This is a genomic window from Enterobacter sp. ENT03, assembly GCF_019218745.1.
GTDB lineage: Bacteria > Pseudomonadota > Gammaproteobacteria > Enterobacterales > Enterobacteriaceae > Enterobacter_D.
The window spans coordinates 54,936-111,219 of record NZ_JAHUXA010000003.1 but is presented as its reverse complement, the minus strand read 5'-3'; the positions used below and the strand labels follow the sequence as shown (position 1 = coordinate 111,219).

At 54.6% G+C, this 56,284-nt stretch carries 61 protein-coding genes (2 of these 61 only partly in view); 17 read left to right on the top strand and 44 right to left on the bottom strand.

Translation table 11 applies throughout. The features are described from left to right. Positions 1-98: the 5' portion of a phage holin family protein gene (locus KW828_RS07200; RefSeq protein WP_218335747.1), read on the bottom strand. The gene continues 283 nt to the left of window position 1, outside the view; 98 of the gene's 381 nt are visible here — the first part of the coding sequence; it begins with the start codon at positions 96-98; its stop codon lies off the left edge, out of view. Positions 99-317: 219 nt separating this feature from the next. On the opposite strand from KW828_RS07200, the gene KW828_RS07195 reads away from it, so the two are divergent. Together KW828_RS07195 and KW828_RS07190 are read left to right on the top strand one after the other, a co-directional pair. Continuing rightward, a complete protein-coding gene (locus tag KW828_RS07195) occupies positions 318-1,139 on the top strand; it encodes a hypothetical protein (protein WP_218335746.1) in 822 nt (273 codons plus the stop codon). Between the two features lie 29 nt (positions 1,140-1,168). Continuing rightward, positions 1,169-1,654 (top strand): hypothetical protein, encoded by a 486-nt coding sequence (locus KW828_RS07190; RefSeq protein WP_218335745.1) that lies wholly within the window; start codon positions 1,169-1,171, stop codon positions 1,652-1,654. Positions 1,655-1,676: 22 nt separating this feature from the next. Here the strand turns inward: KW828_RS07190 and KW828_RS07185 are convergent, their stop codons facing one another. The 11 genes from KW828_RS07185 to KW828_RS07135 form a co-directional block, all read right to left on the bottom strand. Further along, positions 1,677-2,024 (bottom strand): antiterminator Q family protein, encoded by a 348-nt coding sequence (locus KW828_RS07185; RefSeq protein ID WP_218335744.1) that lies wholly within the window; start codon positions 2,022-2,024, stop codon positions 1,677-1,679. 17 nt (positions 2,025-2,041) lie between these two features. Beyond that, positions 2,042-3,031 (bottom strand): DUF968 domain-containing protein, encoded by a 990-nt coding sequence (locus tag KW828_RS07180; protein WP_218335743.1) that lies wholly within the window; start codon positions 3,029-3,031, stop codon positions 2,042-2,044. An 8-nt stretch (positions 3,032-3,039) separates the two neighbouring features. Continuing rightward, positions 3,040-3,837, bottom strand: a complete 798-nt coding sequence (locus tag KW828_RS07175) for a KilA-N domain-containing protein (RefSeq protein WP_218335742.1) — start codon at positions 3,835-3,837, stop codon at positions 3,040-3,042. A gap of 64 nt (positions 3,838-3,901) precedes the next feature. Continuing rightward, positions 3,902-4,321 carry a RusA family crossover junction endodeoxyribonuclease gene (locus KW828_RS07170; protein ID WP_218335741.1) on the bottom strand — a complete coding sequence of 140 codons (420 nt, stop codon included), beginning with the start codon at positions 4,319-4,321 and terminating at the stop codon, positions 3,902-3,904. Continuing rightward, a complete protein-coding gene (locus tag KW828_RS07165; protein WP_218335740.1) occupies positions 4,318-4,644 on the bottom strand; it encodes a LexA family transcriptional regulator in 327 nt (108 codons plus the stop codon). The genes KW828_RS07170 and KW828_RS07165 overlap by 4 nt, the downstream gene beginning before the upstream one ends. Next, positions 4,634-5,521, bottom strand: coding sequence for a Dam family site-specific DNA-(adenine-N6)-methyltransferase (locus KW828_RS07160; protein ID WP_218335739.1), 888 nt, complete (start codon positions 5,519-5,521; stop codon positions 4,634-4,636). The genes KW828_RS07165 and KW828_RS07160 overlap by 11 nt, the downstream gene beginning before the upstream one ends. After that, positions 5,521-5,940 carry a hypothetical protein gene (locus KW828_RS07155; RefSeq protein ID WP_218335738.1) on the bottom strand — a complete coding sequence of 140 codons (420 nt, stop codon included), beginning with the start codon at positions 5,938-5,940 and terminating at the stop codon, positions 5,521-5,523. Before KW828_RS07155 ends, KW828_RS07160 begins: the two co-directional genes overlap by 1 nt. Further along, positions 5,937-6,812, bottom strand: coding sequence for a conserved phage C-terminal domain-containing protein (locus tag KW828_RS07150; protein WP_218335737.1), 876 nt, complete (start codon positions 6,810-6,812; stop codon positions 5,937-5,939). The genes KW828_RS07155 and KW828_RS07150 overlap by 4 nt, the downstream gene beginning before the upstream one ends. Next, entirely contained in the window at positions 6,802-6,984 is a 183-nt protein-coding gene (locus tag KW828_RS07145) for a DUF4222 domain-containing protein (RefSeq protein WP_218335736.1), read from the bottom strand. Before KW828_RS07145 ends, KW828_RS07150 begins: the two co-directional genes overlap by 11 nt. A gap of 144 nt (positions 6,985-7,128) precedes the next feature. Next, a complete protein-coding gene (locus tag KW828_RS07140) occupies positions 7,129-7,698 on the bottom strand; it encodes a YmfL family putative regulatory protein (protein WP_218335735.1) in 570 nt (189 codons plus the stop codon). Between the two features lie 44 nt (positions 7,699-7,742). Beyond that, positions 7,743-7,943, bottom strand: coding sequence for a YdaS family helix-turn-helix protein (locus KW828_RS07135; RefSeq protein WP_218335734.1), 201 nt, complete (start codon positions 7,941-7,943; stop codon positions 7,743-7,745). A gap of 88 nt (positions 7,944-8,031) precedes the next feature. On the opposite strand from KW828_RS07135, the gene KW828_RS07130 reads away from it, so the two are divergent. The 12 genes from KW828_RS07130 to cmoB all read left to right on the top strand — a co-directional run bounded on the left by KW828_RS07130 (position 8,032) and on the right by cmoB (position 17,560). Then, positions 8,032-8,706: a LexA family transcriptional regulator gene (locus KW828_RS07130; protein ID WP_218335907.1), complete on the top strand. Its 675-nt coding sequence runs from the start codon at positions 8,032-8,034 to the stop codon at positions 8,704-8,706. Between the two features lie 615 nt (positions 8,707-9,321). After that, on the top strand, positions 9,322-10,239 hold the full coding sequence (rdgC, locus tag KW828_RS07120; RefSeq protein ID WP_218335906.1) for a recombination-associated protein RdgC: 918 nt from the start codon (positions 9,322-9,324) through the stop codon (positions 10,237-10,239). 92 nt (positions 10,240-10,331) lie between these two features. Beyond that, positions 10,332-10,862 carry an HD family hydrolase gene (locus tag KW828_RS07115; RefSeq protein ID WP_218335733.1) on the top strand — a complete coding sequence of 177 codons (531 nt, stop codon included), beginning with the start codon at positions 10,332-10,334 and terminating at the stop codon, positions 10,860-10,862. Then, positions 10,859-11,356: a hypothetical protein gene (locus KW828_RS07110; protein ID WP_218335732.1), complete on the top strand. Its 498-nt coding sequence runs from the start codon at positions 10,859-10,861 to the stop codon at positions 11,354-11,356. Before KW828_RS07115 ends, KW828_RS07110 begins: the two co-directional genes overlap by 4 nt. Continuing rightward, positions 11,349-11,984 carry a hypothetical protein gene (locus KW828_RS07105; protein ID WP_218335731.1) on the top strand — a complete coding sequence of 212 codons (636 nt, stop codon included), beginning with the start codon at positions 11,349-11,351 and terminating at the stop codon, positions 11,982-11,984. The genes KW828_RS07110 and KW828_RS07105 overlap by 8 nt, the downstream gene beginning before the upstream one ends. 305 nt (positions 11,985-12,289) lie before the next feature. Then, positions 12,290-12,940: a hypothetical protein gene (locus KW828_RS21885; protein WP_256350059.1), complete on the top strand. Its 651-nt coding sequence runs from the start codon at positions 12,290-12,292 to the stop codon at positions 12,938-12,940. 60 nt (positions 12,941-13,000) lie between these two features. Next, positions 13,001-13,237, top strand: coding sequence for an excisionase family protein (locus KW828_RS07095; protein ID WP_072568848.1), 237 nt, complete (start codon positions 13,001-13,003; stop codon positions 13,235-13,237). 55 nt (positions 13,238-13,292) lie between these two features. Then, positions 13,293-14,606, top strand: coding sequence for a site-specific integrase (locus KW828_RS07090; protein ID WP_218335730.1), 1,314 nt, complete (start codon positions 13,293-13,295; stop codon positions 14,604-14,606). Further along, positions 14,585-15,358, top strand: coding sequence for a DUF72 domain-containing protein (locus KW828_RS07085; protein ID WP_218335905.1), 774 nt, complete (start codon positions 14,585-14,587; stop codon positions 15,356-15,358). The genes KW828_RS07090 and KW828_RS07085 overlap by 22 nt, the downstream gene beginning before the upstream one ends. Before the next feature lie 54 nt (positions 15,359-15,412). Continuing rightward, entirely contained in the window at positions 15,413-15,808 is a 396-nt protein-coding gene (locus KW828_RS07080; RefSeq protein ID WP_088218845.1) for an MAPEG family protein, read from the top strand. A gap of 40 nt (positions 15,809-15,848) precedes the next feature. Next, entirely contained in the window at positions 15,849-16,592 is a 744-nt protein-coding gene (cmoA, locus tag KW828_RS07075; protein WP_218335729.1) for a carboxy-S-adenosyl-L-methionine synthase CmoA, read from the top strand. Beyond that, positions 16,589-17,560, top strand: coding sequence for a tRNA 5-methoxyuridine(34)/uridine 5-oxyacetic acid(34) synthase CmoB (gene cmoB / locus KW828_RS07070; protein ID WP_218335728.1), 972 nt, complete (start codon positions 16,589-16,591; stop codon positions 17,558-17,560). The genes cmoA and cmoB overlap by 4 nt, the downstream gene beginning before the upstream one ends. A 297-nt stretch (positions 17,561-17,857) precedes the next feature. On the opposite strand, the gene cutC is transcribed toward cmoB, so the two are convergent. Together cutC and KW828_RS07060 are read right to left on the bottom strand one after the other, a co-directional pair. Continuing rightward, complete coding sequence (cutC, locus tag KW828_RS07065; protein WP_218335727.1) at positions 17,858-18,604, bottom strand: copper homeostasis protein CutC; 747 nt, start codon at positions 18,602-18,604, stop codon at positions 17,858-17,860. Between the two features lie 21 nt (positions 18,605-18,625). Further along, positions 18,626-19,186: a VOC family protein gene (locus tag KW828_RS07060; protein ID WP_218335726.1), complete on the bottom strand. Its 561-nt coding sequence runs from the start codon at positions 19,184-19,186 to the stop codon at positions 18,626-18,628. 245 nt (positions 19,187-19,431) lie between these two features. Between KW828_RS07060 and argS the strand changes: the two genes are divergently transcribed. Next, complete coding sequence (gene argS / locus KW828_RS07055; RefSeq protein WP_218335725.1) at positions 19,432-21,165, top strand: arginine--tRNA ligase; 1,734 nt, start codon at positions 19,432-19,434, stop codon at positions 21,163-21,165. A gap of 81 nt (positions 21,166-21,246) precedes the next feature. Here argS and KW828_RS07050 read toward each other — a convergent pair whose 3' ends face one another. The 30 genes from KW828_RS07050 to KW828_RS06905 form a co-directional block, all read right to left on the bottom strand. Next, on the bottom strand, positions 21,247-21,684 hold the full coding sequence (locus KW828_RS07050; protein ID WP_218335724.1) for a DUF3421 domain-containing protein: 438 nt from the start codon (positions 21,682-21,684) through the stop codon (positions 21,247-21,249). Positions 21,685-21,722: 38 nt separating this feature from the next. Then, positions 21,723-22,010, bottom strand: a complete 288-nt coding sequence (locus KW828_RS07045; protein ID WP_218335723.1) for a hypothetical protein — start codon at positions 22,008-22,010, stop codon at positions 21,723-21,725. Positions 22,011-22,279: 269 nt separating this feature from the next. After that, the gene (locus tag KW828_RS07040; RefSeq protein WP_218335722.1) at positions 22,280-23,419 is read right to left on the bottom strand and encodes a glycoside hydrolase family 105 protein; all 1,140 of its coding nucleotides are present in this window, start codon (positions 23,417-23,419) and stop codon (positions 22,280-22,282) included. Then, complete coding sequence (locus tag KW828_RS07035) at positions 23,420-25,006, bottom strand: MFS transporter (protein WP_218335721.1); 1,587 nt, start codon at positions 25,004-25,006, stop codon at positions 23,420-23,422. Positions 25,007-25,279: 273 nt separating this feature from the next. Further along, positions 25,280-25,672 carry a flagellar protein FlhE gene (locus KW828_RS07030; RefSeq protein WP_218335720.1) on the bottom strand — a complete coding sequence of 131 codons (393 nt, stop codon included), beginning with the start codon at positions 25,670-25,672 and terminating at the stop codon, positions 25,280-25,282. Next, positions 25,672-27,750, bottom strand: coding sequence for a flagellar biosynthesis protein FlhA (gene flhA, locus KW828_RS07025; protein ID WP_218335719.1), 2,079 nt, complete (start codon positions 27,748-27,750; stop codon positions 25,672-25,674). The genes KW828_RS07030 and flhA overlap by 1 nt, the downstream gene beginning before the upstream one ends. Further along, entirely contained in the window at positions 27,743-28,891 is a 1,149-nt protein-coding gene (gene flhB, locus KW828_RS07020; RefSeq protein ID WP_218335718.1) for a flagellar biosynthesis protein FlhB, read from the bottom strand. The genes flhA and flhB overlap by 8 nt, the downstream gene beginning before the upstream one ends. A 237-nt stretch (positions 28,892-29,128) precedes the next feature. Continuing rightward, positions 29,129-29,773, bottom strand: a complete 645-nt coding sequence (gene cheZ, locus KW828_RS07015) for a protein phosphatase CheZ (protein ID WP_218335904.1) — start codon at positions 29,771-29,773, stop codon at positions 29,129-29,131. 13 nt (positions 29,774-29,786) lie between these two features. Continuing rightward, positions 29,787-30,176: a chemotaxis response regulator CheY gene (gene cheY, locus KW828_RS07010; RefSeq protein WP_218335717.1), complete on the bottom strand. Its 390-nt coding sequence runs from the start codon at positions 30,174-30,176 to the stop codon at positions 29,787-29,789. Between the two features lie 16 nt (positions 30,177-30,192). Further along, positions 30,193-31,242, bottom strand: coding sequence for a protein-glutamate methylesterase/protein glutamine deamidase (cheB, locus tag KW828_RS07005; protein ID WP_218335716.1), 1,050 nt, complete (start codon positions 31,240-31,242; stop codon positions 30,193-30,195). Then, a complete protein-coding gene (gene cheR / locus KW828_RS07000; RefSeq protein WP_218335715.1) occupies positions 31,239-32,105 on the bottom strand; it encodes a protein-glutamate O-methyltransferase CheR in 867 nt (288 codons plus the stop codon). The genes cheB and cheR overlap by 4 nt, the downstream gene beginning before the upstream one ends. 19 nt (positions 32,106-32,124) lie before the next feature. Next, positions 32,125-33,723 (bottom strand): methyl-accepting chemotaxis protein IV, encoded by a 1,599-nt coding sequence (gene tap, locus KW828_RS06995; RefSeq protein WP_218335714.1) that lies wholly within the window; start codon positions 33,721-33,723, stop codon positions 32,125-32,127. Positions 33,724-33,762: 39 nt separating this feature from the next. Continuing rightward, positions 33,763-35,424 (bottom strand): methyl-accepting chemotaxis protein II, encoded by a 1,662-nt coding sequence (gene tar, locus KW828_RS06990; RefSeq protein ID WP_218335713.1) that lies wholly within the window; start codon positions 35,422-35,424, stop codon positions 33,763-33,765. A gap of 92 nt (positions 35,425-35,516) precedes the next feature. Then, on the bottom strand, positions 35,517-36,485 hold the full coding sequence (locus KW828_RS06985; RefSeq protein ID WP_218335712.1) for a spore coat U domain-containing protein: 969 nt from the start codon (positions 36,483-36,485) through the stop codon (positions 35,517-35,519). Beyond that, positions 36,485-38,881: a fimbria/pilus outer membrane usher protein gene (locus KW828_RS06980; protein WP_218335711.1), complete on the bottom strand. Its 2,397-nt coding sequence runs from the start codon at positions 38,879-38,881 to the stop codon at positions 36,485-36,487. Before KW828_RS06980 ends, KW828_RS06985 begins: the two co-directional genes overlap by 1 nt. Continuing rightward, on the bottom strand, positions 38,857-39,615 hold the full coding sequence (locus tag KW828_RS06975; RefSeq protein ID WP_218335710.1) for a molecular chaperone: 759 nt from the start codon (positions 39,613-39,615) through the stop codon (positions 38,857-38,859). The genes KW828_RS06980 and KW828_RS06975 overlap by 25 nt, the downstream gene beginning before the upstream one ends. A 15-nt stretch (positions 39,616-39,630) precedes the next feature. Continuing rightward, on the bottom strand, positions 39,631-40,101 hold the full coding sequence (locus KW828_RS06970) for a spore coat U domain-containing protein (protein ID WP_371316092.1): 471 nt from the start codon (positions 40,099-40,101) through the stop codon (positions 39,631-39,633). A 95-nt stretch (positions 40,102-40,196) separates the two neighbouring features. Continuing rightward, positions 40,197-40,766 carry a spore coat protein U domain-containing protein gene (locus tag KW828_RS06965; RefSeq protein WP_218335708.1) on the bottom strand — a complete coding sequence of 190 codons (570 nt, stop codon included), beginning with the start codon at positions 40,764-40,766 and terminating at the stop codon, positions 40,197-40,199. Between the two features lie 496 nt (positions 40,767-41,262). Further along, on the bottom strand, positions 41,263-41,766 hold the full coding sequence (gene cheW / locus KW828_RS06960; protein ID WP_218335707.1) for a chemotaxis protein CheW: 504 nt from the start codon (positions 41,764-41,766) through the stop codon (positions 41,263-41,265). Between the two features lie 21 nt (positions 41,767-41,787). Next, entirely contained in the window at positions 41,788-43,821 is a 2,034-nt protein-coding gene (cheA, locus tag KW828_RS06955) for a chemotaxis protein CheA (protein WP_218335903.1), read from the bottom strand. Between the two features lie 10 nt (positions 43,822-43,831). Further along, positions 43,832-44,761: a flagellar motor protein MotB gene (gene motB, locus KW828_RS06950; protein WP_218335706.1), complete on the bottom strand. Its 930-nt coding sequence runs from the start codon at positions 44,759-44,761 to the stop codon at positions 43,832-43,834. Further along, positions 44,758-45,645: a flagellar motor stator protein MotA gene (gene motA / locus KW828_RS06945; protein ID WP_218335705.1), complete on the bottom strand. Its 888-nt coding sequence runs from the start codon at positions 45,643-45,645 to the stop codon at positions 44,758-44,760. The genes motB and motA overlap by 4 nt, the downstream gene beginning before the upstream one ends. A 122-nt stretch (positions 45,646-45,767) precedes the next feature. Beyond that, positions 45,768-46,346 carry a flagellar transcriptional regulator FlhC gene (gene flhC, locus KW828_RS06940; protein ID WP_129362843.1) on the bottom strand — a complete coding sequence of 193 codons (579 nt, stop codon included), beginning with the start codon at positions 46,344-46,346 and terminating at the stop codon, positions 45,768-45,770. A 3-nt stretch (positions 46,347-46,349) separates the two neighbouring features. Next, positions 46,350-46,703 (bottom strand): flagellar transcriptional regulator FlhD, encoded by a 354-nt coding sequence (flhD, locus tag KW828_RS06935; protein ID WP_207208972.1) that lies wholly within the window; start codon positions 46,701-46,703, stop codon positions 46,350-46,352. Between the two features lie 832 nt (positions 46,704-47,535). Beyond that, entirely contained in the window at positions 47,536-48,960 is a 1,425-nt protein-coding gene (gene otsA / locus KW828_RS06930; protein WP_218335704.1) for an alpha,alpha-trehalose-phosphate synthase, read from the bottom strand. Continuing rightward, the gene (gene otsB, locus KW828_RS06925) at positions 48,935-49,744 is read right to left on the bottom strand and encodes a trehalose-phosphatase (RefSeq protein WP_218335703.1); all 810 of its coding nucleotides are present in this window, start codon (positions 49,742-49,744) and stop codon (positions 48,935-48,937) included. The genes otsA and otsB overlap by 26 nt, the downstream gene beginning before the upstream one ends. A 162-nt stretch (positions 49,745-49,906) precedes the next feature. After that, on the bottom strand, positions 49,907-50,887 hold the full coding sequence (gene araH, locus KW828_RS06920) for an L-arabinose ABC transporter permease AraH (protein WP_072568881.1): 981 nt from the start codon (positions 50,885-50,887) through the stop codon (positions 49,907-49,909). A gap of 14 nt (positions 50,888-50,901) precedes the next feature. Then, positions 50,902-52,416, bottom strand: a complete 1,515-nt coding sequence (araG, locus tag KW828_RS06915) for an L-arabinose ABC transporter ATP-binding protein AraG (protein ID WP_218335702.1) — start codon at positions 52,414-52,416, stop codon at positions 50,902-50,904. Positions 52,417-52,491: 75 nt separating this feature from the next. After that, entirely contained in the window at positions 52,492-53,481 is a 990-nt protein-coding gene (locus tag KW828_RS06910) for an arabinose ABC transporter substrate-binding protein (RefSeq protein WP_088218878.1), read from the bottom strand. Between the two features lie 318 nt (positions 53,482-53,799). Further along, on the bottom strand, positions 53,800-54,357 hold the full coding sequence (locus KW828_RS06905; RefSeq protein ID WP_218335701.1) for a DJ-1/PfpI family protein: 558 nt from the start codon (positions 54,355-54,357) through the stop codon (positions 53,800-53,802). A gap of 199 nt (positions 54,358-54,556) precedes the next feature. Here KW828_RS06905 and KW828_RS06900 point away from each other — a divergent pair, with 199 nt between their 5' ends. Further along, positions 54,557-55,060 (top strand): non-heme ferritin-like protein, encoded by a 504-nt coding sequence (locus KW828_RS06900; RefSeq protein ID WP_218335700.1) that lies wholly within the window; start codon positions 54,557-54,559, stop codon positions 55,058-55,060. A gap of 181 nt (positions 55,061-55,241) precedes the next feature. Continuing rightward, positions 55,242-56,284: the 5' portion of an anaerobic C4-dicarboxylate transporter gene (locus tag KW828_RS06895; protein ID WP_218335699.1), read on the top strand. 301 nt of this gene lie beyond the right edge of the window; 1,043 of the gene's 1,344 nt are visible here — the first part of the coding sequence; the start codon lies at positions 55,242-55,244; its stop codon lies beyond the right edge, outside the window.

The window sequence follows — 56,284 nt, the reverse complement described above, 5'->3', positions numbered from 1 at the left end:
AACACAACACCATAGTCTGTGCCGGTCAGTAATCCATAAATGCTGGCCCCCGTTAATGCACTAGCCGCTGCAACAGATCCGGATACAGGTTCGGACATTTAGCCCCCTCGTCATTGCTGTGGATCCTCTCAGGTGAGGGGAAATAAAAAAGGCCGCCCTTAGGCAGCCCTCATAAAGATAAGTCCTCGCAACAACGAGGTTAAGAAATGGTTTTAAGTCCGTGGCGAAGAAACCACTCTTAACAGGTTACGATAGTTTTTGCGTACGCGTTAGCATTTGATTACAATATTTTTTCCACTCAGAAACTAGGGATTTTTATGAATTTTTCTTATACAAAAAAGGATGGGCTCTCTAAGAAGTGTCTTGTTAGGGGTTTCAAAGTAAACACAACAACCACTGATATTCTTTTTGATCAGATTTCTAAATCGACAAAGATTAAAGTAAACTCTGTCATAAAAATTTCTAGCGAAAAGCACCTTAAAGTTAAAGAGTTTGAAACTAGAAATAATCAACATTATATTCATGTTGCGCTATATAACCCTAAAGCTCAGGTATCTATCTCTCCTTTGCTTCCATCTTCAAGCGACTTATTAGATGTCGAAAACCTTGATGACCTCCATGCTTTTCTTTTAATAAAAGACAATCGCCTTGCATCATTAATGCAAATCTCAACAAATTGGTGTGAAGTGAAAATTGCAAAAATACTCGAGCAATTTGGTATTGATGTAACCCCAACTGCCATATTGCAAAAAGCAGTAATACAACGGATAAAAGATGATAAGTTAAAGGCTTTACATTTGAATATAAGTGTAGATGAATCTGATTTCGTTAAACCTCCTAGCATGATTGGTTCTTTATTTCAGAAAGAACCTCAACTCAAAGCGAAGGGTATTTCAGGTCATTTTACAATTGATGCTAAAGGTAATGCAGATTTAGCACAATCCATAGAATCAAATCCAGCTAATTGGATCAGTGATTTAGACTCAGATTTTTATATTGAAACCAAAAAAGGCGAGAAAATTTTTGGTGATGATTTGAAACTTACCAAAACTTATTATACTGTGCCTTATGGTTCTAAGTCTATAAATGCGAAATATGCAAAAGAAATCCTTCTTGATTTTGCTACAAAAGAGCTATAATTGAGACAGTCAAACAAAAGGAGGCTTGTATGTTCAGAAACATTGATAAAACAGGTTTGTCTATCTCGGCACTGAACATTTTAGCCTCGGTTAGTTTTTCTTACTTTCTCACTGGAAGTTTGACCAATAACACTGATGCCCTAAATTTGGTGGCAAATGTATTCTCCATACTATCTGGTTTTTTACTATTAGTAATTACAATGTCTGGGGAAAACTCCACAATAATGACAAACATAAGCGCCCTTGACGCAGCAAACCAAGAAAAAAGATTCTTAATGAGATTCAATAAATACTATCTTCTATTTTTGCTATATATTTTAACATTAGCATTAATTTTTATTTTCTATCTTATATCAAAAGATAAGAATAATACGTCAGGGCTGTTGGTTTTAGTAAAAACAGTGGTAGGGCATATGATTGCATTTCTTACATGCTTTTCATTTATTCAATCCACTTTCATACCATTAAAAATCAAAGAGCTATTCAGAGAAAAACGCGAACTTAACACAAAATAAGCCGCTTACGCGGCTTTCAACCTTACAATGTTAGCATAGAATGCACCCCCTGAATGAACCCAAGAGCAGTCTGTAGCTCCTTTCTTATTGTTCCATCTGAACACTTTCGCTTTTTAGCAATTGTCCTTAACGATATGCCAATCACAAAATGAGCAATAACAAGCTCATATTCTTCGGCTTTATATTTACGCAAACGAGCGACACATCCATCGATCATAATGCCTGTGTCTTCATCACACTGATTCCGTGATTTCTTTCCGTGTGGAAGCAGGCCTTTAAACCCTGCAGCAATTGGCTGCCAATCTACTCCACTATGATCTGAAGCAGCCCAGGCACCCCACAAATCCATTACTTCGTACATATCACGCATCAATTCTCTCCACTAAGTTACGCCAGTACGCCGATCGCCAGCGCGCGGTCTAATGTCTTCAGCAGCAGCTCGGGCTGCGTGCCATATTTTTCTTCAAACGCCTTCATGTCAGCGTGCAACTCGTCGTGATGCGCTCTGCACAGCGGTATCACGAACAGGTCATGCGCTTTGGTGCCCATTCCGCCCTGGCCGTAGCCAATGATGTGATGCGGATCATCTGCCTGATTACCGCAGCACGCACAGGGCTGCTGCTTCGCCCAGCGGGTGTATTTCTCGTTTTCCCAGCGCCGGCGTTTCGGACGGCGCATAAAGGATTCCGGCGATTCCGGATCGATGCGCAGTGCCAGCACCTGCTTAGCTTTTTCCTCAATAATGCTGGCCGCCGCCGGGGCCGGTACCAACTCACTTTCGCGATACACCGACGGAATGGTTGCCACCGGCAGGCGTAACGCATGGCGCGCCAGCTCTTCGGGAATAACGTCAGCCAGATCGTTACGTACCAGCCACCAGCACAGCTCCGGGATCGTCAGCTGGTGGGTATCATCAAAGCCCAGCGCCATCCGCACGAACTCAATGATCCACTGCGCCAGGTTCGTCCGGGCGATGCCCGCTAGGCGCTCAGTGAACTGGCCGCGCAGTGTGTTATCGCAGTGCCAGCAGACACGGATCACGCCGGGCGCATGATGAAACGCCGTCACGTTTTCCATATGGTAGGTGCCGTGCGGATACTGGCATTCTCCGCCGCGCATCAGCCAGTTTTCCAGACCGGACATGCCGCCGGCGCGAGCAATTACCTTTTCGTTTTCAAACACCGGTACCAGCATCGGATCTTCTGCCAGTGGCTGCGCGGCGGGCGGGATTTGCCCGGACGGTAACCCGGCCAGACGTTCCGGTTCGTTCTCCAGCAGCATGCGCCCGCGGCTGAAGTGCGCCAGCAACTCAGCTCCGGGACGGAACATCACCACACCCAGCTCCCGGACCACTACAGGTTTCAGAAGTGCTCTCACGTATCACCTCAGTGGACGGTTTCGAGCAGACGCAGCAGCTCAGGAAATTTCGATTCGAAGAAATGCGGCTGCGTCTCGCGCGGGTTAGCCGGACTGGTGATGTTCTTCCCGTACATGCAGCCTTTGGCGGTCATCGACCAGAAGCGCTTCACGCCGTTCGCACCTGACCGGCTACGGCGTTCTTTTTGCTCAACGATCCCCAGCTTAGCCAGCTGCTGGTATGCCAGCGAAGCCGTCATACGGATACCGCTGGCTTTAAGCAGGGCGCTCAGGGATTGCGTGGGGCGGCTTGAGCCATCGGGAGCACCAGCCGGCGCGTCGATAGCATATTGTGGGGCGAGGCTCGGAAGACCCACGGACTCCTGTAATTTCTGGCAGGCGCCGAGCACGGAAGAGTTGGAGAGGTTCAGGGATCGCTGCATAAAGTCGAGCAGGATAACGCCGGCCTGCATTTTGTCGGCTGCCAGGCTCTGCGTGGTTACCGGCTGGTTTACTGCTGCATCGAACGTCCGGATCACCCTCAGGCTGAACTGGGGGCTGATCCACATAGCGTAAGAATAAACCAGCTCTTTACAGACGTAACTGCCCTGCTCTTTGCCGCCACGGATGACGCTGACAGGATCAGGCGTGTCCGAGTTGCTAATTTGCAACTCGCTTATTAATTGTTCGGTTTGTTCGTTCCGGAGCCAGAACGCTGGCTTATGTTTATCCTGAGCACCAGCAGCGCGATGAAGATCGTTCAGACAGTAACGGCCAAAAATATCACGGCGTACAGAAACGCCGTCAATCACGAGTAATTGACTCATAGTGTTCTCCACGGTTTTTGATACGAACGGGACTGCACTCCCGTTTCGTTTGCACATATCGACCTTAATTCTGATTTGCATAACTTTCAACCTTACCTGTATGTACATCCACTACCGGCCTGAAAAGGTTGATCGTGATCTCTACCCTTCCCTTCTTTATCACTGGCCCCCACTCCACCAGCATTCGTTTCACCTGGCTGTCGTCCTCCCAGACACCAGCGTGCGTCAGCGCGTCAAATAGCGCTTTGTTGTAGTTGTCGATGTCCCGGCGGCGGGCGTCCGGCGGGTACAGGGTTATTTCAACGGAAGCGGCTTCCGCTGACGGCTTCGGTAAGCGGCGCAGTTGCTCGATGATCGCCGCGCAGGCATCGCTCTGATATTTGCGCCCGGCGGCGCTGATGAGATGGCGACCGGCCAGCGGCCCCTTATTTGGGGCGCGCCAGTAGGTGTTAACACTCGGCGGGAACGGCAGCGTCAGTTTCATACGGGCACCCCGCGCATTTCGAGAAAGGCGAGAGCTTCTTCACGTGCATGCTGATCGCCAGCCACCAGCGAGCGCAGCAGTGATATAGCCTCATCCTCTGCGCTTTGGCTGTTTATCGAGATGCCCCGGCTCACGCCACGCACCAGGTTGATCGCGCCTTTGCGCTGGAGTGCGCGCAACATGTCAGTGGCCGCGTTCGCTGACGATGCCCCCATCAGGTCGGCAACTTCTTTTTGTGAAGGCGGGTAGCCGTGCGTTTTCTGGAAAGCCACCAGCAGATCGAAAACTTCACGCTGGCGAACGGTTAAAGGTTTATTTTCCACTGTTCATCCCTCCGAGAACGGCAACAATGTCGTTTGCGGTTTCACGCGTGCTGCTTTTGCTGGATATTGAGCGGCGGGCGCGAACGTGATGCAGCGTGAAGCCATGCTGCGCGTAAAGCTCGGTGATACGTGGTGCGCTGGAGTTACTGATCACAACTGCGGCGCCACGCTGGTGGGCGGCAACACAACACTCTGCCAGCGCGACCTGATCGTCCCAGTTAAACCCGCCAGGGGCGTAGTTCGTGAAACCGTTGGTGCCGGGTAAAGGCTCGTAAGGTGGATCGCAGTAAACGACATCACCCTCACTCGCAAGCGACAGCGTGCGGCGATACCCCGCGATCATGAATACGCAGTTATGCGCCAGTGCTGTAAACGCCTCGATCTCCTTTTCCGGGAAATACGGATTCGGGTATTTACCCCAGCCGACGTTAAATTTACCTGCGAGGTTGTACCGGATCAGCCCGTTAAAGCAGTGACGATTCAGGTACAGGAAAGCGGCGGCGCGCTCCGGCCCGCCCAGCAGCTGCGCGTTGAACTCGTCAGCGACAGCAGCATAACCTTCGGCGCTGTTCAAAGAGCCAAACAGCAGGCGGGCATGCCGTAATACTGCATCCGGCGCCACGGCCAGCATCTGATAGAGGTGGATCAGGTCCGCATTGACGTCCGCCAGCAGGAAGGAGCTGTGCTTATCGGAGTTGATGAACACTGAGCCACCACCCACAAACGGCTCAATCAGGCGCAGGCCGGCAGGGATCAGGCGATCAATATCAGGCAACTGGTGATATTTACCACCAGCCCATTTCAGGAACGGCCGCCGCCATACACGGCGGGCTGCCAGCTCAGGTGTATCAGTGCCGCACTCATTGGCCAGAGACATCAGTTGCCCCCTACATAGTGACCGGCGACCTGTCCGCCATCCGGCTTACCCCGGGTCATTCCGCTCAGACAGCGCGCCCGGCGTTTACGGTACTTTTCACGATCTGCATTTACGGTTGCTGCGTCATATGCCTGGAGCCACAGCGTTGCAGCACGACGCCACTGTCTCTTGTTCTCCAGCTCAACAGCGCGCTTTTCGAGTGCTGCCAGCACGCTATTACTGCTCAGCCCCCGCTGATCGACCATATAGCGGAAGCCATCTGCGCTCTCTACGCGCTGTATTTTTCCGGTCTGCCAGAGATTTTCGACTGCCCCGAAGGCGGTGCTTTTGTTGATATGGGGCAGCGCAGCGGCGACCTCAGAGGGCAACACGCCAGGGTTGTTTTTGATGTATTCAAGTACCTTCGAAATGTTACTCATCCCCGGAACCCCTCTGGAATCTTGTTATCGCAGGCGGTGATCGCATTAACATCCCGCTCCTGGTTTTTATTCCACGTTTCACGCGCCGGGCGCCCCTTCGCTTCCCAGCGCGTTGCGCTTTGCAGATAGCCTTCGAACTTCTTCGGACCGAACAGCGTTTCAGGACGCATGTACTGGTACTGCTCGTCGTTCTCACGCCAGTGCTCGTGTTTCAGGTCAATCACCAGCTTCAGATCCGCAACGCTGTAACCTTCCCGCAGCCTGGCCCGGATGTTCTCCAGCGACGTTTTGGATTTCTGGTAACGGGATCCGCTGATCAGGTTCAGATGAGAAAGCACTTCGATTGCAAAATCAGTCAGTACAACTTCCGAGTCGGGTTGCGCAGCAACCGGACAAGAGGGTTTTGGTTTTACTTGTGGATCTGTAGTTGATTTTACTGACGGATCCCCACCAGATTCTGACGGGTCAAAACTGCCGCCAGCCCTGTTTTTTGATGCCTCAAATTTTGAGGGGTCAGATTTTGATGCATCAGATTTTGATGCGTCAGAATTTGACGGGTCAGAATCTGACAGGTGAGAGAATGCAGCGGCCTGGAGCTTTGCCACGTTCAGCTGATAGACGTTCGATGCATTGCGGTTTCCCTGGCGTCGTTGTTTACGCGAAAGCCAGTTGTCTTTTTCCAGCTGTGCGATCGCGGTACGCACGGTGCTTTCGCCCGCGCCAATCTGACGGGCAATGGTGCCGATGGAAGGCCAGCTGATGCCCTCGTCGTTACTGAAGTCGGCCAGTCTGGCCATAATCGCCACGCTGGAGAGCTTCATGCCTGAAGCGGCGCATGCGTCCCAGACGTAGCCGGTTAATTTAGTGCTCATGATCGCCCTCTATTTCCCTGAACTTTCGCTGGAACTGTTCGAGCGGGCTGAAACATTCGCCGTACTCATAACCTTTTCGCAGATAGATAACGCGCCGGGTTTCTGGCTCCCATCTGATGACCCGGACGGGAATGCCGTGATGGTCTTTGAACCATCGGTTGAGTTCACGCATAACGCTTTCGCCCTCCGGTAATACACACCCACGATTGCCCGCGCGCGGCTGTGGTTACACTCCACCCAGCGGTTTGATATTCTGCGTTCATACCGAAACAGCGGCTGGCCCGGCACCGGGATCATCCGCAGTTGCGGTAAGCGGTTATTTACCGTTAAACTGTTCATGCGTTAGTTTCTCCACGTTACGACACGCCACGACGCCAGGAGCTGCACACTCGCTGGCGTCACTCTTTTCTGGCGCACAAAAAACGCGATAAAGCAGCGTTAAGTGCTCCTGCCACTTAGCCATTACCTGATAGCTGTTCTCTTCGATTTGAGCGCGTTCTGCCTGGTCAATAACTCCGTCGGCTGTAGCCTGCCGGACATAGCGGGAGTGCTCGCTGATCCATTCAAAGGTTTCCATCAGGCGCTGATTGATGTCGGCGTTGTCCACGTCTTCAATTTCCACGAGCGGAACGTTAACGCTGTTGGACTGGCGCGATACCGCGTCGGCAATATGCTTTGTACCGCTGGCCTGCTGGAGCACCATTGCCCAGCCCATCGGGAAGATCTGATCGCCGCCGGTACGCAGGCGGTTAAAGAGTGCATCTTCGGTAACACCGAGCCATTCAGCCGCTTCGGCATAGCCGCCGGGCAGACTGGAGATCGTCTTTTTGATTGCGGCCACCAGCCAGGCGGGCTGCTTTTCTACTTGCCAGTGTTTGTTATCCACGGTTAACCCCTTGTAGCTGTGGTTACTTTTATTCGTTTTCATGGTTACTGTTTTGGATAGATGTCAGGACGCAGATCTGACTTCGTGATTGCACCTGCGGTGATTTCCTCCAACTTTTTCGCGAGAGAAAATCCCGCTTTTTTGTAGCCATTGAAGACCAGACGCAGATAGCCAGGCGTTGAGCGAACACTTACTGCTAATTGAAACTGCTGCTCTTTGGATAAAGAGTCCCAATATTCTTTCATGATATGTACCTCCTGTGTACATATTACACGAATAATATGAACCTACAAGGTACTTGTACCAATAAGGTACACAATGTTTAATTCTGGGATGAAAACGATTCAGGAAATTAGGCGGTTAAACGCCAGGAAGCTGCGTGATGGTGTCGGTGGAAACACTTACTTCGCCACCATGATCGACAGAGAGCCCACCCAAACCAGCAGGTTTATGGGGGAAGGCGCGTCTAAAAATATTGGCGATGCGATGGCGCGCCATATTGAAAAATGCTTTGATTTACCGTTAGGCTGGTTGGATCAGGAACACCAAACCACTAACATTGCGAAAAGTCCTGATGTATCAGACACTAATAGAAACATAACATTGGTTCCGGTTATCTCCTGGGTGCAGGCAGGAGCATGGACGGAAGCTGGCTTTGCTGAGGTGGACTTGAACGGTGTTGAAACTTATCCGTGCCCTGTGCCGTGCGGACCCATGACGTATATTTTACGTGTTATCGGTGACTCAATGATCGATGAGTACCGGCCCGGCGACATGATTTTTGTAGACCCCGAGATCCCGGCAGGTCATGGAGATGATGTCATAGCGCTTATGCACGATTCCGGTGAAACCACTTTCAAGAGGTTGATTGAAGATGGTGGCAGTAAGTATTTGAAAGCTTTGAATCAAAGCTGGCCTGAGCCTTACGTTAAGATAGACGGTAATTGCTCCATAATCGGAACAGTCATCTTCTCAGGTAAGCCCCGAAGGTACTTACATAAAAATTAATTTTCACCTTGAGCCCGCGAAAGCGGGTTTTTTTATGCTTGACAATGTACCCTAACGGTACATAATGTACCTACAAGCAACAGCGAACAGGCGGGACGCCCACGAAGTAGCCGCCGGTGGCGTATGAATGACCGGATGATTCGCACACAACAGGAAAGAGCATTGGTTGTAACGCACATAGAAGCTTCGTTGTCCGGGCCAGTGGCTGGGGAAGAATCCAGTACAAACCGACCGGCGGCCAGATCGGTGCCAGGTTACGCAATGCTCTTTCCGTTGTGACGTGTTCAAGCGAACTGCAGCGCCGGCCGACGCAAAGACCCGTAATCGGCTGAGTCACAGGTACTGGTGACCAATACCAAAACAGAGCGGCGGGAAGTAAGCGGGTGTAGCGCCCCGGTGTCACAGCCAAAAAATGCCAACTGCTGTCTTTGGCGGCATCTGATCTTTACCCGTGAGGATGCCGCACTTTTTTACGCTACACACAAGAGCATCACCGGGCGACGGGCTCATAACCCAATCCACCCGGGTACATAAGGCGATTGCAGTCGCGGTATTGTGCAGGTGCTCTTCTGTGTTGTGTGGAGAAACTAACCCCTTGTGCAGAGGATCGAACCAATGAAATTATCCAAATTCCGCAGCGCCATAGTTTATCGGGCTACGCTGCCAAGCATTGAAGCAGTTGAGGGTCACCTGCTGGAGCTGCCCTACAGCGATATTGGCGAAACCGAGTTTTCCCGTGCGTCATTCGTGCCAAATCCGGTTACAGGCGAACTTGTCACCCCGCTTACTGGCGGATATGCCATCGTGATTCGCCATGATCAGAAAATATTACCTGCGCAGGTTGTAGTTCGCGAAACGCAGGAGCGCGTCAACAAAGTAGAGCTGCTCAGAGGCGAAAAAGTAAAGCGTATCGAGCGCCGCCAGATTGCTGCTCAGGTGAAAGTCGATCTGTGCAAAAAGGCTTTCGTTAAATCCTCCCTCATCCTGGCGCTGTATAAATCCGCCGATAACCTTCTGGTGATCAACACTTCGAACAAAAATATGGCCTCGCTGGCCTGCGCACTCCTGATTAAGGTAATTGGTTCCGTTAAGACCGAAACGATCCATATCAGCGACATAAAGAACGGCTTGACAACTCGCTTGCAGAATCACCTGGCCGGTAACAGCGAAGCGTTCGATGGTTTCGCTGTTGGTGACTATATCCAACTCTCAAGACACGCAGATCAGAAGGAAACTATTCGCTACTCAGCTGAACATAATTCAGTTGCGGCAGAGATCATCGAGAGCCTGAATAGCGGATTTACAGTTGACCAGATGGAACTCGTCGGTGCGGGTGTGCATTTCCTGCTTACGGAAAACTTCCACTTCCGCCGTATTGACACCCAGGATCACACCTTCAATCCAGAAGATGACCGGGCATATCAATGGCGGCATCAGGCAGGCGCCGATCTTTTCCAGTTCAGTAAGGTGGTAAACGGCCTGTGCGAACTCCTCTCTTATAAAGATCCGCAAGACCAAAAACCAGCAGCGTAAAAACTCAGCAGCAACTACCCCATCGCAATGGGTTGGGTTGCTGCAACCAAAATTCGACGCGGTGCAGCGCGAAATAACACGGAGAAATAACGATGTCCTTTATTCAAACCCTGAGCGGTAAGCATTTTGATTACCTGAACGCGCAAACAGACGATGTCGATATTGAGGACATCGCTACTGCCCTCTCGAATATTTGCCGCTTTGCCGGCCACCTGCCCGAGTTTTACAGCGTGGCGCAGCACTCCGTTCTGTGCAGCCAGATCGTGCCGCAGGAATACGCCTTTGAAGCGTTGCTGCACGATGCAGCTGAAGCTTATTGTCTGGACATGCCCGCGCCGTTGAAAGCACTGCTGCCGGACTATCGCCGCATCGAAGCACAAGTGGATGACCTGATCCGCAGTAAGTTCGGTCTTCCGCTTAACCAATCTACCGCCGTTAAATATGCCGATCTGGTCATGCTGGCAACCGAGCGCCGGGATCTCGAAATCGACAATGGTACGCACTGGCCGATTCTCGAAGGCATACCGGCATCAGACCTCATCCAGATCAATCCACTGCGCCCGGGCCAGGCCTTTGGCCTGTTCATGAACCGCTTCAATGAACTGAGCGGGGCGCGCCAATGAAAGAGCAACTGGCAAAAATGACCATCATTGAGCTGGTCAGAACGGCACACAACTACTCCACCAGCATCAAGCAGACCGGCGTTTATTCTGAGCTGGTACGAGAAATGGCCTCTCGGTTGGAGGCGCTAAATTTGGCGCATATAGGTGCAATGGCTGCACTGAATAGTACAGAAAACGAGCGCGATCAGCTGGCTGCTGAGAATGCGGCGATAAGAGCGATTCGCAATGACGCTGCGTTTATCACCGATGAGCATTACGAACAGTGCCCTACAGAAGTGCAGAAAATCATTGGCAAACTGGCTGTGATGTTACTTCCCGCTACGGCTCGCTTCCTCGCCGAGCAGCGGGCGCAAGAAGCTAAAAGGATATACGAAAGCATTCTTGATAATCCCGCCGTAGTTGACATGGAATCGCTGGTTGATTGGCTTGAACAACATGCCGGAGATGCAAAAGCGTTCGCCGCACAGCTGCGCAACGAGGTGAATCATGACTGACATCAACGAACTGACGGCGAAGCTGAAACCGGTAGGTGAGTTCATTTTTGAACAACTCGGTCAGCGCTGGCATCACATAAAGCATGGAGAGGCGAGTTTTACTGAGCCTCGCTTGCCAGCCACTAAGTTGTTCAAAGAGTCTGACTTTCTGGCACTGACAGAGGCGCTGGAAGCCGCAGAAAGGGAGCGAGATAACTGGCGCAACAGTTTTGATAACGAACGTTTTCGCGCTGATAAGTTGGCCAAGGCATTTAAAACAGAGCATGAACAATTACTAATGGCTAATGGCGCGCTTATCACGCAGCACATGAAGGCTAACGGGGCAGAGCGGCGCATAGCAGAACTGGAGGCGAAGCTCGAAGCCGCAGAGAAGCGGATTGCTGAGCTTCAATCAGATGTAGAGGACGCAGAATACAGACGAGAAGCGGCCCTGAAAAATGGCGATGCCCTGGTACAACTCATTGCTGAGCGGGACTCTCGCATAGCCGAGCTTGAGGCCAGAGCGCTCACCGTGAAGCTGCCCGACGTTTTGGATAGAGCGCCGCTGTACGCACAAAACCGGACGCTGGAGGCTGTTGCCATCGCCTGCGCCGAGTTGGGCCTCAAATTGCAGGTCGAGGGGGAGTGAGCGTGAAGAACCGCAAAGCGAAGTTTCTGTTTGTCAAACCCGGTGATCGCATTCGCATATCCAATCGCGCGACCGTTCGCTACGCGCCTTCAGGTGTCGCGCATTTGCCGACTCACTTTTATGGCCTCGATAAAAGGCCCAGCGCGGCGCAGAACCGCTGTAAAAATCATTCGGTGAGGATTGAATCGTGGAAATAACCAAAGAAATTATTATGCACGGCGCGCAGGTGGGCGACCTCGGAATTAATGCTGTACGAGAGATTTGCCGCCGCCTGCTGGCTTCAAATTGAAGATCGAGGGGGATGAATGAAACAGGTAACCATTGAAAATGTGACCGCCCGGATTACCGACCTGGCGACTATCCAGAGCAGTACCACTATCGGGATATCTCTGCGAGAAGAATTTGAGCTTGCGTGTATGCGGGAACTGCTGGCTGCTATGCAGGCTGCCGAAGCGCAGAAGCCGGGCGAGTACCTGACCCACGTAGTTGATGACGGTGTTGGTGAATACAGCGACAGGATGAATTTCAGTCTCCCGATTGGCACAGACTTATACGCCGCCCCGCAGCTCGTCGCGGTGCCTGATGGTTATGTCTTGGTGCCGAATAGACTCACCGCTGAGAACGGCGCAAAAAGTGCGATGTCTGGTGAGTTTTCAGAAACAAAGTTTATCAACTGTCCTGAATGTTTTGGTGATGAAGAATGCGAAACCTGCGATGGCAGTGGAAGAATTGAAATTACCCTGCCAGTCAGTTGGACGAACATAAAAGCAATTTGGGAAAAAGCTGTTGAGCATTTTGCCGCCACACATGTAAACCCGGAGTATTCAACTCATCTGGTGGGGGAAGTGGTGGCCAGGAACCACCCAAACCATGAGCGGAACGTCGATTTCCGCTGGCTGGACTTTAATGTAGAGCCGGGAACCAAGCTGTATGCGATAAAGCAGGAGCGCAGCTGATTTCAACCACCAGCAGTATTGATTAAAACCCGGGTGCAGCCGGGCTAAGTGGAGGTAACTATGCAAGAAGTGATTCAGTTAGCGCCTAACGAGTGGGTTTGCGAAAGTGTTCTTATCACGGTGACCGGGCTGAAGCCGGGGACCATCCTACGGGCCAGAAAAGAATGCTGGATGGTTGGGCGGGAATATATTCACGTTTCCCCGGATGGCAATCCGAAACCATCCAGTGAGTGTATGTATAACCGCAAGGCAGTAGATGCGTGGGTTGCCTCGCTCAGAAATAAACAACCTGGGTGATTTGATACCATGAAAAAGGTAAGCTCACATCGCTCTTGGGCGTCGGGAGGGAACGATGGTTAAAGCCATATATCCGACAGGCGTCGAAAACCACGGTGGCTCTTTGCGCATCTGGTTTAGTTATAAAGGTAAGCGTGTCAGGGAAAACCTCGGTGTCCCTGACACCATAAAGAACAGGAAGATCGCCGGGGAACTGAGGACATCGGTATGTTTCGCAATCCGCACAGGGACGTTCGACTATGCGACACAGTTTCCCGAATCACCTCACCTCAAAACTTTTGGGGTAGGCCGGAAAGAAATTACAGTGAAAGAACTCGAAGAAAAGTGGCTGGATCTGAAAAAGATGGAGATTTCTGCGAACGCCCTCAATCGCTATGAGTCGGTCGTAAGAAATGTTGTGCCACGGATCGGAGCGGGAAGACTGGTAGGATCGGTGACCAAAGAGGATTTACTGTACATCAGGAAGGATTTGCTGACCGGGCATCGGGCAAGACAGAAAGGCAATTCCCTGACCAAAGGCAGGAGCGTTGTTACTGTAAATTATTACATGACAACAATCGCCGGAATGTTCCAGTTCGCTGCAGATCATGGCTATATAAAGGCGAATCCGTTTGAAGGAATTAAACCGCTGAAAAAAGCCAGGGTAGAACCCGATCCGCTGACTCGTGACGAATTTATCCGCCTGATTGATGCATGCCGGCATCAGCAGACGAAAAACCTGTGGTCATTAGCAGTATACACAGGGGTGCGTCACGGGGAACTGCTCTCCCTGGCATGGGAGGACATCGATCTTAAAGCTGGGACAATAACAATCCGCCGTAATTATACGAAACTGGGTGAATTCACTCTACCGAAAACTGCTGCCAGTACGAACAGAGTGATCCACCTGATTGAGCCAGCTGTTAGCGTACTGAAAAACCAGGCTGAAATGACAAGGCTCGGCAAGCAGCATCAGATTGATGTTCAGTTGCGAGAATATGGCAGGACCGAGAGGCACGACTGCACGTTTGTCTTTAATCCTCAGTTAGTCAGGCGTAGCGCTCAGGTAGGTTTTGTTTATAAGGCCGATTCGATAGGTGATTCCTGGGACGCGGCGGTTAAGCGAGCAGGAATAAGGCACAGGAAGGCTTATCAGTCACGCCATACCTACGCATGCTGGTCACTATCCGCTGGCGCAAACCCCAGCTTCATTGCCAGTCAGATGGGCCATGCAAGCGCCCAGATGGTATTCAATGTGTACGGGGCCTGGATGGCTGACAGCAGTACAGAGCAGATAGCGATGCTCAACCAAAAGCTTGGCGACTTTGCCCCATCAATGCCCCATCGACCACAAGGCATTAGTGGAGCATTTTTAAAATCAGTAAGTTAGTTAATGTTACCCGCCATGTTAACTGCGTGGAGGGCAACACCACCCTCTACGCCCTGCCGAAAGCGGAGATCGTCGCCCGCTGGCACGATCAGACCCATGACGATTTCCGCTTTTGCTTTAAATTTCCGGCAACGATTTCCCATCAGGCGGCGCTACGCAACTGTGAGGATTTAACGCAGGAGTTTTTCACCCGCCTGTCGCCGCTGGAACATCGCCTGGGCCAGTACTGGCTCCAGCTTCCGGCGACCTTTGGCCCGCAGGCGTTACCCGCGCTGTGGGACTTCCTGGACGGTTTGCCGAAAGCCTTTACCTATGGCGTGGAAGTTCGCCATGCGGAATTCTTCGCCAAAGGCGAGGCAGAAACCCAGCTCAACCGTGGCCTGCATATGCGTGGCGTTAACCGGGTAATCTTAGACAGCCGCCCGGTACACAGCGCGATCCCCAGTAATCAGGCCATTATTGACGCCCAGCGTAAAAAGCCAAAGCTGCCGGTTCACGCCGTGGTCACTGCATCCGATCCGATGGTGCGCTTTATCGGCAGCGACGACATGGCACAAAATCGTGCGCTGTTCGACGTCTGGCTGCAAAAACTGCCGCTGTGGGAACAAAACAGCACGCCGTGGCTGTTTTTACATACGCCGGATATCGCTCACGCCCCGGAACTGGTGGACACCCTCTGGTCCTCTCTGCGCGCGGCAATGCCGTCTATTGGCCCCGCCCCGTCGATTCCACAACAATCCTCTCTTTTCTGAATCAGTCGCGCTATCATAGAGGGGTGCCATCTTTGTCCCTATAACGGAGTTGTTATGGTTAGCGCGCTGTATGCCGTGCTGAGCGTTTTGCTGTTGGTGAAGTTTTCCATTGATGTCGTACGGTTACGCATGCAGTACCGGGTTTCCCTCGGCGATGGCGGTTATAGCGAACTGCAAACGGCGATCCGTATACATGGTAACGCGGTGGAGTATCTGCCCGTCGGCCTGATCCTGCTGCTGTTTATGGAAATGAACGGCGCAGAAACCTGGATGGTACACTTTTGCGGTCTGCTGCTGGTTAGCGGACGGCTGATGCATTACTACGGATTACACCATCACCTGTTCTTCTGGCGTCGTTCCGCCATGAGCGCCACCTGGTGTGCGCTTATCCTGCTGGTGCTGGCTAACCTGTGGTATATGCCCTGGGAGTTGGTTTTCTCCCTGCATTAGCGCACAATACGCCACTTTTGTTTTCTCGGATTTTTACGTTATGCCTCACCGCGACACGCTTTTTTCTGCGCCAATCGCCAGCCTGGGCGACTGGACATTTGATGAACGGGTAGCCGAAGTCTTCCCGGATATGATCCAGCGCTCCGTTCCGGGCTACTCGAATATCATCTCTATGATCGGCATGCTGGCCGGACGTTTCGTCACGCCGAATACGCAGGTCTACGATCTGGGCTGTTCTCTGGGTGCGGCAACGCTGTCGGTGCGCCGCAACATCGCCCACGACGGCTGTAAAATCATTGCCGTTGATAATTCTCCGGCGATGATCGAACGCTGCCGCCGTCATATCGAAGCCTTTAAAGCCCCGACGCCGGTGGAGGTCGTGGAAGGCGACATCCGCACGGTGCGCATTGAAAATGCCTCGATGGTGGTGCTGAACTTCACCCTGCAATTCCTTGAACCTGCCGAACGTCAGGCGCTGCTGGATAACATTTATCAGGGGCTGGTCCCCGGCGGCGCGCTGGTGCTGTCGGAGAAATTCAGCTTCGAAGATGCCGAGGTGGGTGAGTTGCTGTTCAACATGCATCACGACTTCAAGCGTGCTAATGGCTATAGCGAACTGGAAATCAGCCAGAAGCGCAGCATGCTGGAAAACGTCATGCTGACGGATTCCGTGGAGACGCACAAAGCGCGCCTGCACAAGGCCGGTTTTGAACACAGCGAACTCTGGTTCCAGTGCTTTAACTTTGGCTCGCTGGTGGCGCTGAAAGCCGGAGATACACAATGATCGAGTTCGGCAATTTTTATCAGCTCATCGCTAAAAATCACCTCTCCCACTGGCTGGAAACCCTGCCCGCGCAGATCGCCAGCTGGCAGCGCGAAGCCCTGCATGGTCAGTTTAAGCAGTGGAATAACGCCGTTGAATTCTTGCCAGAGATGACGCCCTATCGGCTGGATCTGCTGCACAGCGTGACCGCCGAAAGCGAAACACCGTTAAGCGACGGGCAAATCAGACGTATTGAAACGCTGCTGCGTAACCTGATGCCGTGGCGCAAAGGGCCGTTTTCGCTCTATGGCGTGGACATTAATACCGAATGGCGCTCCGACTGGAAGTGGGATCGCGTGCTGCCACATCTGTCGGATCTGACCGGGCGCACCATTCTGGATGTCGGCTGCGGTAGCGGTTATCACCTGTGGCGCATGATCGGCGCAGGGGCGCATCTGGCGGTAGGTATCGATCCGATGCAGCTCTTTTTATGCCAGTTCGAAGCCGTGCGCAAACTGCTGGGCAACGATCAGCGCGCGCATCTGCTGCCGCTCGGCATTGAGCAGCTGCCGGCGCTCAACGCTTTCGACACCGTGTTTTCGATGGGCGTGCTGTATCACCGCCGCTCGCCGCTGGAGCATCTGTGGCAACTGAAAGATCAACTGGTGAAAGATGGCGAGCTTGTGCTGGAAACGCTGGTCATTGAAGGGGATGAAAACGCCGTGCTGGTACCGGGCGATCGTTATGCGCAGATGCGTAACGTCTATTTTATCCCGTCGGCGCTGGCACTGAAAAACTGGCTGGAAAAATGTGGCTTCGTGGATGTGCGTATCGCCGACGTCAGCGTGACGTCTGTTGACGAGCAACGGCGCACGGACTGGATGATCACCGAATCGCTGGCCGAGTTCCTCGATCCGCTTGATACCAGCAAAACGGTGGAAGGTTACCCGGCCCCACAGCGCGCGGTATTGATTGCCCGCAAGCCGTGATCTGGAGTCGGACGCTTGCCCGGCGGCGCAAGCTTGCCGGGCCTACAATTTAACCGACCATCAATTTAACTGGTCATCAATGTACTTTTTCCAAACGGGTTCGGTCTGCAACAAGGCGGCGACGCAGCAAATCCCCGGGAGCTTACATAAGTAAGTGACCGGGGTGCGCGAGGAAAGCCAACGCAGTTGCAGGCCGAAACCCGGCAGGAAAAAGATAAAAAAAGGCCCCTGTTGAAATTGCAGGGGCCTGGTACAAGCAAGCATCACATTGGGCGACATGATGCGCGGTAAAAAGGGTTAACAAAAGCGATGACGGGCAATCATCGCTTTCATCTCAGAAACCGCGTCGCCATCAACGCCATAACGGGAATATTCATCCGCGCTGGCATCCGAAGACATCGACAATCCTGAATGACGATAACGCATGGGTGACGGCGTCCACCTTCCCGCTGAACTATGCACCTCCGCGATACCCGCGTCGAGCAACCGTTCAAGGTTAGAAAGGCGTACACCTGCACCAGCCATAATGATTGGAACACCGGATCGTGCTTTTAGTTCCGTAATTAATGAAACTCCTTGCTCCGCCGACGCCTGTTGCCCCGAAGTGAGGATACGCGCCACGCCTAAATCCCCCAGCTTATCAAACGCTTCATGCGGATTTTGACACATATCGAACGCCCGATGAAAAGTGACCGCCATGCCGGCCGCAGCCGCCATTATGTGCCGCATGCGGGGCACATCGACGTTCCCGTCTTCATCCAGCACCCCGATGACCACGCCCGGATAACCCAGCGATTTGATCAGCGCGATGTCTTCCAGCATGGCGCTGAACTCGGCAGCGCTATAGCAAAAATCCCCGCCGCGCGGACGCACAATCGGATGTACCGGAATGGTCACGCGTTGCCGCACCCGTTTTAACACACCGTATGAGACGGTCAGCCCGCCCTCATTCGGCGCGGCACATAGCTCAATGCGATCGGCGCCGTGCTGTGCGGCAACGATCGCGCTCTCCTCGCTGTAACAACAGATTTCCAGTAATGCCACGGTTTTCTCCTTAAATGCCGGTTAGCGTTCGCTGGCAACGATGTCCTCAATCGACCACGGATGGAATTTGATCGTCACCTTGCCGTCGGTGACCGCGAGCGTAGGATTCGGCAGACGCTCACGCGCCCCTTTCGGGGCGCTGGTTTTCACAAAAATACCCGGCTGGCTCAGCCCCTCATCCGCCAGCAGCGCCAGCGCCCGGGCATTCAGGCTTTCTGGATCGCCGGGCAGCACAATTTCGATATGCTCCCAGCCTTCGTGGGGATAGCGCTTCTCCCCCGGCCACGGCAATTCCACTATCGTAAACTGCCAGTGTGCCACCCTGACCGGCTCGTGCAGCGTAAACAGGCAGATGGGCCGCCCGTTGATCAGCGTTTCGCTAAGTAAATCCCCGCACTGCTCAAGCCCGGCGCGCCAGCGTTCGGCGGTGGCATTCTGATGACAGCGCAGGGAAATGTGATCGGCATCAAGAGGCGCAATATCCAGACCGAGCCGGGTGGCAAGTTCTGTTAACGCCTGGGTGAAGCGCGGTAAATCCGCGGAAATATCATGCAGTTCATCAATTGTCTGCCAGTCTGCCATCGTCATTGCCTTTCACGGGTCGCAAAACCGCTAATTTACCCTGTTGCCGGTGGCTTACCAACCGATGATTTGCTGGTGGTGCAACTGAATGATTATTCATGGATCTGCGGCAGTTTATTTGCGCATTCTGCACCCGGTCGCAGGGCTGACGGCACGGGCCAATTGCAGTATACTCCCGCCTTTGATGATCAACATCCGGGCGCAGCCAGCCCTTACGCGCTGCGCCATTAACCAAAGGTATCACGGTGAATATTCAGGCTCTTCTCTCAGAAAAAGTCAGTCAGGCACTGATTGCCGCAGGTGCGCCTGCGGATTGCGAACCGCAGGTTCGTCAGTCAGCAAAAGTACAGTTTGGCGACTATCAGGCTAATGGCGTGATGGCAGTTGCGAAAAAACTGGGCATGCCGCCGCGACAAGTTGCAGAGCAGGTGCTGACTCATCTCGATCTCAGCGGCATTGCCAGCAAAGTGGAAATCGCCGGACCTGGCTTTATCAATATTTTCCTTGAGCCTGCATTTCTGGCAGCCCAGGTCGATCAGGCGCTGGCGTCCGATCGCCTTGGCGTCTCCCGCCCTGCGCCGCAAACCGTGGTTGTCGATTACTCCGCGCCTAACGTCGCCAAAGAGATGCACGTTGGCCACCTGCGCTCAACCATTATTGGTGATGCGTCAGTGCGCACGCTGGAGTTCCTCGGCCATAACGTCATTCGCGCCAACCACGTCGGCGACTGGGGCACCCAGTTCGGTATGCTGATCGCCTTCCTGGAGCTGAAGCAGCAAGAAAACGCCGGTGAAATGGCGCTGGCGGATCTGGAAGAGTTCTACCGCGCTGCCAAAACCCATTACGACGCCGATGCCGCCTTTGCCGAGCGCGCCCGTAACTACGTGGTGAAACTGCAAAGCGGCGACGAATACTGCCGTGAGATGTGGCGCAAGCTGGTCGACATCACCATGACCCAGAACCAGATCACCTATGAGCGTCTGAACGTAACGCTGACCCGCAAAGATGTAATGGGTGAAAGCCTGTACAACCCGATGCTGCCGGGCATCGTGGCCGATCTGAAAGAAAAAGGTCTGGCGGTGGAAAGCGAAGGCGCAACCGTAGTCTTCCTCGATGAGTACAAAAATAAAGAAGGCGAGCCGATGGGCGTCATCATCCAGAAAAAGGATGGCGGCTACCTCTACACCACCACGGACATCGCCTGCGCGAAATACCGCTATGAAACGCTGCATGCGGATCGCGTGCTGTATTACATCGACTCCCGTCAGCACCAGCACCTGATGCAGGCGTGGACCATCGTGCGTAAAGCCGGTTACGTACCGGAGAGCGTGCCGCTGGAACACCATATGTTCGGCATGATGCTCGGCAAAGACGGCAAGCCGTTCAAAACTCGCGCTGGCGGGACAGTGAAGCTGGCAGATCTGCTGGATGAAGCGCTGGAGCGCGCACGTCGTCTGGTTGCCGAGAAGAACCCGGACATGCCGGCAGACGAGCTGGAAAAACTGGCCAACGCGGTTGGTATCGGCGCGGTGAAGTACGCGGATCTCTCCAAGAGCCGTACCACCGACTACATCTTCGACTGGGACAACATGCTGGCGTTTGAGGGCAATACCGCGCCGTACATGCAGTACGCCTACACCCGCGTGCTGTCCGTCTTCCGTAAGGCCGGTCTGGACGAAAGCACCCTCAGCGATGCGCCGGTGATCCTCACCGAAGATCGCGAAGTGCAGCTGGCGGCCCGCCTGATTCAGTTTGAAGAAACGCTGACCGTGGTTGCCCGTGAAGGCACACCGCACGTGATGTGTACGTATCTGTACGATCTGGCAGGTCTGTTCTCCGGCTTCTATGAGCACTGCCCGATCCTCAGCGCTGAAAACGAAACTACCCGTCAGAGCCGCCTGAAGCTGGCACTGCTGACGGCGAAAACGCTGAAGCTGGGTCTGGATACGCTGGGTATCGAAACCGTAGAACGTATGTAATGCAAAAAGCCCGCCATTTTATTCACCTGGGGATGCAGGGAATAAAGCGGCGGGCCAGATCGTTACAGGACAGGAAAACCGTTAGGCCTGAACCAGCACTTCATACTCGTCAATATCGTGTTCTTTGCCCTTGTAGCTTACGCTACAGCCCTTCGCTAAATGACTTCCTGCTTTACCAGTAAATAATCCCTGCTCAAACTTCGCTCGCGCAATATAGAGTCGACGGCCATCTTCTTCTTGCCCACCCACCAGCGCGTCAAGAGGGATATTTTTTCCTTTTACCGGCACCCATTTCACCGGGCCGGTATATATTTCGAACTCTGTAACAGTGTATTCGGTGCCACCCCAGGGAACATATGCGCTATTTCCATAAACCCATTTCCCCGGATGAATGCCGCCCTTAATACGTGCGCGAATGATAAATATCGGCGCAGAACCCTGTACACCCGGAACACCTTTTTCATAACCTGCAACCGGGCAATCTAACGGAATAAATCTATTGTCGGGGACTTTCCACATAATAAAACTCCTTCTTTCCAGGATCATCGCGAGCTGAATCAAATAGCCTCAATGGCAGTGATAACCGGCGCAGCGTCTAGCGGCACATAAATAGTGACTTTAACTACCGCGATGTGTTCAGGACTGGACGTGAGCAGGCTTTGTTTCGCAATAAAGCTATGATTCATGCCTGATACCAACTGTTGACCGAGATGCATCAATGGTTCATAACCGGCACCGTCAAATCCCTCAAACGCCTGATTAAATATATCCAGATGCTCCACTTGCATGGCAGGGATATTTTTATTCACTGTCGGATTGAATGACCACCCACCGAATTTATTCATATTAGTGTCCTTAATATTTCAGATTGAGCTTCCAGTTAATTTCTCGTTAACGCAAAAACAGCTTAAGACGGTAATGATTACTGGAATGTGACCTGGCTTCAAAAAATATACAAAGCCACCAATTCCGGTAAATTAATAATTGAAAAGGCTTCATTAATAATGCACATAAATATTTGCAATGATCACATACAATATAAATATAGTTCCAAATGCTTTTAATAATAAAAAACCGGCCAGCAATGCTGACCGGTTTCAGTTAACACAATCGTTTAGAAGTATTTCCGCAAATACTCCGTCAGACATAACATCGCCATCGCCTGCCCGTAGGGCATCGAGGTGCGCGGGATATTACGATAGAACTCCAGATCCGATCCCATGCCGGTGCCAAACGACGTCTGCAACAGCTCCCCTTCCGGCGAAATGTTCTGCACGATCCCTTTGATGGCTTTCTCCGCCACCGCCGCATACTCCTGACTGATATAGCGCTTACGCACCGCTTTCAGAATGCCGTAGGCAAAACCTGCCGTTGCCGAGGATTCCAGATACGACTGCGGATCGTCGAGCAGCGTATGCCACAGACCGCTGTCATCCTGGCATTTCGCCAGCGCCGCGACCTGCGCATTCAGCACCTGCACCAGATAGCGACGCACAGCGTTGTTTTCCGGCAGATCCACCAGCTCCACGAAGTCCGGGATCACGATGGTCAGCCAGCTGTTGCCCCGCGCCCAGCGCGCTTTCGCAAAGTTATGGTTGCCTTCGTAATTCCAGCCGTGGAACCACAGCCCGGTTTCCCGATCCATGAGGTTCTGCACGTGCAGCAGAAACTGATACACCGCCTCTTCCACATACGCCGGGCGATCCAGCAGCTTGCCGATTTTCGCCAGTGGCAGCACGGTCATCATCAGTGTGTCATCCCACATTTGCTGATGATTCTCTTCGGCCAGCGTGATGTGCTGCATACCGCCGTGATCGGTGCGCGGCATGTCGTGCATCGCCCACTCTGCCCAGCTTTCCAGCCATGGCAGATACGCCGGATTGCGGCTCTCTTCATAACGGTACGCCAGCGTCAGGAACGGCGCCATGGTGTTGACATTTTTGGTGGTCGCGCCTTCTGCAAAGCGGTCGGCAAACCAGCCGTCGATAATATCGCGCATCGCCAGATCGCCGGTCTGCTGGTAGTACTGCCAGATGCCATACAGACCGACACCGTGCGTCCATTCCCAGCCCGCCCAGCCTTTGGTATCAATGATGCGTCCGTCATCTAATCGCAGTAAAAACTCACCGGATTCATCCCGAATGTTAACCAGGTTATGGGTCACTTTCTGGATCAGTGCCTTCAGTTCATCGCGGGCAATAAAACGCTCCGGCTGACACAGTAAAGGGCTATATTTGACAGGATAAACAATCATTTACTTCACCTCTTGAGTATTGAATTCAGTCGTGGCGCGAGCTTTGAGAGAACCCGGGGCTGGCTTATTACGGTTCAGATAGCCAATGTTGTTATTGCCCCACAGGGATTCGAGCGGCATCCCCGCCAGCATTTCTACCGTCGCACGGGCTTCCGGGGTGACGGTTTCCGGCATCACGCGGCCTGTCTGGCGCATCTTCTCGGTTTCCTGGCGCAGCACGCTATGGGTTTTCAGGTTCAGTTTGAAGCGCAGGGAGACCAGGAAGCCGCACAGCAGCACCGCCACGGTACCGAAGCAGAGGATCATCAGAATGGTATGGCTGACTGACTCCACCTGGGTTTTCTGGCCGGAAACAAAACCAGATGCCTGCATGATGATACCCACCAGCATGATGGCACCCGCCTGGGAGGCTTTACGCGTCAGGGTCATAATACCGGCGAAAATCCCTTCACGGCGCTGGCCGGTCACCACTTCGTCAATATCAGCGATATAGGTATAGGTATTCCACGGCACATAGTTGATGCCGCCGCGTCCCAGTCCCGCCACCGCAGAAATCAGCAGTAACAGCGAATAAATATCGCTCAGACCGGCATAGTAGAGAATGGCGTAAGAAACCGAGCTCAGACCAAACAGCACCACCACCATACGGTAGGACGGCGCTGGTCCGAAACGGATACACAGCGGGATCATCATGATGACCGCGATGAACTGGAAGATGGCCATGGTGCCCAGCAGGTTCGACGCCATAGACGCATCCTGCATCAGCACGAACACCACATAGTAGGTAAACACGGCGTTGAACACGTCCTGCGCGATATAGCCGCCGAGGTACATGCCCAGATGTTGACGGAAGATCTTAATACGGAGCGTGGAGCTGAGCTCGACGAACAGACGTTTCATGCTCTGGCCAAAGGTCAGATGTTTCTTCTCTTCTTCCGCCCGCAGTGCCGCCTCTGTCCAGTCTTCCCGCGGCCGTTCCCAGGTGAAGAACCACACAAAAGTCAGCATCAGCGCACACAGCACCGAGAACACCAGGCTGGCATAAAAGAAGGAAACCGGATTGTCTTTACCGAAATGGGTTAACAGAATGCCTGGCAGGAACGACGCCAGAATGGCGGACATCTGCGCCATACCGATACGCGCGCCAGAGAATTTGGTTTTCTGTTTGAAATCATCGGTCATCTCCGGCACCAGGGTTTCATAGGGCACCAGGATCATGGTGTAGACGATGTCAAAAATCAGGTAGGTCAGCAGGTAATACCAGAAGCCCATGTCCCCTACCCACATGATGGAGTAGCTGAACACGCACGGAATGCCGAGCATGATAAAGAACTTACGACGCCCGAAGCGTTTCCCCAGCCAGGTCGAGCCAAAGTTATCGGTTAAAAAGCCCATCAGCGGGCTTATCACCGCGTCCAGAACCCTGGCGGTGGCAAAGATAAAGGTCGCTTCGATGGGAGTTAAGCCACAGAAGGTAGTGTAGAAGTAGAGGAGCCAGGCGGCGGTCAGCGCTGTGGTGCCCGCCCCCAGGAAATCACCCGAGCCATAAGCCAGGTAGTTTGCCAGTCCAATTTTACGTGTTTTCATTGCCGCAAACCCTTTTTGTTATTGGGAGCCCTCAGGCAATTGGCGTAGCCTGAGAGGAACATTACACGGCTAAAGTAGAATTATGTGATGAGAGATACCTTTCTGTTTCTGCCAGCATACGGACGCAACTGGCAAAAATGCAAAGAGTCTCATCATGCGTGTCACTGATTTATAAAACAGTGTTTCTTGTGGTTCAAAAGGCGGGGTCAAATTATGAGAGCCCGCCACCGGATTGCAGAAGAAATCAACAGTGGCGGGTTAAAAGACGGGCGATTAGCGGTAGTTAACGATGACTTCGTTGCGACTGACTTTTAGCGCCGGGATCAAGCGACCGCCGCCGGGCACTTCCCAGACAAAACGCAGCGGCTCTGCTGCCGAAACATTAGCAAAGCCCATGGTGGTGCCGCTTTCGCCGTCCAGTTCCACGCAGCGCGTTTGCGAGCACAGACGCACCAGCAGCCCCGCCGGGGTCGGACCGTTCAGCTCGTAGCGCCAGGCCACCAGCGTCATCACGCCGCTGGCGGGTTGGGAGGCCGACAGCGGCTGAGATGACGCCGCCTGTCCACGATGATTCAGCGTGATGCCGATGCTGCTGGCCTGCCACGCTCCCTCACCCGCCGCCTGCGCGACCAGCGGCAGTGCGATTAACCATGCCAGTGCGCGCATTATTTACCTCCGATGGTGGCAGTCATACGGATGCTGCGGTTATCCGACAGCTCCATGTTCGACAGCACTACCAGCTGCGGCAGACTGCGGCGCAGGAAGCGCGACAGCAGCGGACGCAGCGCATGGTTCACCAGCAGAACCGGCGGCGCGCCGAGCATCTCCTGTCGGGCCAGCGCTTCCTGGGTTTGCGCCAGCAGACGATCCGCCAGCCCCGGCTCCAGACCGCCGCCGCCCTGCAAGGCCTGCAACAGCAGACGTTCAAGCGGCGTATCCAGACCAATCACCTGCACTTCGCCGCTGCCTGGGAACCATTGTTGGGTAATGGCGCGACCCAGCGCCACGCGGACCACCGTCGTCAGTTCATGCGGATCGTTTTGCACCGGCGCATGTTCCGCCAGCGTTTCCAGAATGGTGCGCATATCGCGGATCGGCACTTTTTCTTCCAGCAGATTTTGCAGCACTTTATGCAGCGTGGTCAGCGTCACCACGCCCGGCACCAGATCTTCTGTCAGCTTCGGCATCTCCTGCGCGACGCGATCCAGCAACTGCTGGGCTTCCTGACGACCAAAGAGTTCAGCCGAGTACTGGCCGATCAAATGGTTGAGGTGTGTTGCCACCACGGTACTGGCTTCCACTACGGTGTAACCCTGGATCTGCGCCTGCTCTTTCAGGGCGCTTTCGATCCAGATCGCCGCCAGACCAAAGGCCGGATCGACAGTCTGCTCACCCGGCAGCGTACCCGCTGCGGTGCCAGGGTTAATCGCCAGCCAGCGGCCCGGATACGCATCGCCGCTGCCAATTTCCACGCCTTTCATCAGAATACGGTAACGCGCCGGCGGCAGATCCATGTTGTCGCGGATATGCACCACTGGCGGCAGAAAGCCCATATCCTGCGCGAATTTCTTACGAATACTGCGGATGCGGCCTAACAGCTCGCCATCCTGCTGCATATCCACCATCGGGATCAGGCGGTAGCCCACTTCCATGCCCAGCGGATCTTCCAGCTGCACATCACCCCAGGTGGCTTCCACCGCCTGGGTATTTTCCGGCATTTTGACCGGAGCGGCTTCCACCGGCGCTTGCTGTTCGCGACCGCGCAGCCACCAGGCCAGACCCAGTAACCCCGCCGTAAACAGCAGGAAGACAAAGTTTGGCATCCCCGGCACAAGGCCCAGCAGACCCAGCACCGCGGCGCTTAACACCATGACGCTTGGGTTGGTGAACAGCTGGCTCACCATCTGTTGGCCAACATCTTCATCGGTTGCCACACGGGTGACGATCACGCCCGCCGCGGTAGAGATCACCAGCGCCGGGATCTGCGCCACCAGGCCATCACCGATGGTGAGCAGCGTATAGCTTTCCGCCGCATGTCCGACGTCCATCCCGTGTTGCAGTACGCCCACCAGCAGGCCGCCGACCACGTTAATCACCATGATCAGGATGCCCGCGATGGCGTCGCCACGCACAAACTTACTCGCCCCGTCCATTGAGCCGTAGAAATCGGCTTCCTGCGTCACCTCAGAGCGACGTTTTTTCGCTTCTTCTTCGCCAATCAGCCCGGCGTTCAGATCGGCGTCGATCGCCATCTGTTTACCCGGCATCCCGTCCAGCACAAAGCGCGCGCCCACTTCCGCAATACGCCCGGCACCTTTGGTGATCACCATAAAGTTGATAATGACGAGGATAATAAACACCACGATACCGATGGCGAAGTTACCGCCCACAAGGAAGTGGCCAAAGGCTTCAACCACTTTACCTGCCGCCGCGCCGCCGGTGTGTCCGTCCATCAGAATGATACGGGTCGAGGCGACGTTCAGCGCCAGACGCAGCAAGGTGGTAAACAGCAGGATCGTCGGGAACGCGGCGAACTCCAGCGTACGCTGAGTGAACATTGCCACCAGCAGCACCATAATCGACAGCGCAATGTTGAACGTAAATAACAGGTCAAGAATGAACGCCGGAAGCGGCAGCACCATCATCGACAAAATAAGCATTATGAGGATCGGTCCGGCAAGGATCTGCCACTGAATCGACTTCATGTTGCCAGGTAAGCGCAACTTTGCCACCAGATTATTCATCAGTGTCCTTCTCGTTCATAAAATCCAGTGCTTCAGGCACAGGAAGATTTGCAGGTTTAACAGGTGCACTACCACCCGCCAGACGCCAGCGTTTCAGCTGCCATACCCAGGCCAGCACTTCTGCCACGGCGCCGTAAAGCTGCCCTGGGATCTGCTGACCAATTTCCGCATGACGATATAGCGCACGTGCCAGCGGGGGAGCTTCAAGGGTAGGAATTCGGTTCTCGTTGCCAATTTCACGGATGCGCAGGGCCACAAGCCCGGCGCCTTTGGCGATCACTTTCGGCGCGCTCATTTTGTTTTCGTCATACTTCAGCGCCACGGAGTAGTGCGTCGGGTTGGTGACGATCACATCTGCCGTCGGCACATCGGCCATCATGCGACGACGCGCCGCCGCGCGCTGCATCTGCCGGATGCGCCCTTTCACGTGCGGGTCGCCTTCGGTCTGTTTGAATTCGTCGCGAATATCCTGACGGGACATGCGCAGTTTCTTGAAGTGGCTATAGAGCTGGAAACCAACGTCAAAGCCCACCATCGGGATGATACTCAGCACCACCAGCAGCACGCACATGCCCACCAGGTCGAGGGCGTTGTTCATCGCCGTGGTCGGCGCTTCGCTCATCAGCCGCATAATTTCCGGCCATTTGTTCCACAGATACAGCCCGGCCACGCCGCCCATCAGCACCGATTTCAGCACCGCTTTCAGCAGCTCTGCCCCCACCTGCGCGGAAAACAGACGTCCGATACCGGTGATGGGATTGAGCTTGGAAAATTTAAACGCCAGCGATTTGGTGCTGAAAATCAAGCCGCCCAGCAGGATGGGTGAAACCAGTGCGATGATCACCACGCCGGTGATCAGCGGCAGCAGCGCATACATCGCCTCTTTCACCAGCAAAATTATCTGCCCCAGGATCAGCTTCTGGTCGTTGATAATACCGTGGTCAAACCGTAACCCCGATGACAGTAGCCCCGCCAGCCGTCGGGCGATCGACTCCCCGCCAATCCAGACGATGCTTACGCCCACCACTAAAATCAGCAGTGACGTCAGTTCTTTGGATCGGGGGATCTGCCCTTCCTCACGCGCTTTGTCTAGTCGTTGGGGTGTGGGGGCTTCTGTTTTGTCGTCGCTATCTTCTGACACAGCCGAAGTTCCGGAGATACAAGTTTGTAGCATGATGCCAGAGACAAGCCGGAGCAATGGGCAGATAAGCGAGACTAAAAGGCGGTTTTTTCAGGCAACAGGAACCCTGCGGCGTGTACGCAGCATCGGGAGAAGGCAGAGAAGGCAGAGAATGCAAAGAATGCAGAAAATCGAGGCAAAACCATTAACCCCGCTCCCCGTCTGCCGGACTGCGCAGACGGAAAGCGGGATTGACGGTCAGAAGCCGAGGCTGTCCAGCAGGTCGTCGACCTGGTCCTGGCTGGCAACAACGCCTGCTTTGGTGGTGTCCAGTTGCGGTCCGTTCAGCAGGCTCTCGTTTTCACGTTTCGCGCGCGCAGCCGGTTCCGGCATGTTGTCGAGCAGCACCATCAGCAGCTGACGCTCGATTTCCTGGATCACGTCCATCATGCGCTTGATCACCTGACCGGTCAGATCCTGGAAATCCTGCGCCATCATGATGTCGAGCAGCTGGGCGTTAGTGAAGCTGGTATGACCCGGCACGTCGCCAAGATACTGACGCGTATCGGTCACCAGCGCTTTGGCATCCGTCAGCTCGATAGGATTTTCAAACCACTCATCCCAGCGTTTGGTCAGCGCTTTCGCGCCGGACTCCATGGCATCCTGATGCGGCTGCGAGGCTTCGACGCTGTTAAGCGCACGTTCAGCGGCCTGCGCCGTCATCTGCACAACATAGTCAAGACGGTCGCGCGCGTCCGGAATGGCTTCTGCCGCTTCGGCAATCGCCTGATCCAGCCCCAGCTCACGCAGGCTGTCGCGCAGCATACGTGTCAGGCTACCGATACGGGCGATAATGTCTCCGGCAGCGTTTTCGTCTGACGGTTTAATCTGCGGTTGATGCATCATTATCCTGCCCTCACATGCCAAGTTTCTCGAAGATCTTGCCAAGTTTCTCTTCGAGTGTTGCCGCGGTGAACGGTTTCACCACGTAGCCGCTTGCGCCTGCCTGCGCGGCCGCAATGATGTTCTCTTTTTTCGCTTCCGCTGTGACCATCAGCACCGGTAGCGATGCCATGGTGCCGCTGGCACGAATGGTTTTTAACAGTTCCAGACCGTCCATGTTCGGCATGTTCCAGTCAGAAATCACGAAACCGAAACCACCCGCCTGCAGTTTATTCAGCGCGTCAACGCCATCTTCTGCTTCTTCGACGTTGTTGAAACCCAGCTCTTTCAGCAGGTTGCGCACGATGCGACGCATGGTGGAAAAGTCATCCACAACCAGAAACTTGAGCTCTTTGTCCGCCATAAAACTACACTCCTCGTTAAATACGTATTGCCTGTCCGGCACTGATTTTTGCCAGCATCTGCTGGCTTACCTGGCTAAGATCGACCACTTCGCTAACGCCACCCATATTGATAGCCTCGCGCGGCATGCCGAACACCACACAACTTGCTTCGTTTTGTGCGATGGTCCAGGCGCCCGCCTGGTGCATCGCTAACATACCGGCCGCGCCGTCGTTGCCCATACCGGTGAGGATCACCCCCACGGCATTACGACCTGCGAACTTCGCCACCGAATGAAAGAGCACATCCACAGACGGACGATGGCGATTAACCGCCGGGCCGTCATGGATCTTGATTTGATAGTTTGCCCCACTGCGCGACAGTTCCATGTGCCGATCACCGGGCGCAATATAGGCGTGTCCTGGCAATACACGCTCTCCGTCCTCTGCTTCTTTCACGCTAATCTGACAGAGTTTGTTCAGACGCTCGGCAAAAGAACGGGTAAAACCAGGCGGCATATGCTGGGTAATTAATACCGCCGGGCTTGAGAGCGGCAGCGGTTGCAGCACATGACGGATCGCTTCGGTGCCGCCGGTGGACGCGCCGATCACCAGCAGTTTTTCTGAGCTGAGCAGCGGCCCGGCTTTCAGGGTAACCGGTGCGGCGGTCGGCTTATGCGCCGCCAGCTTCGCACGGGACGCGGTACGCACTTTTTCTGCGATCATCTCGCTGTACGCCAGCATCCCTTCGCGAATACCCAGCTGCGGTTTGGTGACGAAATCAATCGCCCCCAGCTCCAGCGCGCGCAACGTGACCTCTGAACCTTTGCCGGTTAATGAAGAAACCATCACCACCGGCATCGGCCGCAGACGCATCAGCTTTTCAAGAAAATCCAGCCCATCCATGCGCGGCATTTCAACATCCAGCGTCAGGACATCGGGGTTAAATTTTTTGATTAAATCCCTCGCCACCAGCGGATCTGGCGCGGTTGCCACCATCTCCATATCGCTGTGGCTGTTGATGATTTCCGTCATAATCTGGCGCATCAGTGCGGAGTCATCAACGGACAATACCCTGATTTTACTCATGCTTTTTCCTTACTCAGCGCATAAACAGTCTGCCCACGAAGGGTAAACTCACGCGCGAGGTTGCTAAAATTCTCCGAGTGCCCGGCAAACAGTAATCCGTCGGGCTTAAGCAACGGTGCAAAACGGCGCAAAATGTCCTGCTGTGTCGTTTTATCAAAATAAATCATTACGTTACGACAAAAGATCGAGTCGAACGGTCCCTGTACGTTGTACTGCTTCGCCAGCAGGTTAACGGGGGTGAATTCAATGTAATTCGCCAGCTCCTGACGTACGCGCACCAGGCCGTCGTGTGGACCCGTACCGCGCATGAAATAGCGCTGTAACTGCTGCGGAGAGAGCGTTTTCAGCTCGTCCACGCGGTAGATCCCGCTTTTGGCTTTCTGTAGCACTTCAGTATCGATGTCGCTGGCGATCACCTTAAAGCGACCCGGTGCCATCCCCAGCGCATCGGCAAGCGTGATAGCAATCGAATACGGCTCTTCGCCGGTGGAGGCCGCCGCGCACCACACGCGGTATTCTCCGCTGCGTTTGCGGGCGTGGTCAGCCAGCACCGGGAAGTGGTGTGCTTCACGGAAAAACGCCGTCAGGTTAGTGGTCAGGGAGTTAATAAACGCCTGCCACTCGGCATTACTCTGGTTCGCTTCCAGCATGCTCAGGTAGCGACCAAAATCATCCAGGCCCAGCGCGCGTAAGCGGCGAACAAGGCGGTTGTAAACCATGTCACGCTTATGGTCAGCCAGTACAATCCCTGCACGCTGGTAAATCAGTTCACATATCCGACGAAATTGCGTGTCGGACAACGCCAGACGTTGTGTCATCTGTAACAGCAGCGATGTTTGCCCGTTGGGCATGGATGAGGTCATAGCGCCTTCTTAATTACTTTCAGGTTACAACGGGCACGGCTTCAGGCAGTGTCCCGGCAGGTGTTGAATGGTGTTCATCGAGCTTAAATACGGCGACCAGTGATGTCAGATGGTCTGCCTGATTGGCCAGTTGTTCGGTGGCCGACGCCCCTTCTTCTACCAACGCGGCGTTCTGCTGCGTCACCTGATCCATCTGGCTGACCGCAAGGGCGACCTGTTCGATACCGCGGCGTTGTTCATCCGACGCCGAGGCGATTTCGCCCATGATGTCGTTGACCTGGGTAACAGACCGCACGATGTCGGTCATGGTCTGGGCGGCGGTACCCACCAGCCCGGAACCTTGCTGCACGCGGGAGACGGACTCTTCAATCAGGCCCTTGATCTCTTTTGCCGCCTGCGCACTGCGACTCGCGAGGTTACGCACTTCGCCCGCCACCACGGCGAAACCGCGGCCCTGTTCCCCTGCCCTCGCCGCTTCGACGGCGGCGTTCAGCGCAAGGATATTGGTCTGGAAGGCAATACCATCGATCACGCTGATGATGTCGCCGATTTTTTGCGAACTGGCGGCAATGTCCTGCATGGTTTGCGCCACGCGGGTGGTTTGCTCGCCGCCTTTACGCGCGGTTTCTGCCGCGCTGGACGCCAGCCCCGACGCCTGACGGGCGTTGTCGGCGTTCTGCCCGACGGTGGCGGTCAACTGCTCCATACTGGCGGCGGTTTGGGCCAGCGACGCGGCCTGCTGTTCAGTGCGCGACGAGAGATCGTTGTTACCGGCGGCAATTTCGGCAATACCGGTGTGCATGGCGTTACTGCCGTTACGTACCTCGGTCACGGTGCCGCGCAGTGCGGTCTGCATGGTCTTCAGACTGGCAAAAATCGCCGAGATCTCGTTACGTCCGTACACCAGCACCGGTCGCGCCAGATCGCCGGCGGCGATGCTGTCAAAGTGGCTGCTGATGATCGCCAGCGGCTGCACAATCATTTTGCGTGACCAGTACAGCGCGCTGGTGGTCAGCAGCGCCGCAAGGACCACCACGGTGAAGAAGATCACCGCCGACATATGGTAATTTTTCTGCCCGTTGACGCTGGCGGTTTCCACAAATGCGTCAATATGCTTCTGCCAGGCCATAAAGTTGTTATCAAACGCCGCCTGGGAGGTTTCAACCGGTGCGGTCATAAAATCCGACAGCTGGTTGTTCTCAAGCCAGGTGGCCTGATGGCTTAAATCGTCATGCCAGGCGGTAAACGCCGTTTTCGTTTTCTCTTTCAGCGCGTTGCCCTCGGCAGACGTCGCTTCAATGGCGAGAAAGGTTTTCAGCTGGTTTTGCGCCTGCTGCAAACTCTCCTTCGCCGTCACCATCAGTCCTTTAATATCTTCCGGCGGGTATGCCAGCGCGGTCAGCGTGCCCGCCTTGTTCAGCGCGATCCCGGCCTGTAACAGGGTGGTGCGTATTTGCGCCAGCGTGTTACGTTGCAGATTGCTCTTCTCGATCTGTTCGAGATGCTGATAGCCATCGCGAAACGCCCAGAACGACAACCCGTTACTGCCTACCTGCAAAATGCCGCAAACAATCAAAATCAGAAAAAGTGTGGTCGAGATACGAATACGATTAAACATTCACGCTCCCATCAGGTGGCATTGCCACGTTGCTGTCACTTAAAAAGTTTCCCAGTTAGCATCTTGTCCGGTGCGGGTCTGACGGGCGGCCACCGCCTGTGGGATCACAGACGATGGCGTGACGCCAGGCTTTGCCGGTATGCCGGGTACAGTGGCAAGACGGAAAGCGGATACGGCCATATTCAGTCGGCTGGCTTGTTCTTCTAATGCCGCGGCAGCAGCCGCAGACTCTTGTACCAGCGACGCATTCTGCTGCGTGACGCGATCCATCTCGGAAATCGCCAGCGCAACCTGATCGATCCCGCGGCTCTGTTCATCCGACGCGGAAGCAATTTCACCCATGATGTCAGTGACGCGGGTAACCGCGTTGACAATATCGTTCATGGTTTCCCCGGCGCTCTCCACCAGCTCAGAGCCGGTATCAACACGCGAGACGGAGTCTTCAATCAGTGCTTTGATCTCTTTTGCCGCCTGGGCGCTGCGGCTGGCGAGGTTACGCACTTCCCCGGCCACCACGGCAAAGCCGCGTCCCTGCTCTCCGGCGCGGGCCGCTTCCACCGCGGCGTTGAGCGCGAGGATATTGGTCTGGAAAGCGATGCCGTCGATCACACTGGTAATGTCAGCAATTTTCTTCGAGCTGCCGGCGATGTCCGACATGGTTTTCACCACGCTGTTCACCACGTTGCCGCCGCGTTCAGCGATGTCGGAGGCGCTTTGCGCCAGCTGTGAGGCCTGGCGGGCGTTGTCAGCGTTCTGCTTCACGGTGGAGGTCAACTGCTCCATGCTGGCAGCGGTTTCCTCCAGCGCAGAGGCCTGCTGTTCGGTACGCGAAGAGAGATCCTGGTTGCCGAGGGCGATTTCGCTGGTGCCGCTGTAAATGGCGTCCGATCCCTGACGCACGCGGGTCACGGTATCGCTCAACGACTGCTGCATGTGGTTCACGCTGTCCGCCAGATCGGTCATTTCGTTGTGACCTTCAATGGCCAGCGTTTGCGTCAGATCGCCCTGGGCGATCTCGCGGATATGGCGGATCACGCGGTTAAGCGGATCGAGCAGGATTTTACGGATGCCGAACCACACCACCATCAGCACCAGCACTAACGCCACCGCGAGGGTTGCCATTTGCCATTTGGCAAAGCGGTAATCACTGACGCTTTGCGTGAAGGCGTCCTGATACAGCGACGCGCTCAGGGTGGCGTACTGTTTCATGGCATCGCTCATGCCGTTCTGCATACCTTGCGTCGGCTGGGCGAAATAGGCATCCATGTTGCCGGTTTCCAGGAACTGGATCAGCTCAGCGAGGGCCGTTGAATACGCGCGGTATTTTTCATCCAGCGTCTGTGCGGCCTGCACCATTGAGGCCTGGGCCGGGAGTGCCTGGTAAGCCTCGTAATGTTTTGCCGCCTCAGCCAGCGAGGCATGGGCGTTTTTCAGCAGATCCGTTTTGGCGCTGCTTTGTTGATTGTTCGCATCCATCATCATGCGCGCCGCCGAGCGGCTTAAGTTGATGCGCGTTTGCAGCATCAGCTCCCAGGTGCTGGTCAGCTCGGCTTGCTGCGAGCGGAGATCGTTAGAAACAGCAAAACTCTGTTGGTTTTCTTTCAGGGAAGAAAACAGCAGACCACCGGAAACCAGCTGCAGAAGTGCGAAGACCACCAGCACCATCATCAGCATGGTGACAACACGGATACGATTCAACATGCAACAACACCTTATTGATGACTTATTAACGGTGTTATCGGCACGACTTAAGGGAACTTTACATTTGCGAAAAGTAAAAAATCAGCGCAGTCCTAAAAGGCGACATCCACAATCACCGTGTCTTCATAGGTCCCGCCAGGCGGCGTGGCCTGCGTAGTGAGCACTTTGGCGGTGTAATTAAAGGTGCGGGTCAGGCCATCACCGCTGAGCTGCGATGACAAGCCGCTGTCCCAGCGCTCGCTGCCGGTGCTGCCCCAGCGGTTAGTGGTGTTGCCTTTGTAGATCTCATAGCTCAGGCGGTTATTGCCGCTCGCCATGTTGCGTACCGCGCCGTTCGGGTACAGCCCGTTGCTCAGCCCGACGGTGTAATTGCTGCCTTTGGTGCAGGTCATGGTCACCGCCTGTGAGATGGTCGGGAAGTTCTGCACCAGCGGTGAACTGCCGAAATTGACCGCCGGGGCGGTGATGGTTGAGCAGTCATTGGTGATGGTGCCGTTAACCTGCAACGTGGTATTCACCGTGCCGCTTTGCGGTGTGCCGCACAGGCCGAGCGCCCCCAGCGCACAGACGTTGTAATTGACGGTCAGATTAAGGGTCACCTGATACGGTCCCGCAGAGACATTTTGCCCGGCGACGGTGCGCAAAAAGATCGGCAGCGTATAACGCTGTGAGCCAAGTAACCCCAGCAGCGCCGAGGCGTTCCAGGTATAAGGCGTGGCGTTAATCGTCACTTCGCTGTTGTTGTTACAGCCGGATTGCCCGCACACGCTGATGGGGATGAGATCCGTGACCGTCAGATTATCGGTGCGTTTCATCGCCGCGCGGTTGCTGGCAGACGACGAGGCGCTGGTCATGCTCACGGTGATGGTGTCATTCGTCAGCAGCCCCAGCACGCGGTCACACTGCACGATCAATTGCCCGGTGGTGGTCTGCGCGGTAGTGTTCAGCGCAAACGAGGTGACCGGACCAAACGACGCCGCCACCGTACTGGCGGTACAGGCTGCCAGCGCCTGCGGGCTTAAGGCCATAAATAAGATCAGTAACAGACCGGCGCGCAGCATCAGCGTCTCTCCTGACAGGTAAGAGGACCAAAAGTTTGCAGTTTATGACCGGGATTCGCGCCCACCTGCAGGGTCGTGTAACAGGTTTTGTTGTCCGGGGTCGTCACCCGCAGCGGATTTACGCTGTCGAGGTTTTCCAGCCAGGCGATGCCGTCATAGCCAACGATGGCTGTCGGTTTGCCGTCACGCCACACCTGACTTGCCAGCGGCAGCGCCTCGCCGTTTTCATCATGCAGGATCACGCTCGCCACCCGCTCCTGCACCATCGGAAACTCCACCAGATAACCGCTCTGCCGCCGCAGGGAGATACGCCGTTCAGTCTCTTTCAGGCGCGTATCCGCCGGTAAGTTAAGCGTGTTAATGCTGTAACTCGCCGGGTAGTACGCCGACACGCCGCTGATCAGCAGATAGCCGTTTTCGTCGGTGGTGCCCACCGGCTGGTTTTCATAGTTGACCGGGACGGCCGGATTGCCGCCAGTACTGATCACCACAAAGGCATCGTTGATTTTGTTGGCGGTGAACACCTGGTTATCCATCAGCACCAGCGAGCCCATGGCTTCCCCCCACCAGGTAAACATATCGGTTTCACCGTAGCCACCGCCCTGCAACTCCACATGGTTGTTGCGCCAGCCGAGGGTGGCCTGTTGATAGCTGTCGGCCTGGGACTGACGGGCATAGGCCATGTTCCAGCTAAAGCCGCCGTCGGTTGGCATCGCGTGGTTGTAGTTCACCCGCTGCGTATTGCCAGAATAAGGCCGTTTTTCGACGCTGATGGCCGCACTGTCGCGTTCGCCGAGCGGGATTTGCAGCGACATGCCAAAGGTCCAGTCGCCTTGCTGATTGTCGCGACTGGCCGCAAGGTTAATACTGCTGCTGCCCCACAGGTTGCGGCTCCAGGAGAGGTTTAACAGTTCGGTTTTATCGTTGTCGAAGCTGCGGACACCGATCCACGCCGCGCCGACGTTGCCGAAATCGCCCATATTGAAGGTCAGCGAATACTGTTCGGTATTGCGACTCAGCGTGGCGACGGGCTGGCGGCGGTTATCATCATCGTACTGGTAGAGCGCCGTCTGATCGTAGAGCGCGAGGTTGCCGAAGCCGCGCTCACGGCGACTGTGTTGGGTGGTGATACTGAAGCGGCTGGTGCTGTACTGGTAGCCCCAGTTGAACTGGCTACCGCTGTTATCGCGCATCCGGCTTTGCGTCCATGCCGAATTCACCACCCCGAACTGGCCGAGTTTAACGACCGCTCCCGCGCCGCCGAGCGCCAGCTCCTGCGCGGCTTCGCCGTGGCCTTCCAGCGTCAGATAATCGGTCAGGCCGTAGCGCAGCGTGCCGCTACCGGCGGCCGGGCCGTAATCAAAATTGTCGATGCCGTAGTTACGCCGCAGGCTGCCGATGCTGATCGCGCCGTCGCTGAGACCACTTTTCAGCACCTCGCTGGCGACATAAAACGGCAGCGTGGTGCTCACCTGACGGCCCAGCGCATCGGTGGTCACCAGCACCGCATCCCCTGCGCCGTTGATATAGGGCAGATTGGTCAGCGTAAATGGCCCCGGCTGTAAGCGGGTGTTCCCGGCGCGATAGCCGTTGATAAACACATCGACGGAGGTCGGCACCGCCGCCTCGCCGGAAAACTGCGGCAGCGGCCAGGTGACCAGGTCGGGACGCACCGTGAAATCCCGTCCGTAACGAATGCCGCCAAGCCGCACGCTGTTGCTCCAGCTCAGGGAATCGGAAATCACATCCCCCAGATCCCACACGGTGGCGTCGTCTTCGTTGGTCAGGGTTAAGGTGGTGTCGTAGCGGATATAACCCTGTTTTTGCTGCACATCGCCGGAGAGATTTTGCCGCTGCGTGCCGGTAGAGTTGAGCACCGCGTTTTGCTCAAAAAAACGCAGCTCATGCCACAGGGCGATCTGGCTGCCGATGTTCTCCGTCTGGCTGGTGTAGATGTCGTAGTTGAGCAGCGCCCCACGGCCATACATCGGTTCACTGCGTTCGCTGTCGCCGGTAAACGAGGTGCTGTTTTCCCCCACCCATTCGCGGGGCACAAACAGCATCAGCCGCTGGCCGCTGCTGTCATACTCGACACGCACCTCCGGCAGCGCCGAGACGTTAACCTCGCCCTTCGGCAGACGGTCGGCGGGCAGTCCGGCGCGCCGGAGGTTTTCGCTGTCAACAAAAAAGGCGTTTTGCCGACGGATCACCGGCACCACCTGCTGCGTATCACGGTAGTTGACCACCAGCGCAAGGTGAAACGTCGCCTCGTCGTTCAGCGCCTGTGCATCAGGGGGCGGCGGCAATGCGTCGTCCCCGTTGGCGGCCTGCACGCTGCCGGTACTGCCGAGGCTCAGCATCATCATTGCGATCAGCGCGCGGGGGCTGACTGCCATGTCGTATCCCTGGCGTTAATGGTGGCCGTCATGGCAGAGGGGGAACTGATACCGGCGGGCAGCGGAAAACGGCGGGTGCTGCCGGGCAGAACATAACCCAGCAGACCATCCGCCAGTTCCCTGCTCTGACCGCCCTGCTGAACGTTTACGTTACTTAACCGCACATGCACATCGCTGCGGTTGGTGATTTCGATGGCCGGTTTGCCGCCGTCGCGCACGGCGCGCCAGCTCAGATCCCGTGCCTCCACCAGCGCGTGGTTCGCCCCTTCCCGCTGGGTGGCGATGCCCTGCCCGTAGGCAAACAGCGGAATGGAATAACGCATCTGGATCTTCAGCCCGATTTGCGGTGTTTTGTCATCCTGGGGCTGGGGGATCTCATCAACAATAATACGGTAAGCCTGTTCGACGCCTGCCGGCACCGTGGTCTGTTTGATAAGGCGGATCAGCTGTTTGCTGCCCTTCTCAATGCGCACAATAGGTGGACTGGCGACCACGTCCTGTTGCGGCTGGTAGCGTTCGTTGCCGCCATCCTGACGCCAGCGCACGATGCGCACTTGCATGGTGGTCGGGGTGTCGCCCTGGTTCTGGATCCACAGTTCAGTGGCGGGCGTATCCGCTGCCAGCCACGGATCGATAGGCCATAACAGAATGGTGGCTGCCGCCTGTACCTGCGGCGCACTTAGGGCCAGCGCGGTAGTGAGCAGCAGCGCTGCCTGTCGAGGATAAATGCTCATAGACGTCTCCCTGTCTCACCATGTCAGGGTCACGGTGAGTTGATCGCTATAGTTGCCTGCGGGACTCAAACCCGTCAGCTGCGCCGCGCCGAACAGCGTAAGCGCAATGTTGTTACTGTTGCTGTAAGTGACCGAAACCGACTGGTTCTGGGCGATCTCCGTATTGGCCGCCAGCGTGCTGCTGCTGTACAGGCGATACGGCACGACCTCGGTGCCGCCGCTGCGCCGCATATTGCGCACACTGGTGTAATTCAGCCCGCCGTTGATGCTCATGCTCAGCGCCACGCCGGGGGTACAGGCCAGCAGTAAAGAGGAGTTGGGCACGAAACTGGTGGAGACACGCCCGCTTTCCACGCCGCTATGGGTGCCGAAATTCAGCGTACCCAGCACGCCACCGGTACCGCTGGTCACCGAACAGCCCGGCGTTATCGTTGCTCCCACCCGGAATGACTGGCTGGTAACAGCCAGGGCGGTTCCCTGCATCATGAGTCCTGCTAACGCCAGCCCGAAAATAAGGCGCAGGACTCCCCGGCTTCCCCGCAGGGAAGCTGGCGCTCCATCAGATTTCATCGTGCGGAGCGTTAGTAAATAACGCTCACGTTTATGGTGTCGGTATAGGTACCTGGTACGACCGTCACGCTGTTACCGCCGCCCTGGATACGACCATAGAGGGTGTAGTTGTTGACGCCGCCGGTGGTTGAGGCAACAGGCAATGGCGCGTTGTTCGCTACCACGTTACTGAAGCCGCTGTCGCTGTAGAGGCTGTAGGCCACGCCCTGCGCAGTGTTGGTGGTATTCACCAGATAGCGGGCCGGGGTGCCTGGCGTACCGACCACGGTACCGGGTGCGGTGGAGTTGGTGTTGCCGGTGATCTGGACGGTATAGCTGTCGGTGGTGCACTGAATGCCGAAGCTGTTTCCGCCCCCCGAGCCGGTAAGCTGGGTGGTCAGTGTCGAGAAGGTTGCCGGATGTTCACCAAAGTTCAGCGTACCGAAGTTGATGCCGTTCTGGTTTGGGGATCCGTTTATCAGGCAGCCGTTGGTCAACGTCAGGGTGGCACCGATGGTCCCGTTACTGGTCACCGCCTGAGCATTCTGCCCGGCGAATAACAATGCGCTACCCGCGAGGAGAATACGTAAATTTCTGTTCATGTTATCGCCTCCAGTAAATAAGCTTTCCGCTTATTGCGATAAAGGATGAGCTGCCGGGGATATTATCCTGCCGGGGAAATAACAGGATTAACAGAAATTTAGCTCAGGGAGAGGTAAAGAACTACCCTGTAAAACAGGGGTCATATGGACGGGTGATTGACACAAATTATCATTAATTTTCAGCTTGTTAGACAATAAAACAGGATGTAAACAAACGTTTCTAAAAAGGATATATTGCCGCTGGCGTGATTTGAATCACAAATTAAAATGCCGTTTTCTGTCGTTACATTTATTTGTCGTTAATATTAGTTAACTGGCACTTAATTATTGCGCAGAGGAATAATAATAAACGCGGGTTATTTTAAAAATTGCGGGAGATATATTTAATAAAAGGCCGGAAAAATAAAAACGCTCTCGGGAAAGAGAGCGTTTTTTTTACCGGTTTTGCCCGGCGGCGCAAGCTTGCCGGGCCTACAGGTCAACTCAATGCGGAACGTCAGGCGACGTGCGTAGCCGCCACGTCAAGCAGCGCCATTTCATCGCTGTTGAGCAGTTTTTCGATGTTCACCAGGATCAGCATACGGTCGCCAAGCGCGCCGAGGCCGGTCAGGTATTCAGTGGACAGCGTAACCGCGAACTCCGGTGCCGGGCGGATCTGATCCGCGGCCAATGACAGCACGTCGGAGACGCCGTCAACCACGATGCCCACCACACGCTGCCCCAGGTTCAGCACGATCACCACGGTGTTTTCGTTGTACTCTACGTCCATCTGGCTGAACTTCACGCGCAGATCGACGATAGGCACAATCACACCGCGCAGGTTGGTCACCCCTTTGATGAATTCCGGGGTGTTGGCAATGCGGGTTACCTGATCATAACCACGGATTTCCTGCACTTTCAGAATATCGATACCGTATTCTTCCCCGCCAAGGGTGAAAACCAGGAATTCCTGACCTGATGGCTCGCCAGCCAGTTTCGTTACATTACTCATACCGGTCATGTTTATACCTTCTTACCTAAATCAGGCGGCTGTATGCGCCATACGTTGTTCACGGTTTAATCCCTGTAACGCCGAAACATCCACAATCAGCGCGACACTGCCATCACCGAGGATGGTCGCCGCAGAAATGCCCGGCACTTTGCGATAGTTGCTTTCCAGGTTTTTCACTACCACCTGATGCTGACCGATCAACTGGTCAACCAACAAGGCGTAACGACGTCCTGCGCTTTGTACGATCACCACGATACCTGCGGTGGCTTCCGTTTTCGCGCCCTTGACGTCAAAGACTTTCCACAGTTCTACCAGCGGCAGGTATTCGCCACGCACTTCCAGAACGCGCTCGCCACCCGCCAGCGGGTGCAGATCTTCTTCACGCGGTTGCAGCGATTCCATCACAGCGTTCAGCGGCAGGATAAAGACTTCTTCGCTGACCTTCACGGACATGCCGTCGAGGATCGCCAGCGTCAGCGGCAGCAGGATACGAATGGTCGTGCCCGCGCCCTGTTTGGATTTGATTTCGACGTGGCCACCCATCTCCTGGATGTTACGTTTCACCACGTCCATGCCGACACCACGGCCCGACACGTCGGTTACCTGTTCAGCGGTGGAGAAGCCCGGCGCGAAGATCAGCATCCCGACTTCTTCGTCAGACATGCTTTCGCTCACCGCCATACCCTGAGACATGGCTTTCGCAAGGATACGTTCGCGGTTAAGGCCTGCGCCATCGTCGGTCACTTCGATACAGATATTGCCGCCCTGGTGTTCGGCGGAGAGCACCAGGTTACCCACGGCGGATTTACCGGCGGCAACGCGGACGTCCGGCAGTTCGATACCGTGGTCGAGGCTGTTACGCACCAGGTGCGTTAACGGATCGATAATGCGTTCGATCAGGCTCTTATCCAGCTCAGTGGAGCTACCGATAAGGGTCAGTTCGATCTGCTTGTTCAGTTTGGTGGCGAGATCGCGCACCAGGCGCGGGAAGCGGCTGAAAACATATTCCATCGGCATCATACGGATGGACATCACCGATTCCTGCAGGTCACGGGCGTTGCGCTGCAACTGGCCCATGCTGGTGATCAGATCGCCATGGGTGACCGGATCCAGTTCGTTTGAGCGCTGGGCCAGCATGGACTGGGTGATCACCAGTTCGCCCACCAGGTTAATGATCTGGTCAACTTTTTCCACCGCCACACGGATGCTGGTGGATTCGCTGGCGCGCGCCGGTTTTTCACGTTCCTGGCGGCCCGCCGCAGCCTGTTCTTTCGGTACGGCTTTCAGCACGGGTGCTGCGGCCACGACCGGCACCTGCGGTGCGCTTTCAGCAACCACCGCGCTCGCCGGTTCAGCGTTCGCTGCGGCAGCGGGTGCGGTTTCGAAAGCAATCTGATCCTGCTCTACCACGAAGCAGAGCACAGCAATCAGATCGTCCTGGCTCACGCCGCCATCCAGCGTCGCACTCAGGGAGTCGCTGCCTTTTACCACGTCACTTAAGGTGGCAAGGTTTTTAAGTTCGTCTTCCAGCAGGCCGACTTCGTTCTCTTTCAGACGCGAAATCACGATGCGCAGCTTGTCGCTGTTGGCAGCAGGCGCGGTGGACACGTCAGCCTGTTCATCCTGCGCGTCGACTACCGTCAGTTTTGCACCGTTAACGGCAGGCACCACTTCACCCTTCGCTTCCAGTGCCAGCTGACGCAGGGCATTGCAGATATATTCAAAGCTGGCGGCATCTGGCTCTTGTGAGCTTTTATAGGCGTCGAGCTGTTCCTGCATAATATCTTTGGTTTCCAAAAACAGATTGATTATATCGGTGTTGAGCTGCATCTCACCGCGCCGGGCTTCATCGAGCAGGTTTTCCATCAGGTGCGTGGTTTCCTGCAAAATGGTGAAGCCAAACGTGCCTGCGCCGCCTTTTATAGAGTGCGCGGCCCGAAAGATAGCATTCAGTTGTTCAGAGTCCGGGGCTTCAGGCACCAGATCCAACAAATGTTGCTCCATGTCCGCCAACAACTCGTCAGCTTCATCAAAAAACGTCTGATAAAAATCGCTAATATCCATGCTCACGCTATCACCTCGGATCGGGTTGTGGCGATGTGGGAACTGTCGCCTGGGGCAACGCCTCTGGCTGTTTTAATAAACTTACTGGCTCGTTCTGGCTCTCGGCATTTTCATGCAAAATTGCCTGTTCTGCCTGCCGGTTAAGAACCAAAAGACTGATGCGGCGGTTTATCGCATCATCAGCGCCTTTGTCGCTAAGCCGCATGGTAGCCGCCATGCCCACGACACGCAGGACTTTACCGTCGTCCAGGCCGCCGATGACCAGCTCACGACGCGATGCGTTTGCGCGGTCAGCGGAGAGTTCCCAGTTGCTATAGCCTCGTTCGCCATTGGCATAAGGGAAATCATCGGTGTGGCCTGACAGACTGACTCTGTTAGGAATACCGTTCAGTACCGGGGCGATCTTACGCAGAATATCGCGCATGTACGGCTCCACCTCGGCACTGCCGGTTTTAAACATCGGGCGGTTCTGGCTGTCGATAATCTGAATACGCAGCCCTTCCTGCACGAGGTCGATCTTCAGATGCGGGCGCAGGGCGCGCAGTTTTGGATCGGCTTCAATTAACTGGTCAAGATCGCCACGCAGTTTGCTCAGGCGGTTCTGTTCCATACGTTTGCGCAGATCTTCCACGTTCGGCTGACGCTGGACTTCACCCTTTTGCTGAGTGAAATCATCACCACCACCGGGGATTGGGCTGTCGCTGTTCGAAATTCGCGCACCGCCCGTGACCGCCGTTGCCAGCGGGGTGCGGAAATATTCCGCGATCTGAATAAGCTCTTTAGGACTGGAGATGGAAATCAGCCACATAACCAGGAAGAACGCCATCATTGCCGTCATAAAATCGGCGTAGGCAATCTTCCACGATCCGTGCGAGCCGCCTCCGTGTCCTTTATGTTTACGTCGTTTGACGATGACAATGGGGTGGGCCTGGTTTTTCATGCGTCCTCAGTCGTGGTCTGCTGGTTTGGGTTTCTGACTGCACGCACATGCTCTTCAAGTTCAACGAAGGAAGGACGTTCGCTCGAGTACAGGGTTTTACGGCCAAACTCCACGGCAATCGGCGGCGCATAACCGTTCAGATTCGACAGCAGCGTGATTTTCACGCACTGCATCATCTTGGTGGTTTCGGCGCTTTTCTGACGCAGCACGGTCGCCAGCGGCGAGATAAAACCATAGGCCAGCAGGATGCCGAGGAAGGTTCCCACCATCGCATGGGCAATCAGCGCACCCAGCTCTGCCGCCGGGCGATCCGCCGAGGCCAGGGCGTGAACCACGCCCATTACCGCCGCCACGATGCCGAACGCCGGCAGTGAGTCACCGACCATCGCCAGGCTGTTGGCGGGCACTTCCGCTTCGGCTTCATGCGTTTCGATCTCTTCGTCCATCAGCGCTTCGATTTCGAAGGTGTTCATGTTGCCGCTGATAATAAGACGGAGATAATCCACGATAAATTCGAGCATCACCGGATCGGCAAGGATACGCGGGTAGCTGGCAAAAATTTCGCTCTCTTTTGGACTTTCAATATCACGTTCCAGCGAGAACATGCCTTGTTGACGGGATTTCGCCATCAGGCGATAGAGCAGCGCCAGCAAGTCCATGTACATACTTTTGGTGTATTTCGAACGGCGAAACAGCAGAGGTAACGCTTTCATCGTCCCTTTGATGGCTTTGCCGTTGTTGCCCACAATAAACGCACCTATGCCCGCACCACCGATGATAATAAGTTCGGCAGGTTGATAAAGTGCCCCAAGGTGTCCGCCGGTCATCATATAACCGCCAAAGACTGTACCGAGAACAACCAGGTAACCTAATAAGATCAGCACGACATCATCCTTCACTGTTGACTAAGGCAAGGAGAAACAGATTTGCGTTTGGCACGGCGGCGGGGCAAAAAAAAGCAGCGGTAATTGCTTACCGCTGCTGGAGTGTTGCTCACACCGTTCGGTCAAACAGCCTGATTGATCTGTTCATCCAGCAGTTGTGAATTACTATCGGCAACTTCCGGGGAAAGTTTACGTCTTTTTACTGCTCTGGAAGGCGGTTGGCACAAACTGCAGGCGAAGCTGCCCACGGGTTGGTGTGCATGGGTGATAAAATTGCCGTCGCAGCAGTTGCAACGAGAAAGTTGCAGCATGCCACTTTCAACGAAACGGACCAGTGTCCAGGCGCGGGTCAGGGCCAGTAACGGCCCCTCTTCCTGCTGCGGGCACTGTTCTAAATAGAGGCGGTACGCTTTGATCACGGCATCGACGCCGCTGCAAAGTCCTGTTTTCAGTAAAAACTGCCAGGCATTACAGAACATGGAGGCATGAATATTTTGCTCCCACGTCATAAACCAGTCGGTGGAAAACGGCAGCATGCCTTTCGGCGGCGGACTGCCGCGAAGTTCTTTATAAAGTTTGATGAGTCGACCACGGCTCAGCTGCGTCTCACTTTCCAGCATTTGTAACCGCGCGCCCAGCGTAATCAGCTCCATGGCTAACTGGATGTCGCGCGCTTCCTGAACGATACTTTTAACGGTCATAGATCAGGCCCTTTTCTTCCGGGCAGGTGCATCAACCGTCTGACCTGCGTCACTTAGCAGACGGGTTGAAAGCAAAATTCCGGTATGGACCTGCTGTAAATCGTCGACACGGGATTCCTGTGTCAGACGGGTAATAGTCTGGTGGCTGTCAAAGCGGAACTGGCAAATCAGCTGATTGGTTTCAGCCAGTTTAACCATTTGCGGCAACGTCAGCTCGACCATTGTGGATGCCATTTCTTCACTCATCCCCAGGCGGAACATCGCGGAGGCTTTGTCCTGACTAATCAGACGCTGTGCAAGAAGGAGATATGACAAATTGATGTCATAAACATGTTTCAGCAACTCGGATGTATGCATTTTTCCCATCCAGAATAACCAACGAAAATCTTAAGCGGTCAGACCGCACCCCGTGATGTCGCCGGGAAAAAACCCGGTAAAATAAATAAGACAAGGCAAAATGCATTACTACGATTCAGGTGTTTTGACGTGGAGGCGATCACCTCATTGTGCGATCTACTCCTTCACACGTTCTCATCATTTCTTACACAAACTAAGATTTTTCCTAAATCGAGGCAACTGTACTCGCGGACTCTGAGACATACAATGTGAGCAAGTAGTATTTTGAAAAAAATGTGATCTACGTCACATAATTTAAGCGAATATTACGAATAAATCTATCAATATGACTGTTGGATTGAATATTTTTCGTTCTATCAAACGTGTTTTCTATTCTTTTCGCACGAATAGCCATGCAAACAGCTCGGACCTGTGAGTCAAAACAATGCACTGTCAGCGAAAGCAACGACTTAGCGCAGGCCGACGATCTCTGTTGTAGAGACATAAAAACTTATCACATAAAAATCATGAAGTTATAAATTCATAAAAATCTATTAGTCACTTTTGGTAACGATTACAAAAATGTTAATCATCAGGATTAATAAAACAGCGTTATGATTTTTTTCTGCGAAAATTTACGTTAAGAGATCATTTTTGAGCAACATGGTTACATTGTGAACTATTCCAGTTGTAAGAATAATTAATGAATATTTATTAACTGCGTCATAAAACTAACAGGTTTCGTAGTTGCAATTTTTTTCAAAAAAGAGTATGCGGGCAGCAAAAACGTTTGGGAGATGGCATTTGGAGGGATCAAAAAGCGGCTCCCGCGGGTGCGGGAGCAGACTGACGGTCAGGCAAGTTTCGGGAAGGTCGCCACGTTATTTTGCAGCAGACTTTCTGCATTACGCGGCGCAATGCGCTTTAGGTCGGCAATAAACCTCTTCTGCCAGGCATCGATGTCATTTTTCTGGATAATCTCCAGCATCTCGGCGTGGCGGGAAATACGCTCTGCCAGCGGCATGGTCAGCGCACGGTCCATGGCAGCTGCCACATCATCGCGGTCGTACGGGTTGACCAGCAGCGCGGAGGTCAGCTCATTGGCGGCCCCGGCGAAGCGTGAAAGGATCAGCACGCCGGGATTCGCCGGATCCTGCGCGGCCACGTACTCTTTTGCCACCAGGTTCATACCATCACGCAGCGGCGTGACCAGCCCGACATCAGAATAGCGGAACACTTTCATCAGCAGCTTACGGTCGAAATGCTGGTTAAGATAGTACAGTGGCGTCCAGCCCAGCTGACCATATTTACCGTTAATACGCCCCGCTTCGGTTTCCAGTTGGTGCCGAATATCCTGATACGCCTGGACATCACCACGCGAGGTTGGCGCAATCTGCGTATAGCGGATCTTGCCGTGATGTTCGGGGAATTTCTCCAGCAGCGTTTCGAACGCCGCGAAACGCTCCGGCAGCCCTTTCGAGTAATCCAGGCGCTCAACGGAGAAAATGTTTTTGACGCCTTTAAGCTCTTCCTTCAGCTGGGCCATTTTTGGCGGCAGCGGCCCGGCGGCAGCCTGGGCGATCTCTTTTGGCTCAATACCAATCGGATAGACTTCAGTGGCGAAGGTTTTACCAAAGGCGGTATGCGTCTTTTTGTCTTTGGCGATCACGCGCGTCTGGCTGGCTACGCTGTCGAGGAAGGACACCCGGTCACTTTCCGTCTGGAAGCCCAGCAGGTCGTAATCGCACAGCTGTTCTAACAGCTCCGCGTGTGGCGGTAAGGCGTTGAAAATTTCCGGAGTCGGGAACGGAATATGCAAGAAGAAACCAATCTGATTCTTCACCCCGCGCTGGCGCAGTTCGTGGGCGAACGGCAGCAGGTGGTAATCGTGGATCCACAGTACGTCGTCTTCTTCCAGCAGCGGTAAGAGTTTATCTGCCAGCAAGGCGTTTACACGCTGATAGCCTTCCCATGACTCGCGCTGGAACTGCACGAGGTCCAGCCGATAGTGGAATGCAGGCCACAATACGGCATTGGAGAACTGGTTGTAATATTCTTCATAATCTTGTTCGCTGAGATTAAATGAGGCCCAGGTGATATTGCCGCGTGTCTCTTTTTTTAACGGCTGATCTTCATTTCCTGTCTCACCGCTCCAGCCGAACCAAAGTCCACCGGTTGCTTTCAGCGCGCCTAAAATCCCGACAGCCAGACCACCGGCGCCTGCTTTTTTATCGTCCGGCGGTGCAATGCGATTAGATACTACGACTAAGCGACTCATAGCCATCTCTCCTGTTTGTTAGCGCTAATTTTTCTTGTTGTAATTGATGATCAATCATCTGTTCGAGCCACTGGTGCACAGCTGAAACGCCGTCCAGTCGCCATTTTGCCTGGGTGTCCCCTAAGCCGACTTTGATCGTGACGCCACCCTGACGGTTCACAACCTTAAATCCTTGTTCATCGGTGAGGTCATCGCCCAGGAATACGGGTGTTCTGCCCGCAAACGGGGGTTCCTGCATAAATGCGTCGATGGCAGCACCTTTACTGATGCCGCACGGTTTCAGTTCAACAACGCATTTGCCTGGCTGTAAGGCCAGTTCTTCGTGTTTTGCTTCCAGCGCGTGTGCCAGCGCATAAATGGCCTCTTCATGATGCATGGCCTGACGGTAATGGAGTGCGAATGCCATTCCTTTTGCCTCCAGTTCGGCGCCCTCAAGACCATCCAGCCCGGCAATCAGTTCCAGTTCAATCTGCTTAACCAGCTCAGGGGGCAGCGTCACCACGTGGTGTTCGCCGTTATGGTCGCGGCGCTCTGCACCGTGGACGCCCGCAAGCGGAAAGTGATAAGGACTGGCAAGCGCATCCAGTTCGCGCATCGAACGGCCAGATACCAGCGCAACGGCGCCCTGGTTCATCTCAGCAAGTTGATGCAACTGGTCCCGCACCCTGGCGGGAATGGCTACCTGATCGGGATGGGGTTTGATGTCAGCGAGGGTTCCGTCGAGGTCAAAAAAGAACGCAAAATTACCAGAAAAAATCGGCGGTACAGTTAACTGGTCGGCCACTCTGGTCTCCTCCTTACAGTTCTGATGCCCTGCTCCTGCAGACGCATCGCATTATCATTAGCCATGTAAGTATAGACAGTGTGACGACGCTCGCCATTTTAAGAATGGCTTGCCAGCCGACGAGACGGCTGGCAAGAGAGGGGATAAACTTAAAGGTTGTGCTTAAACGGTACGCTTCGCTTTTTGTTTGTAGCGGTCAAAAATCACCGCCGCCAGCAGGATCAAACCACGCACCACATACTGCGAGAATGGCGAGATATTAAGCAGGTTCATGGCGTTCTCGACGGTGCCAAGGATCAGGATCCCGGCCACCACATAAGAGATTTTACCGATGCCCCCTTTCAGCGACACCCCGCCCAGCACGCAGGCTGAGATGACGATCAGCTCGTAACCGATTGAGGTCATCGGCTGTCCACTGGTCATGCGCGACGCCAGAATAATCCCCGCGATAGCCGACACCAGACCCGACAAAATAAAGATGATGATTTTGGTGCGAACCACCGGCACACCCGCCAGGCGAGCCGCCTCTTCGTTGCCGCCAATCGCCAGCGTATTTCGACCAAAAGTTGTACGATTTAGTAAAAATCCGAAAATGGCGAGACAGATAACGGTCAGCCAGATTGGAGCCGGTAAACCGAGCCAGTTGGTGTAACCCAGGGCGAAGAAACGCTCATCTTCAATGCCGACCGCTTTACCGTCGGAAATGATGTAGGCCAGCCCGCGCACGATCTGCATGGTGGCGAGCGTGGTGATCAGGGCGTTGATTTTCAGCCGCGCGATAACGAAGCCGTTGACCAGACCGCTGAGTACACCGAGCATCAGACCCGCAAAGATACCGATCCACAGGCTTTCGGTCATGTTGATCACCACCGCCGTGGTGACGCCTGCACAGGCGATAACCGAGGCGACGGAAAGATCGAAATCCCCGGAGGCGAGACAGAACAACATGCCGCAGGCCACCATACCGGACATGGAGATTGCCAGCCCCAGCCCTTTCATGTTCACAAAGCTGGCGAAGTTCGGCACAAAAATAGCGCAGCCGATAAACAGCACGGCGAACACCACCAGCATGCCGTACTGGTCCCAGATACGACCGAGGTTAAATGGCGACTTTGGTGCGCCGGACGTGGTTAAAGACGACATCATATTCTCCTTGCTCAGGCAACAGCCTGGCTAACTTTAGGCATGGCAAGGCTTAACGCCTGTTGTTCATCCGCCTGACCGTGTAGTAATTCACCGGCGATCTCCCCTTCGCGCATTACCAGGATACGGTCGGCGAGGCCGAGCACTTCGGGCAGGTCGCTGGAGGCAAATAGCACCGCGACACCGCGTGCCGCCAGCGCATAAATCACGTTGTAAATTTCATGTTTCGCGCCGACATCAATGCCGCGCGTTGGCTCATCGAGCAAAATGACCTTCATCTCTTCAGATAACCAGCGACCCAGAATGGCCTTTTGCTGGTTGCCGCCAGAAAGATTCATGATCAGCTGCTCAGCGCCAGGGGTTTTGATGTTCAGGGATCGAATATGGTGATCGGCGTTCTGCACTTCCCAGCCGTCGTTAATCAGACAGCCAGCGCGGATGTATTTGCGGCGGGCGCTGATATTGATGTTATCGCGCACTGAATGCACCGGGATAATACCCTCGGCTTTACGATCTTCCGGGCACAGCATCATGCCGGCGGCGATGGCATGGCCGGGTTTTTGGATGTTGACGGTTTCGCCGTCGATCCACACCTGGCCTGCAGTGATGCGCGTGCCGCCAAACAACCCTTTCATCAGTTCGCTGCGTCCCGCCCCCACCAGCCCAAACAGGCCGACGATTTCGCCGCGTTTCACCGACAGGCTTACCGGCTTGCGCACGCCCGGCGCTTTGACTTCATCGAGGCGCAGCATCTCTTCACCGGTTTCACGCGGCTGCCAGCCATATATATCCCCCAGATCACGACCCACCATCGCCTTAACCAGCGAATCGTGGTTGACCTGTTGCATGTCGTCGAAGGTGCAGACATAACGACCATCTTTAAAGACGGTAATGGCATCGCTTAAGGCAAAAATCTCCTCCATGCGGTGCGAGACATAAATGATCACCCGCCCTTCGTCGCGCAGTTCACGAATGACGCGGAACAGGTTGTCGATTTCACGCGCCGACAGTGAACTGGTCGGCTCATCAAAGGCGATCACTTTGGCGTTACGCGCCAGCGCTTTGGCAATCTCCACCATCTGCCACTGGCCAATCGACAGGTATTTCAGCGGCGTTTGCGGATCGATGTCGAGACCAAGATGCTCCAGCTGTAGCCGGGCTTCGTAGTTCAGCAGCGAGCGATTGACGAAACCGCCTTTGTGCGGCAACTGACCGAGGTAAATATTTTCCGCCACGGTCATTTCAGGCACCAGATGCAGTTCCTGATAGATAATGGCGACCCCGGCATTCAGCGCAGCCGGGGTGTCAGCAAAAGTGACGTCTTCCCCGCGCAGGGCCAGCGTGCCGGTGGTGGGTGCATAGTTCCCGCTGAGGATCTTCAGCAGCGTGGATTTACCCGCGCCGTTTTCCCCCATCAGGGCGTGAACCTGGCCTGCATAGCAATCAAAGCTGATGTCGCTGAGCGCTTTTACGCCAGGGAAGGTTTTGCCAATCCCCCGGAAAGACAGGTATGGAGTTGACTGTTGCATAACATCTCCGAAACGCTTTTCAATGTACGTCTGGCCCTCCACCCGGCAGGTGAAGGGCACAACCAGATATGCGGATTACTTAACGCCCAGTCCTTTTTTCGCCAGCTCTTCTTTAAAGTTGTCGCGAGTGATCAGCACCACGTCGGTAACAGCGGTGAATTTCGGCGGTTCCACGCCCTTCTCTACCCAGTTGTAGAGCATTTCGCTGGTTTTATAGCCATGCACGTCCGGGCTTGGCAGCAGTGAACCGTAGAAGCCGGTGCCCTGCGCTTTCGACAGCTCGCTCACGGCGTCCACCCCGTTGATGCCGATACCGATGACATCAGCCGCTTTAAAGCCCTGACCTTCCGTGGCGCGCACGCCGCCCAGCACGGTGTTGTCGTTCATGCCCACCACCAGCCAGTGTTTCACTTCCGGATGCTGCACCAGCAGGGAGTTACCGGCGTCAAAGGCCCCTGGAATATCGTTCGCTTTGGTCGGTACTTTATAGATCTGTTTTTCCGGGAAGCCGGCGGCTTTCAGCGCGTCCATCGAACCGGTGGTACGACGACGGGCGGTGTCCAGTTCGTCAGCGGTGATGGCCATCACGGCGGTATCTTTCACGTCCCAGCCGCGTTTTTGCATCTCTTTATAGAGTTCCTGGCCCTGGCGCGCGCCAATTTCACTCGCTGCCATCATCACCAGCGGCACGGATTCCATTGGTTTGCCTTTAGCGGTAACGAACTGGTCATCGACGGCGATGACTTTCATGTCATAGCCTTTGGCTTTTGCCACGATGGCCGAGCCAAGTTTCGGATCCGGCGTACAGATGACGAACCCCTTCGCACCGCTGGCCGCCAGGCTGTCGATGGCATTCAGGGTTTTCTCCCCGTCCGGTACGGCGATTTTAATCACTTCAAAACCAAGATCTTTGCCGGCTTTATCAGCAAATTTCCATTCTGTCTGGAACCACGGTTCCTCCGGTTGTTTCACCAGAAAACCGAGTTTCATGGTCTCGGCGATAGCGGATTGTGACATAACGGCAGCCAGACCGATGGCTGCCAGCGCTTTAGTGAATTTGTGCATGGTTAACTCCAGCTTTAGCGTTCTTTTATGTAGGGAAAAGCGGTTATTCTGTTGTTTAATCAGACAGAAAACAAAGCATTAGCCGATACTGTTCAGGATATGCTTCTGCTGGGGAGTAGTTTTAGCGGGAAATTAATCATCCATAGGAGAGCGCCATCACACGGCAGAATTACAGTAATTGCGTACATAAATTCAGCGGAAAATGACATAATAAAAGCCGTATTTGTCGGACAATTAGCAGGGGTGACAGTGAAATTATCCATAACCCCAGCCAGCTTATCCTTGTCGCCCGAATGCGTTGCACATCCGGGCGGTTCATCACCAGCGATAATAGATATGTTCAGCGTGTTCGCGTACCGGCGTTTCATCGCCCAGTAAGCGCGCCGACACGGTGAAGGCAAAATCAAAGACGTGGCCTAATCCTTTGCCGCTGATCAGATTGCCATCTTCCACGACAGGCGCATCGACATATTCCCCGTTTTTGACGTCCTGCCACAGGTCGCCGGAGCAGACGTAGCGCCGCCCGTTCAGCAGATCGTTACCACCCAGCACGCGCGCTGCCGCCGAGCAGATAGGGCAAATCAGTTTGCCCGCTGCATCATGCGCCTTCACGAAGCGGATCACATCGGCGCTGGCCGCCAGGTTCACGCTGCCCTGCGGCCCGCCCGGTAGCACCACGGCGTCATACAGGGTTTCCAGACGCTCAGCGAGGGTGCTGTCTGCGACCATGGGAATGGCGTGATAGCTTTCTACTGCGCGGGAGGCGGCACAGGCCAGGGTTTCAACCCCTATGTGCAGACGACGCAGAATATCGATGGTGACAATGGCTTCGGCTTCTTCAAATCCCGGGGCCAGTAATACCGCCACTTTTTTCATTTTTTATTCCTTCAGGTAAGAGATGAAATCACCTTAAACCTAATTTCATAAAAATTAAACTGCAAGTTCAAAGTTATCGCACGCCGCGCTTATTCCCGGAGAGTTTCCCCCGTTTCGCTTAAGTGCCTTATGGGTCACAGTAATGTCGCCGCTAATCTTTCTATGCTGTAGCCAGTTACTCATAATAAGGATATTCGCTATGGCTATTGTCGGAATGGTTCAAAAACTCAATACGCAAATGAATCTTGAGTTTCAGGCATCCAGTCTCTATTTGTCGCTCAGCGAATGGTGCGCGGCGCATAGCCTGAACGGAACCGCGACTTTCCTGCGCACCCAGGCGCAGGGCAATATCACACAAATGATGCGTGTGTTTGAATATATGAAACGTGAAGGGGCGAATCCCGTGGTAAAAGCCACAGAACCCTCTCATGACGACTATTCCACCCTCGAAGATCTGTTTACGAAAATGCTCGATGAGTATTCACAACGCTGCACCACCCTCGCCCGTTTGACGGCGGAGGCTGCGGCCATGAACGATGCCTGTACGCTGGAGTTTTTGCAGCAACTGGACAAAGAGCAGCAGCAGGACGGGTTGCTGTTGCAGACCATTATGGAAGAAGTGCATAACGCGCAGCTGTCGGGTATGGGGTTACCGCAGACCGATCAGCATTTACTTAATATCGTCAATTTCCAGCAGCATTAATCGCTCACCTCGCGTTAACCCCGGCCTGCGTCGGGGTTGTTATTATTTGCAATTTAATGTTGCAGAAATGTTTATAAGTCATTGATTACAGCACGTTTTACAAAGTCGATCTGGCTCGCAACGATCACCCTTACAAAATGTAATGATTTGGAGCATCAATGTTTAATTACACAGGTGCTTCATGATCACTCTTGAGTTTGTTGTCATTATCCTCTGCCTGCTGGTCGGTACGCGCTTCGGCGGCATGGGCCTCGGCCTGATAAGCGGTATCGGCCTTTTCATTCTGACTTTTGTTTTTGGCCTGCAACCGGGTAAACCGCCGGTCGACGTGATGCTGACTATTCTGGCGGTTATCGGCTGCGCCGCGACGCTGCAAACCGCTGGCGGGCTGAACGTCATGATGCAGTTTGCCGAGCGGCTGCTGCGCCGCCATCCTCAGCACATCACCCTGCTTGCGCCCTTCACCACCTGGATGTTGACGTTTTTATGCGGCACCGGACATGTGGTTTACACCATGTTTCCGATTATCGCCGACATCGCGCTGAAAAAAGGCATCCGCCCGGAGCGCCCGATGGCGGTGGCGTCGGTGGCGTCACAAATGGCGATCACCGCCTCGCCGGTGTCGGTGGCCGTGGTGTCGCTGGTCTCTATACTGGCGGCACAACAGGGGATCGGCCACGCGTGGAGTATTCTGGAGATCCTCGCCGTCTCCGTTCCGGCATCGCTGTTTGGGGTGGCCATCGCCGCGCTGTGGAGCCTGCGGCGCGGTAAAGATCTGGCGGATGACGCGGAATTTCAGGAGAAGCTCAAGGATCCTAAACAACGTGAATTTATCTACGGCAGCAGCGAAACGCTGATGGATCAACGCTTTCCAAAGCAGGCGTACTGGTCAACCTGGATTTTCTTCGCCGGTATTCTGGTGGTGGTGCTGTTAGGGGCGCTGCCGGCGCTGCGTCCGGCATTCGACGTGAAAGGTAAAATGACGCCGCTGTCGATGAATCTGGTGATCCAGATGATGATGCTGATTGCCGGGGCGGTCATGCTGATAGTCTGCAAGGTGAACGCGTCGACGATTTCCAGCGGCGCGGTATTCAAGGCCGGGATGGTCGCGATTTTCTCGGTGTTTGGCGTGGCGTGGATGAGTGACACCTTCTTTCAGGCGCATCTGGAAGAGCTAAAAGTGGCACTGGAAGGCGTGGTGCAGAATCACCCCTGGACCTACGC

What these genes read in the sequence shown, in the direction of transcription:
- KW828_RS07110 (WP_218335732.1), top strand. Translation starts at nt 10,859, where the DNA reads ATGAAAGAGCAACTGGCAAAAATGACCATCATTGAGCTGGTCAGAACG.
- KW828_RS06980 (WP_218335711.1), bottom strand. Translation starts at nt 38,881, where the DNA reads ATGGCAGTCAGCCCCCGCGCGCTGATCGCAATGATGATGCTGAGCCTC.
- araH (WP_072568881.1), bottom strand. Translation starts at nt 50,887, where the DNA reads ATGTCGTCTTTAACCACGTCCGGCGCACCAAAGTCGCCATTTAACCTC.
- KW828_RS07050 (WP_218335724.1), bottom strand. Translation starts at nt 21,684, where the DNA reads ATGTGGAAAGTCCCCGACAATAGATTTATTCCGTTAGATTGCCCGGTT.
- KW828_RS07090 (WP_218335730.1), top strand. Translation starts at nt 13,293, where the DNA reads ATGGTTAAAGCCATATATCCGACAGGCGTCGAAAACCACGGTGGCTCT.
- KW828_RS07040 (WP_218335722.1), bottom strand. Translation starts at nt 23,419, where the DNA reads ATGATTGTTTATCCTGTCAAATATAGCCCTTTACTGTGTCAGCCGGAG.
- cheZ (WP_218335904.1), bottom strand. Translation starts at nt 29,773, where the DNA reads ATGCATCAACCGCAGATTAAACCGTCAGACGAAAACGCTGCCGGAGAC.
- cheB (WP_218335716.1), bottom strand. Translation starts at nt 31,242, where the DNA reads ATGAGTAAAATCAGGGTATTGTCCGTTGATGACTCCGCACTGATGCGC.
- KW828_RS07115 (WP_218335733.1), top strand. Translation starts at nt 10,332, where the DNA reads ATGTCCTTTATTCAAACCCTGAGCGGTAAGCATTTTGATTACCTGAAC.
- flhD (WP_207208972.1), bottom strand. Translation starts at nt 46,703, where the DNA reads ATGCATACATCCGAGTTGCTGAAACATGTTTATGACATCAATTTGTCA.
- KW828_RS07170 (WP_218335741.1), bottom strand. Translation starts at nt 4,321, where the DNA reads ATGAAACTGACGCTGCCGTTCCCGCCGAGTGTTAACACCTACTGGCGC.
- otsA (WP_218335704.1), bottom strand. Translation starts at nt 48,960, where the DNA reads ATGAGTCGCTTAGTCGTAGTATCTAATCGCATTGCACCGCCGGACGAT.
- tar (WP_218335713.1), bottom strand. Translation starts at nt 35,424, where the DNA reads ATGTTGAATCGTATCCGTGTTGTCACCATGCTGATGATGGTGCTGGTG.
- KW828_RS06985 (WP_218335712.1), bottom strand. Translation starts at nt 36,485, where the DNA reads ATGCTGCGCGCCGGTCTGTTACTGATCTTATTTATGGCCTTAAGCCCG.
- KW828_RS06965 (WP_218335708.1), bottom strand. Translation starts at nt 40,766, where the DNA reads ATGAACAGAAATTTACGTATTCTCCTCGCGGGTAGCGCATTGTTATTC.
- KW828_RS07160 (WP_218335739.1), bottom strand. Translation starts at nt 5,521, where the DNA reads ATGTCTCTGGCCAATGAGTGCGGCACTGATACACCTGAGCTGGCAGCC.
- motB (WP_218335706.1), bottom strand. Translation starts at nt 44,761, where the DNA reads ATGAAAAACCAGGCCCACCCCATTGTCATCGTCAAACGACGTAAACAT.
- cmoA (WP_218335729.1), top strand. Translation starts at nt 15,849, where the DNA reads ATGCCTCACCGCGACACGCTTTTTTCTGCGCCAATCGCCAGCCTGGGC.
- araG (WP_218335702.1), bottom strand. Translation starts at nt 52,416, where the DNA reads ATGCAACAGTCAACTCCATACCTGTCTTTCCGGGGGATTGGCAAAACC.
- KW828_RS07095 (WP_072568848.1), top strand. Translation starts at nt 13,001, where the DNA reads ATGCAAGAAGTGATTCAGTTAGCGCCTAACGAGTGGGTTTGCGAAAGT.
- flhC (WP_129362843.1), bottom strand. Translation starts at nt 46,346, where the DNA reads ATGACCGTTAAAAGTATCGTTCAGGAAGCGCGCGACATCCAGTTAGCC.
- KW828_RS07030 (WP_218335720.1), bottom strand. Translation starts at nt 25,672, where the DNA reads ATGCGCGCACTGGCATGGTTAATCGCACTGCCGCTGGTCGCGCAGGCG.
- KW828_RS07155 (WP_218335738.1), bottom strand. Translation starts at nt 5,940, where the DNA reads ATGAGTAACATTTCGAAGGTACTTGAATACATCAAAAACAACCCTGGC.
- cheR (WP_218335715.1), bottom strand. Translation starts at nt 32,105, where the DNA reads ATGACCTCATCCATGCCCAACGGGCAAACATCGCTGCTGTTACAGATG.
- KW828_RS07150 (WP_218335737.1), bottom strand. Translation starts at nt 6,812, where the DNA reads ATGAGCACTAAATTAACCGGCTACGTCTGGGACGCATGCGCCGCTTCA.
- KW828_RS07145 (WP_218335736.1), bottom strand. Translation starts at nt 6,984, where the DNA reads ATGCGTGAACTCAACCGATGGTTCAAAGACCATCACGGCATTCCCGTC.
- tap (WP_218335714.1), bottom strand. Translation starts at nt 33,723, where the DNA reads ATGTTTAATCGTATTCGTATCTCGACCACACTTTTTCTGATTTTGATT.
- KW828_RS06910 (WP_088218878.1), bottom strand. Translation starts at nt 53,481, where the DNA reads ATGCACAAATTCACTAAAGCGCTGGCAGCCATCGGTCTGGCTGCCGTT.
- flhA (WP_218335719.1), bottom strand. Translation starts at nt 27,750, where the DNA reads ATGAATAATCTGGTGGCAAAGTTGCGCTTACCTGGCAACATGAAGTCG.
- KW828_RS06900 (WP_218335700.1), top strand. Translation starts at nt 54,557, where the DNA reads ATGGCTATTGTCGGAATGGTTCAAAAACTCAATACGCAAATGAATCTT.
- KW828_RS06975 (WP_218335710.1), bottom strand. Translation starts at nt 39,615, where the DNA reads ATGAGCATTTATCCTCGACAGGCAGCGCTGCTGCTCACTACCGCGCTG.
- KW828_RS21885 (WP_256350059.1), top strand. Translation starts at nt 12,290, where the DNA reads ATGAAACAGGTAACCATTGAAAATGTGACCGCCCGGATTACCGACCTG.
- KW828_RS07190 (WP_218335745.1), top strand. Translation starts at nt 1,169, where the DNA reads ATGTTCAGAAACATTGATAAAACAGGTTTGTCTATCTCGGCACTGAAC.
- cheY (WP_218335717.1), bottom strand. Translation starts at nt 30,176, where the DNA reads ATGGCGGACAAAGAGCTCAAGTTTCTGGTTGTGGATGACTTTTCCACC.
- KW828_RS07045 (WP_218335723.1), bottom strand. Translation starts at nt 22,010, where the DNA reads ATGAATAAATTCGGTGGGTGGTCATTCAATCCGACAGTGAATAAAAAT.
- cmoB (WP_218335728.1), top strand. Translation starts at nt 16,589, where the DNA reads ATGATCGAGTTCGGCAATTTTTATCAGCTCATCGCTAAAAATCACCTC.
- cheW (WP_218335707.1), bottom strand. Translation starts at nt 41,766, where the DNA reads ATGACCGGTATGAGTAATGTAACGAAACTGGCTGGCGAGCCATCAGGT.
- KW828_RS07185 (WP_218335744.1), bottom strand. Translation starts at nt 2,024, where the DNA reads ATGCGTGATATGTACGAAGTAATGGATTTGTGGGGTGCCTGGGCTGCT.
- KW828_RS07135 (WP_218335734.1), bottom strand. Translation starts at nt 7,943, where the DNA reads ATGAAAGAATATTGGGACTCTTTATCCAAAGAGCAGCAGTTTCAATTA.
- KW828_RS07080 (WP_088218845.1), top strand. Translation starts at nt 15,413, where the DNA reads ATGGTTAGCGCGCTGTATGCCGTGCTGAGCGTTTTGCTGTTGGTGAAG.
- KW828_RS07060 (WP_218335726.1), bottom strand. Translation starts at nt 19,186, where the DNA reads ATGGCAGACTGGCAGACAATTGATGAACTGCATGATATTTCCGCGGAT.
- cheA (WP_218335903.1), bottom strand. Translation starts at nt 43,821, where the DNA reads ATGGATATTAGCGATTTTTATCAGACGTTTTTTGATGAAGCTGACGAG.
- KW828_RS07195 (WP_218335746.1), top strand. Translation starts at nt 318, where the DNA reads ATGAATTTTTCTTATACAAAAAAGGATGGGCTCTCTAAGAAGTGTCTT.
- KW828_RS07175 (WP_218335742.1), bottom strand. Translation starts at nt 3,837, where the DNA reads ATGAGTCAATTACTCGTGATTGACGGCGTTTCTGTACGCCGTGATATT.
- KW828_RS07130 (WP_218335907.1), top strand. Translation starts at nt 8,032, where the DNA reads ATGAAAACGATTCAGGAAATTAGGCGGTTAAACGCCAGGAAGCTGCGT.
- KW828_RS06970 (WP_371316092.1), bottom strand. Translation starts at nt 40,101, where the DNA reads ATGATGCAGGGAACCGCCCTGGCTGTTACCAGCCAGTCATTCCGGGTG.
- rdgC (WP_218335906.1), top strand. Translation starts at nt 9,322, where the DNA reads ATGAAATTATCCAAATTCCGCAGCGCCATAGTTTATCGGGCTACGCTG.
- KW828_RS07035 (WP_218335721.1), bottom strand. Translation starts at nt 25,006, where the DNA reads ATGAAAACACGTAAAATTGGACTGGCAAACTACCTGGCTTATGGCTCG.
- KW828_RS07105 (WP_218335731.1), top strand. Translation starts at nt 11,349, where the DNA reads ATGACTGACATCAACGAACTGACGGCGAAGCTGAAACCGGTAGGTGAG.
- KW828_RS06905 (WP_218335701.1), bottom strand. Translation starts at nt 54,357, where the DNA reads ATGAAAAAAGTGGCGGTATTACTGGCCCCGGGATTTGAAGAAGCCGAA.